Source organism: Streptomyces sp. NPDC046876 (assembly GCF_040645035.1).
GTDB lineage: Bacteria > Actinomycetota > Actinomycetes > Streptomycetales > Streptomycetaceae > Streptomyces.
Genome location: NZ_JBEYXK010000018.1, coordinates 55,292 through 102,140 on the forward strand (window position 1 = coordinate 55,292; position 46,849 = coordinate 102,140).

At 72.8% G+C, this 46,849-nt stretch carries 47 protein-coding genes and 3 pseudogenes (1 of these 50 only partly in view); 30 read left to right on the forward strand and 20 right to left on the reverse strand.

The genetic code is table 11. The annotated features are described in order from the left end of the window. Positions 1 to 369: the 5' portion of a helix-turn-helix domain-containing protein gene (locus ABZ924_RS13500; protein ID WP_361907771.1), read on the reverse strand. It extends 12 nt beyond the left edge of the window; the window shows 369 of its 381 coding nt (coding positions 1-369); its start codon is at positions 367 to 369; its stop codon lies off the left edge, out of view. A 172-nt stretch (positions 370 to 541) separates the two neighbouring features. Here ABZ924_RS13500 and ABZ924_RS13505 point away from each other — a divergent pair, with 172 nt between their 5' ends. After that, positions 542 to 1,462: a SigB/SigF/SigG family RNA polymerase sigma factor gene (locus ABZ924_RS13505; RefSeq protein WP_361907773.1), complete on the forward strand. Its 921-nt coding sequence runs from the start codon at positions 542 to 544 to the stop codon at positions 1,460 to 1,462. An 81-nt stretch (positions 1,463 to 1,543) separates the two neighbouring features. Continuing rightward, complete coding sequence (locus tag ABZ924_RS13510) at positions 1,544 to 2,749, forward strand: aromatic acid exporter family protein (RefSeq protein WP_361907775.1); 1,206 nt, start codon at positions 1,544 to 1,546, stop codon at positions 2,747 to 2,749. Here the strand turns inward: ABZ924_RS13510 and ABZ924_RS13515 are convergent. Both ABZ924_RS13515 and ABZ924_RS13520 read right to left on the reverse strand, forming a co-directional pair. Continuing rightward, positions 2,746 to 3,744: a glutathione S-transferase C-terminal domain-containing protein gene (locus ABZ924_RS13515; RefSeq protein WP_361907777.1), complete on the reverse strand. Its 999-nt coding sequence runs from the start codon at positions 3,742 to 3,744 to the stop codon at positions 2,746 to 2,748. The two genes, ABZ924_RS13510 and ABZ924_RS13515, sit on opposite strands and share 4 nt — an antisense overlap. 97 nt (positions 3,745 to 3,841) lie before the next feature. After that, positions 3,842 to 4,741 carry an RNA polymerase sigma-70 factor gene (locus ABZ924_RS13520; protein ID WP_361907779.1) on the reverse strand — a complete coding sequence of 300 codons (900 nt, stop codon included), beginning with the start codon at positions 4,739 to 4,741 and terminating at the stop codon, positions 3,842 to 3,844. A gap of 196 nt (positions 4,742 to 4,937) precedes the next feature. Between ABZ924_RS13520 and ABZ924_RS13525 the strand changes: the two genes are divergently transcribed. Continuing rightward, positions 4,938 to 6,026, forward strand: coding sequence for an FAD-dependent oxidoreductase (locus ABZ924_RS13525; RefSeq protein WP_361907781.1), 1,089 nt, complete (start codon positions 4,938 to 4,940; stop codon positions 6,024 to 6,026). Positions 6,027 to 6,092: 66 nt separating this feature from the next. On the opposite strand, the gene ABZ924_RS13530 is transcribed toward ABZ924_RS13525, so the two are convergent. Together ABZ924_RS13530 and sigJ are read right to left on the reverse strand one after the other, a co-directional pair. Then, a complete protein-coding gene (locus ABZ924_RS13530) occupies positions 6,093 to 6,548 on the reverse strand; it encodes a hypothetical protein (protein ID WP_361907784.1) in 456 nt (151 codons plus the stop codon). A 149-nt stretch (positions 6,549 to 6,697) separates the two neighbouring features. Next, positions 6,698 to 7,648 carry an RNA polymerase sigma factor SigJ gene (gene sigJ / locus ABZ924_RS13535; protein ID WP_361907786.1) on the reverse strand — a complete coding sequence of 317 codons (951 nt, stop codon included), beginning with the start codon at positions 7,646 to 7,648 and terminating at the stop codon, positions 6,698 to 6,700. A 191-nt stretch (positions 7,649 to 7,839) separates the two neighbouring features. Between sigJ and ABZ924_RS13540 the strand changes: the two genes are divergently transcribed. Next, a complete protein-coding gene (locus ABZ924_RS13540; RefSeq protein ID WP_361907788.1) occupies positions 7,840 to 8,256 on the forward strand; it encodes a hypothetical protein in 417 nt (138 codons plus the stop codon). Between the two features lie 58 nt (positions 8,257 to 8,314). Here ABZ924_RS13540 and ABZ924_RS13545 read toward each other — a convergent pair whose 3' ends face one another. Further along, positions 8,315 to 9,370, reverse strand: coding sequence for a helix-turn-helix domain-containing protein (locus ABZ924_RS13545; RefSeq protein ID WP_361907790.1), 1,056 nt, complete (start codon positions 9,368 to 9,370; stop codon positions 8,315 to 8,317). A 429-nt stretch (positions 9,371 to 9,799) separates the two neighbouring features. Between ABZ924_RS13545 and ABZ924_RS13550 the strand changes: the two genes are divergently transcribed. Beyond that, positions 9,800 to 10,264 (forward strand): carboxymuconolactone decarboxylase family protein, encoded by a 465-nt coding sequence (locus ABZ924_RS13550; RefSeq protein ID WP_361907861.1) that lies wholly within the window; start codon positions 9,800 to 9,802, stop codon positions 10,262 to 10,264. An 89-nt stretch (positions 10,265 to 10,353) separates the two neighbouring features. Here the strand turns inward: ABZ924_RS13550 and ABZ924_RS13555 are convergent, their stop codons facing one another. Next, on the reverse strand, positions 10,354 to 10,749 hold the full coding sequence (locus tag ABZ924_RS13555; RefSeq protein WP_361907792.1) for a C40 family peptidase: 396 nt from the start codon (positions 10,747 to 10,749) through the stop codon (positions 10,354 to 10,356). A 533-nt stretch (positions 10,750 to 11,282) separates the two neighbouring features. Here ABZ924_RS13555 and fabV point away from each other — a divergent pair. After that, on the forward strand, positions 11,283 to 12,497 hold the full coding sequence (gene fabV / locus ABZ924_RS13560) for an enoyl-[acyl-carrier-protein] reductase FabV (RefSeq protein WP_361907794.1): 1,215 nt from the start codon (positions 11,283 to 11,285) through the stop codon (positions 12,495 to 12,497). A 76-nt stretch (positions 12,498 to 12,573) separates the two neighbouring features. Further along, positions 12,574 to 12,864, forward strand: coding sequence for a hypothetical protein (locus ABZ924_RS13565; RefSeq protein WP_361907796.1), 291 nt, complete (start codon positions 12,574 to 12,576; stop codon positions 12,862 to 12,864). A gap of 143 nt (positions 12,865 to 13,007) precedes the next feature. Here the strand turns inward: ABZ924_RS13565 and ABZ924_RS13570 are convergent. Then, a pseudogene (locus tag ABZ924_RS13570) lies at positions 13,008 to 13,112 on the reverse strand (IS5/IS1182 family transposase); the annotation flags it as partial. A gap of 190 nt (positions 13,113 to 13,302) precedes the next feature. Continuing rightward, positions 13,303 to 13,878 carry a helix-turn-helix domain-containing protein gene (locus ABZ924_RS13575; RefSeq protein WP_361907798.1) on the reverse strand — a complete coding sequence of 192 codons (576 nt, stop codon included), beginning with the start codon at positions 13,876 to 13,878 and terminating at the stop codon, positions 13,303 to 13,305. A 137-nt stretch (positions 13,879 to 14,015) separates the two neighbouring features. Between ABZ924_RS13575 and ABZ924_RS13580 the strand changes: the two genes are divergently transcribed. Continuing rightward, positions 14,016 to 14,459 carry a nuclear transport factor 2 family protein gene (locus tag ABZ924_RS13580; RefSeq protein WP_361907800.1) on the forward strand — a complete coding sequence of 148 codons (444 nt, stop codon included), beginning with the start codon at positions 14,016 to 14,018 and terminating at the stop codon, positions 14,457 to 14,459. Between the two features lie 150 nt (positions 14,460 to 14,609). Continuing rightward, positions 14,610 to 15,476: a methyltransferase domain-containing protein gene (locus tag ABZ924_RS13585; protein WP_361907802.1), complete on the forward strand. Its 867-nt coding sequence runs from the start codon at positions 14,610 to 14,612 to the stop codon at positions 15,474 to 15,476. A 17-nt stretch (positions 15,477 to 15,493) separates the two neighbouring features. On the opposite strand, the gene ABZ924_RS13590 is transcribed toward ABZ924_RS13585, so the two are convergent. Beyond that, positions 15,494 to 16,099 carry a GNAT family N-acetyltransferase gene (locus ABZ924_RS13590; protein WP_361907804.1) on the reverse strand — a complete coding sequence of 202 codons (606 nt, stop codon included), beginning with the start codon at positions 16,097 to 16,099 and terminating at the stop codon, positions 15,494 to 15,496. Positions 16,100 to 16,227: 128 nt separating this feature from the next. Between ABZ924_RS13590 and ABZ924_RS13595 the strand changes: the two genes are divergently transcribed. The 7 genes from ABZ924_RS13595 to ABZ924_RS13625 all read left to right on the forward strand — a co-directional run bounded on the left by ABZ924_RS13595 (position 16,228) and on the right by ABZ924_RS13625 (position 21,325). Beyond that, the gene (locus ABZ924_RS13595; protein WP_361907806.1) at positions 16,228 to 16,629 is read left to right on the forward strand and encodes a hypothetical protein; all 402 of its coding nucleotides are present in this window, start codon (positions 16,228 to 16,230) and stop codon (positions 16,627 to 16,629) included. Positions 16,630 to 16,643: 14 nt separating this feature from the next. Further along, complete coding sequence (locus ABZ924_RS13600) at positions 16,644 to 17,258, forward strand: 2'-5' RNA ligase family protein (RefSeq protein ID WP_361907808.1); 615 nt, start codon at positions 16,644 to 16,646, stop codon at positions 17,256 to 17,258. Between the two features lie 31 nt (positions 17,259 to 17,289). Further along, on the forward strand, positions 17,290 to 18,285 hold the full coding sequence (locus tag ABZ924_RS13605; RefSeq protein WP_361907810.1) for a 5'-nucleotidase: 996 nt from the start codon (positions 17,290 to 17,292) through the stop codon (positions 18,283 to 18,285). Positions 18,286 to 18,480: 195 nt separating this feature from the next. Beyond that, complete coding sequence (locus ABZ924_RS13610) at positions 18,481 to 18,753, forward strand: hypothetical protein (RefSeq protein ID WP_361907812.1); 273 nt, start codon at positions 18,481 to 18,483, stop codon at positions 18,751 to 18,753. A 176-nt stretch (positions 18,754 to 18,929) separates the two neighbouring features. After that, entirely contained in the window at positions 18,930 to 19,820 is an 891-nt protein-coding gene (locus ABZ924_RS13615) for a hypothetical protein (protein WP_361907814.1), read from the forward strand. Further along, positions 19,817 to 20,737 carry a hypothetical protein gene (locus tag ABZ924_RS13620; protein WP_361907816.1) on the forward strand — a complete coding sequence of 307 codons (921 nt, stop codon included), beginning with the start codon at positions 19,817 to 19,819 and terminating at the stop codon, positions 20,735 to 20,737. The genes ABZ924_RS13615 and ABZ924_RS13620 overlap by 4 nt, the downstream gene beginning before the upstream one ends. A gap of 24 nt (positions 20,738 to 20,761) precedes the next feature. Further along, positions 20,762 to 21,325, forward strand: coding sequence for an N-acetyltransferase family protein (locus tag ABZ924_RS13625; RefSeq protein ID WP_361907818.1), 564 nt, complete (start codon positions 20,762 to 20,764; stop codon positions 21,323 to 21,325). Between the two features lie 9 nt (positions 21,326 to 21,334). Here ABZ924_RS13625 and ABZ924_RS13630 read toward each other — a convergent pair whose 3' ends face one another. The 6 genes from ABZ924_RS13630 to ABZ924_RS13655 all read right to left on the reverse strand — a co-directional run bounded on the left by ABZ924_RS13630 (position 21,335) and on the right by ABZ924_RS13655 (position 27,447). Beyond that, positions 21,335 to 22,087, reverse strand: coding sequence for a maleylpyruvate isomerase family mycothiol-dependent enzyme (locus ABZ924_RS13630; protein ID WP_361907819.1), 753 nt, complete (start codon positions 22,085 to 22,087; stop codon positions 21,335 to 21,337). Positions 22,088 to 22,206: 119 nt separating this feature from the next. After that, the gene (locus ABZ924_RS13635) at positions 22,207 to 23,082 is read right to left on the reverse strand and encodes an STM4011 family radical SAM protein (RefSeq protein WP_361907821.1); all 876 of its coding nucleotides are present in this window, start codon (positions 23,080 to 23,082) and stop codon (positions 22,207 to 22,209) included. An 11-nt stretch (positions 23,083 to 23,093) separates the two neighbouring features. After that, complete coding sequence (locus tag ABZ924_RS13640) at positions 23,094 to 24,476, reverse strand: STM4012 family radical SAM protein (RefSeq protein WP_361907823.1); 1,383 nt, start codon at positions 24,474 to 24,476, stop codon at positions 23,094 to 23,096. Further along, positions 24,473 to 25,279, reverse strand: coding sequence for an STM4013/SEN3800 family hydrolase (locus ABZ924_RS13645; RefSeq protein ID WP_361907862.1), 807 nt, complete (start codon positions 25,277 to 25,279; stop codon positions 24,473 to 24,475). Before ABZ924_RS13645 ends, ABZ924_RS13640 begins: the two co-directional genes overlap by 4 nt. Positions 25,280 to 25,367: 88 nt before the next feature. Then, on the reverse strand, positions 25,368 to 26,477 hold the full coding sequence (locus tag ABZ924_RS13650; protein WP_361907825.1) for an STM4014 family protein: 1,110 nt from the start codon (positions 26,475 to 26,477) through the stop codon (positions 25,368 to 25,370). Between the two features lie 10 nt (positions 26,478 to 26,487). Further along, entirely contained in the window at positions 26,488 to 27,447 is a 960-nt protein-coding gene (locus ABZ924_RS13655) for an STM4015 family protein (protein ID WP_361907827.1), read from the reverse strand. Between the two features lie 349 nt (positions 27,448 to 27,796). On the opposite strand from ABZ924_RS13655, the gene ABZ924_RS13660 reads away from it, so the two are divergent. The 3 genes from ABZ924_RS13660 (at position 27,797) to ABZ924_RS13670 (ending at position 31,656) form a co-directional block, all read left to right on the forward strand. Further along, on the forward strand, positions 27,797 to 29,035 hold the full coding sequence (locus ABZ924_RS13660) for a hypothetical protein (RefSeq protein ID WP_361907829.1): 1,239 nt from the start codon (positions 27,797 to 27,799) through the stop codon (positions 29,033 to 29,035). Between the two features lie 67 nt (positions 29,036 to 29,102). Next, positions 29,103 to 30,437 (forward strand): Fic family protein, encoded by a 1,335-nt coding sequence (locus tag ABZ924_RS13665; protein WP_361907831.1) that lies wholly within the window; start codon positions 29,103 to 29,105, stop codon positions 30,435 to 30,437. 169 nt (positions 30,438 to 30,606) lie between these two features. After that, positions 30,607 to 31,656, forward strand: coding sequence for a M4 family metallopeptidase (locus tag ABZ924_RS13670; protein ID WP_361907832.1), 1,050 nt, complete (start codon positions 30,607 to 30,609; stop codon positions 31,654 to 31,656). Between the two features lie 73 nt (positions 31,657 to 31,729). Here ABZ924_RS13670 and ABZ924_RS13675 read toward each other — a convergent pair whose 3' ends face one another. Continuing rightward, a complete protein-coding gene (locus ABZ924_RS13675; RefSeq protein ID WP_361907834.1) occupies positions 31,730 to 32,356 on the reverse strand; it encodes a TetR/AcrR family transcriptional regulator in 627 nt (208 codons plus the stop codon). 67 nt (positions 32,357 to 32,423) lie between these two features. On the opposite strand from ABZ924_RS13675, the gene ABZ924_RS13680 reads away from it, so the two are divergent. From ABZ924_RS13680 to ABZ924_RS13710, 7 genes are all read left to right on the forward strand, one after another. Continuing rightward, a complete protein-coding gene (locus tag ABZ924_RS13680) occupies positions 32,424 to 34,082 on the forward strand; it encodes an FAD-binding oxidoreductase (protein WP_361907836.1) in 1,659 nt (552 codons plus the stop codon). Positions 34,083 to 34,352: 270 nt separating this feature from the next. Next, entirely contained in the window at positions 34,353 to 34,832 is a 480-nt protein-coding gene (locus tag ABZ924_RS13685) for a hypothetical protein (protein ID WP_361907838.1), read from the forward strand. Continuing rightward, positions 34,829 to 35,209, forward strand: a complete 381-nt coding sequence (locus tag ABZ924_RS13690; protein WP_361907840.1) for a peptidase inhibitor family I36 protein — start codon at positions 34,829 to 34,831, stop codon at positions 35,207 to 35,209. The genes ABZ924_RS13685 and ABZ924_RS13690 overlap by 4 nt, the downstream gene beginning before the upstream one ends. A 65-nt stretch (positions 35,210 to 35,274) precedes the next feature. Beyond that, positions 35,275 to 35,664: a GntR family transcriptional regulator gene (locus ABZ924_RS13695; RefSeq protein ID WP_361907841.1), complete on the forward strand. Its 390-nt coding sequence runs from the start codon at positions 35,275 to 35,277 to the stop codon at positions 35,662 to 35,664. After that, complete coding sequence (locus tag ABZ924_RS13700; protein WP_361907843.1) at positions 35,661 to 36,554, forward strand: ABC transporter ATP-binding protein; 894 nt, start codon at positions 35,661 to 35,663, stop codon at positions 36,552 to 36,554. Before ABZ924_RS13695 ends, ABZ924_RS13700 begins: the two co-directional genes overlap by 4 nt. Beyond that, a complete protein-coding gene (locus ABZ924_RS13705) occupies positions 36,551 to 37,471 on the forward strand; it encodes an ABC transporter permease (RefSeq protein WP_361907844.1) in 921 nt (306 codons plus the stop codon). Before ABZ924_RS13700 ends, ABZ924_RS13705 begins: the two co-directional genes overlap by 4 nt. Before the next feature lie 574 nt (positions 37,472 to 38,045). Continuing rightward, entirely contained in the window at positions 38,046 to 39,212 is a 1,167-nt protein-coding gene (locus tag ABZ924_RS13710; RefSeq protein WP_361907846.1) for a CAP domain-containing protein, read from the forward strand. A 113-nt stretch (positions 39,213 to 39,325) separates the two neighbouring features. Here the strand turns inward: ABZ924_RS13710 and ABZ924_RS13715 are convergent, their stop codons facing one another. Then, complete coding sequence (locus tag ABZ924_RS13715; RefSeq protein WP_361907848.1) at positions 39,326 to 40,216, reverse strand: NAD-dependent protein deacetylase; 891 nt, start codon at positions 40,214 to 40,216, stop codon at positions 39,326 to 39,328. A 131-nt stretch (positions 40,217 to 40,347) separates the two neighbouring features. Between ABZ924_RS13715 and ABZ924_RS13720 the strand changes: the two genes are divergently transcribed. After that, positions 40,348 to 41,511, forward strand: coding sequence for an ABC transporter substrate-binding protein (locus ABZ924_RS13720; RefSeq protein WP_361907850.1), 1,164 nt, complete (start codon positions 40,348 to 40,350; stop codon positions 41,509 to 41,511). A gap of 98 nt (positions 41,512 to 41,609) precedes the next feature. Here the strand turns inward: ABZ924_RS13720 and ABZ924_RS13725 are convergent. Beyond that, positions 41,610 to 42,590 (reverse strand): annotated as a pseudogene (locus ABZ924_RS13725) (glycosyl hydrolase); the annotation flags it as partial. Positions 42,591 to 42,847: 257 nt separating this feature from the next. After that, positions 42,848 to 43,834 (reverse strand): annotated as a pseudogene (locus ABZ924_RS13730) (DUF4436 family protein); the annotation flags it as partial. On the opposite strand from ABZ924_RS13730, the gene ABZ924_RS13735 reads away from it, so the two are divergent. From ABZ924_RS13735 to ABZ924_RS13745, 3 genes are all read left to right on the forward strand, one after another. Further along, positions 43,776 to 44,129: a VOC family protein gene (locus ABZ924_RS13735; RefSeq protein ID WP_361907851.1), complete on the forward strand. Its 354-nt coding sequence runs from the start codon at positions 43,776 to 43,778 to the stop codon at positions 44,127 to 44,129. The pseudogene ABZ924_RS13730 and the gene ABZ924_RS13735 overlap by 59 nt on opposite strands. Positions 44,130 to 44,499: 370 nt before the next feature. Next, entirely contained in the window at positions 44,500 to 45,615 is a 1,116-nt protein-coding gene (locus tag ABZ924_RS13740; protein WP_361907853.1) for an LLM class flavin-dependent oxidoreductase, read from the forward strand. Continuing rightward, on the forward strand, positions 45,612 to 46,283 hold the full coding sequence (locus tag ABZ924_RS13745; protein ID WP_361907855.1) for an FMN reductase: 672 nt from the start codon (positions 45,612 to 45,614) through the stop codon (positions 46,281 to 46,283). Before ABZ924_RS13740 ends, ABZ924_RS13745 begins: the two co-directional genes overlap by 4 nt. Positions 46,284 to 46,849: the final 566 nt, after the last annotated feature.

The following is a 46,849-nucleotide window of genomic DNA, read 5'->3' on the forward strand; positions in this document are numbered from 1 at the left end:
GTGCGGAGCGGCCTCGCCGCCGGACGCCTCCTGCACCGCATCGACGGCGGGCCCCGGCGGGATGGTGAGCGGGCCGGCGAGGTACGCCAGCAGTCCGGCGATCTCGTGGTCGGCCTCCGCGGGATGGCGGAAGCGTGCGCCGGGGGCGATGACGTAGCGGTTGCGTCGGCCGTCCCGGGTCCGGGTGAGGTACCCGTCCGCCTCCAGGTCCGTGACGATCGCCTGCACGGTGCGTTCGGTGAGGCCGCAGACCGCCGCGATGTCGCGCAGCCGGACGCCGGGGTCGCGCGCGATGGCGATCAGAACCCGGGCGTGATTGGTCAGGAAGGTCCAGCGGTTCCTGCGGGAACCCGTGTGCTCGTTCTCCACGCCGCCATTCTTGAGCCATGACTCACGAAAAGCCAATCCTGAACTTCTTTTCCGGTATTGCTTGACGTGTGTCCGTCGGCGCGGCAGGGTCTGTAGAGCCGGACGGACGCCTTCCGCACGGCGAGCAATCGCGAAACGCACCGCAAGCCCCCGTGCCCAAGGAGCGAAAACGATGACTTCCACGGCCGCAGTCGAGGCCCGGATCCCGACGACGACCACCCCCCGCGCCGGGACCGGGGGCGTCGCAGACGCCCCCGCCCTCCGCGGGCTGCCGGACGTGCCCTGCCCCTCCGAACTGCCCACCCGGGAAGCCCGAGAGCTGACGCGTGTGTTCTTCGCACGGCTGCGGAGCCTCGAAGAGGGAACCCCCGAGTACCGCTACGTGCGCAGCACGCTGATCGAGATGAACATCTCACTGGTGCACTTCGCCGCCCGCCCGTTCCGCGACCGCCCCGGCGGCCCCGAGAACGAGGACATCGTCCAGGTCGGGATCATCGGCCTGATCAAGGCCATCGACCGCTACGACCCCGACCGCAACACGCAGTTCACCACCCTCGCCCTGCCGTACATCACGGGCGAGATCAAACGCCACTTCCGCGACACCAGTTGGGCCGTACGGGTCCCGCGCCGGTTCCAGGAGCTGCGCTCGCAGCTGGCCAAGGCCACGGAGGAGCTGACCTCCGTACTGGGCCACGCGCCCACCCCGGCGGAACTCGCCGCTCACCTGGACCTCCCCGAGGACGAGGTCCGCCAGGGCCTCGTCGCGGCCAACGGGTACTCCGCCCAATCCCTCGACGCTCCCCGGGACTCCGCGGGCGGCGCCGGCCAGCCGCCCGCACCCGGACGGGACCCGCGCACCCTTGCCGAGTCCATGGGCGGCCCCGATCCGGAGCTGGAGATGGTCGAAAACCGGCACGCCCTGGCGCCCCTCCTCGCCGACCTGGACGAACGCTGCACCCGGATCCTCGAGTTGCGCTTCGGCCAGGAGCTGACCCAGGCGGAGATCGGCGCCGAGATCGGCCTGTCCCAGATGCACGTCTCCCGCCTGCTCACGCGCACCCTGGGCGACCTGCGCGCGCAGCTGCACGGCTGACCGGGGCGTACGTACCGGCAAATGGCGAAAGAAACGCTCCGCCAGGCGTCGTCCGGCGCCGCCGGGGGAAGGCGCCCGGACATGCCGGAAATGATCAGCAGCCTCGCCCACCGCGTCGCCCGCAGCCGCCGCGAGCCGGTCGCCGTCCAGGCCCTGCGCTCCACCGCGGCGGCCGTCATCAGCTACGTGGTCGCGCTCCGGCTCAGCAACGAGCCGAGCCCGCTGACCGCCCCGCTGACCGCCCTGCTCGTCGTCCAGGTCACCCTGTACTCCACGCTCACCACCAGCATCCGCCGGGTGAACTCCGTGGTCGTCGGCGTCCTGATCGCCATCGGCTTCAGCGCGCTGGTGGGCCTCACCTGGTGGAGCCTCGGCCTGCTGATCCTCGCCTCCCTCGCCGTGGGCCACCTGGTGCGCGTGGACGAGTTCGTCCCCGAGGTCGCGATCAGCGCCATGCTCGTCCTCGGCGTCACCCAGGTGGCCGACACCGCCTGGGACCGGGTCCTCGAAACGGTCATCGGCGCGGTGATCGGGCTCCTGATCAACCTGCTCGTGGCCCCGCCCCTGTGGGTGGGCCCCGCCGGCGCCGCCATCACCGACCTGGCCCGGCGCATGGGCCGCCTGCTCGACCACCTCGGCGAGGAACCACTCGGACCGGCCAAGGTCGAACAGGCCGCGGCCCGCCTCCACGAGGCACGGCGGCTGGACAACGACATCGCCCAGGTCGACGCCGCCCTCCGGCAGGCCGAGGACAGCCTCCGGCTCAACCCCCGGGTCAGGGAGGGCCTGCTCTTCCGGCTGGTGCTCCGGACCGGCCTGGACACCCTGGAGATCTGCGCCGTGGTCCTGCGCGTGGCCTGCCGGACCCTGACCGACCTCGCCAAGGCCCGCCCCGACCGCCCGCTCTTCGACGCCGCGACCGCGGCCGCGCTGCGCCAGGTGCTGCGCCACACCGCCGTCGCCGTGGAGAGCTTCGCCCAGCTGATCACCGCGCAGGTCACCGCCAACGCGGAGGAGGCGGAGGCCCGCCTGACCGCCGAGCTGGCCGTGGCCCGCGACCACCGCGACCGGCTCGCGGAACTGCTGCGGACCACCGCTCACGAGGAACCCGCGCAGTGGCAGTTCCACGGCGCGCTGCTCACCGAGATCGACCGGGTGCTCGACGAACTCGGCGTGGACAAACGCTCCCAGCGCCTGCTGGAGGAACTCGATCACCACACCCGCACGCACCGCCCGGTCCGACTCCGCGAACGCCTGACCGGGCGGAGGGGCCGGAGCCGCGACTAGTGCGAGAGGTCGGGCACCCGCTCCCCGGCGGCCACGGGACCGGGTGCGGTGCCGTCCCCGAAGGGGCGCCCGCCCAGGCAGGCGCGCCCGTGCGCGGTGCGCCAGCCCGACAGCTCGGGGCCGGCCGGCACGATGCCGGTGGGGTTGATGTCCTGATGGACGAGGTAGTAGTGGCGCTTGATGTGGTCGAAGTCGACGGTGTCGCCGAAGCCGGGCGTCTGGAACAGGTCCCGCGCGTACGCCCAGAGCACCGGCATCTCGGCCAGCTTGTGCCGGTTGCACTTGAAGTGCCCGTGGTACACGGCGTCGAAGCGGACGAGCGTGGTGAAGAGCCGTACGTCCGCCTCCGTGATCCTGTCGCCCACGAGGTACCGCGAGCGCGTGAGCCGGGCGGAGATCCAGTCGAGCCGGGCGAACAACCGCTCGTACGCGGCGGTGTACGCCTCCTGCGAGCCGGCGAACCCGGCCCGGTAGACGCCGTTGTTGACGTCCCGGTAGACCACGTCGTTCACCGCGTCGATCTCGGGCCGTAGCACGGGCGGATACAGCTCGGGTGCACCGGCGCGGTGATGGGCCCTCCACTGCAGCGACAGGTCGATCGTGATCTGCGGGAAGTCGTTGGTCACCACCTTGCCGGTCGGTACGTCCACGATCGCCGGCACCGTGATGCCCCGGTCGTAGCCGGGGTCCCGCGCGAGGTAGGCCTCCTGGAGCCGCTCGATGCCGAGTACGGGGTCCCGGCCGCCGGGGTCGAGGTCGAAGGACCAACTGCGCTCGTCGTGCACGGGCCCGGCGATGGCCATCGGCAGCGCCTCCTCCAGCCCGAGGAGGCGCCGCACGATCACCGCCCGGCTCGCCCACGGGCAGGCCCGGCTGACCACCAGCCGGTAGCGGCCGGGCTCGATGGGAAACCCGTCCCGCCCGTCGGCGGTGATGCGCGTGCCGATGTACCGGCTGTCCCGGGAGTACTCCTTGCCGGGAGTCACGTAGCTCACCTGCGGCGCCTACCCCGAACCGGGCGCGGCGAACGCGGTACGTCCGGCGGGGTCCGCGACCCCGTGGCCCGGCTCACCGGCTCATGGGTTCACGGGCTCACCGGCCCACAGCGGTCTCCCGCTCCACGCGCGTCAGCTTTTCGGGGTTGCGCACCGAGTAGATGCCGGTGATGAGCCCTTCCTCGATCCGCATGGCCACCACCAGGTCGATCTCCCCGTCGATCCGCACGATCAGCGCGGGGTGACCGTTGATCCGTGCCCGCTCCAGCGTCGCCACCGGCCCCCACACCGCCACCCCGGCGGCCAGCAGCCGGGCCACCCGCTCGGCGCCCACGGTGGGCCGCGGCATGGCCTGCTTGATGCCGCCGCCGTCGCTCAGCGCCACCACGTCCGGCGCGAGGAGGTCCAGCAGGTCCTGCAGGTCGCCCGTCTCGACCGCCCGTTGGAAGGCCCCCAGCGCGGCCTGGGCCTCGGCCGGGGAGACGGCACCACGCGGCCGCCGCGCGGCCACGTGGCCCCGCGCCCGGTGCGCGATCTGCCGGACCGCGGCCGTGCTCTTGCCGACGGCTTCCGCGATCTCCTCGTACCCGAGGTCGAAGACCTCCCGCAGGACGAACACCGCCCGCTCGGTCGGCCCGAGCGTCTCGAGGACCAGCATCATCGCCATCGAGATGCTGTCGGCCAGCTCGGCGTCCTCGGCGACGTCCGGCGCGGTGAGCAGCGGCTCGGGCAGCCAGGGCCCCACGTAGGACTCCTTGCGGCGGCCGAGCGTGCGCAGCCGGCCGATGGCCTGCCGGGTGGTGATCCGGACCAGGTACGCACGGCGGTCGCGCACCGCGTCGAGGTCGACGCCGACCCAGCGCAGCCACGTCTCCTGGAGGACGTCCTCCGCATCCACCGCCGAGCCGAGCATCTCGTACGCAACGGTGAAGAGCAGTTTCCGGTGGGTGACGAACGCCTCGGTGGCGGGGTCGGGACGGCTGCCGTCCTCGGTCATATCGGTGTCTCCTGTTCCTCGGCCTCTCGGCTGCGTCACCACAAGACGCCGGCCCGCGCCCGTTTGTGACAGCGTCGGGCAGGCTGTGACGGGCGCCACAGCCCCCGCATGTCACAGGGCCGGACCGGCCGGCATCTCTTGTGCGACCGATCGGCCCCGACGGGAGGCCGGCACGAAGACGGCGGAGGCGGCGAAGATGGCGAAGACGACGAAGGCGACGAAGGCGATGAAGGTGGTAGTGGTGGGCGCCGGATACGCGGGCACGCTCGCGGCGAACCGGATCGCCAAGAAGGTGGGGACCGCCGAGATCACGGTGATCAACCCGCGCCCCGATTTCGTGGAGCGCGTACGACTGCACCAGCAGGTCGCGGGCACCGCGGTCGCCGCGACGCCCCTCGCGTCGATGCTGCGGGCCGGGATCACCTCGCGGGTCGGCACCGTGGCCAAGATCGGCGACGGCAGCGTCACCCTCGAAGACGGCACGGGCCTCGACTTCGACTACGCGTTCCTCGCCGTGGGCAGCACGGTCCGGCCGATGCCGGGTACGGTCCCCGTGGGCACCTGGGAGGGCGCGGAGCAGGCCCGCGCGGCGCTCGCCGCGCTTCCCGCCGGCAGCACGGTCACCGTGGTCGGCGGCGGTGCGACGGGCATCGAGACGGCGGCCGAGGTGGCCGAGGCGAGGCCGGACCTCCGCGTCCGGATCGTCGGCGCCCGGGTCGCCGACGTCTTCTCCCACCGTGCGCACCGGCACGTCCGCAGCGGTCTGGAGCGGCTGGGGGTCGACATCGTGGACGACACCCTCACGGACGCCGCCGGCGGCACCGTCCGCCTCCGGTCGGGAGCGGCGTACGCCTGCGACCTGACCCTGTGGGCGATCGTGTCGGGCGTACCCGACCTCGCAGCGCGCAGCGGTTTGCGGGTCGATGCCGACGGCCGCGTGCTCGTGGACGCGTACCTGCGCAGCATCGACGACGAGCGCATCTTCGCCGTCGGCGACTGCGCGGCGGTCCCCGGAGCCCGCTTCGCCTGCGCCATCGCCTCACCCCAGGCGGCTCACGCGGCCGACACCCTGGCCCGGCTCACCGAGGGCCGCGCGCCGGAGCCGTACGCGCTGCGCTACGTCGCCAGGGCCGTGACCCTCGGACGGAAGAGGGCGGTGGCCCAGTTCACCCGGCCCGACGACACCCTCCGGCCGGCCGCCCTCACCGGGCGCACCGCGACCGTCCTGAAGGAACTGGCGTCCCGCGGGGGCAGGTACGCGGCCCGCACGGGCTCCGGCTCCTGAACCCCGGGGGCGGACCGGCAGCAGCCGGCCGGGGAGACGGAAGGGGACCCGGCCGGCCGCGCGGTGTCAGAGGGTCGAAACCTTGACGAACTCGGCCAGCGGGGCGCCCTCGGGCGGGCTCAGCAGGGCCGTGACCTGCACCGGGTCGCCCTTGCCGAACGGCAGGCTGTCCTCGGGCCACATCGCGGGCGCGTTGACCTTCACGGAATGCGGCTTCTTGTCGCAGATCAGCTGGGGGAAGTTGACCTGGGCGCCCCCGCGCGGGCTGCGGACGTTCGAGTCCCGCTTGTCGGCGAGCCGCCAGACGACGCCCAAGTGCGGCTCCCAGCCCTTGCTCTGCGGCGGCTCACAGGAGTAGGTGACGTCGACCGCGATGGCGGACTTGGGGGCGAACACGACGTTCCCGATGGAGACGGTGTTCTCCCCGAAGCGGGTGGATCCGTCCTTGGCGTGAGCCGGAGCGGCGGCGGCCGCCCCGGCGACGAGCGTTCCGACGAGGGTGGCGGTCAGGCGTCGGCGCATGCGCACGGACAACATACGGGCTCTCTCTTTCCGAGTGGAGGGAGGGGGAAAATGCCTGCTCATGCTCACCCCCGACCCTCTCGCCGCACTCTCGGCCCGGCCTCGCCGACCGATGCGGGTGACCGCACGCGGCGACGGCCGGGACAGGGCTACTCGGTGCTCCAGGGGCGCAGCTTCTCCGGGTTGCGGACCGCCCAGATGTGCGTGACGCGGCCGTCGGCGAGGCCGAATGCCGCCACGGTGACGGTGGTGCCGGCGTGCTGGGCGACCAGGCCCGGCCGGCCGTTCACCGTCCGCTCCAGGAGCGTCAGCCCCGGTGCCTTGCCGGCGATGTGGATCAGGTACTGGGCGATGCGCTCGCTGCCCTCGACCGGGCGCAGGACCGCGCCGACCAGCCCGCCACCGTCGGCGAACATGCGGGCGTCGGGATCGAGCAGCCCGACGAGGGCCCCTATGTCCTTGGCCTCCCAGGCCTCCTTGAAGTCCCGCACCACCCGCACGGCCTGCCCGGCCGGCGGCGCGGCGGCCGTGGCCTGCGCGGCGCTCACGCGCCGACGGGCCGAGGAGGCCAGCTGCCGGCAGGCCGCCGGCGTCCGGCCGACGATCTCCGCGACCTCGGCGAACGGGTAGCGGAAGACGTCGTGCAGGATGAACGCCACCCGCTCGGCCGGCGTCATCGACTCCAGCACGACGAGGAACGCCATGTTCACCGACTCGTCCAGGGTCACCCGGTCGGCGGGATCGGCCGGCTCGGTGCTGCCGCCGCCCGCCGACCCGCCGATCCACTCCGTACGGTCCGGCAGCGGCTCGGGCAGCCACTCGCCGACGTAGCGCTCGCGCCGCGCCCGTGCCGATCCGAGGAGGTCCAGGCAGACACGGGTGGCCACGGTCGTCAGCCAGGCGCCGGGCGTCGCGATGGCCTCCTGCTGCTCCCGCGGCATCGCGTACCAGCGGGCGTACGTCTCCTGCACGGCGTCCTCGGCCTCCGCCAGCGAACCGAGCAGCCGGTACGCGAGGTTGGTCAACTGGCGCCGCTCGCCGACGACCGTGCTCAGGTCCGGCTCGGACCGCTCCTGCCCCGCCTCGGATGGGGTGTTCATGCCCGCCGCCGCTCCCTGTGTTCGTTCCTCGTTCTTCGTTCTTCCCGTTCGGTGCGGCCTCGCCGCGGCGCCGGACCACCGCACCGCATGGTGACCCTCGTCACGTCGCCTCACATGTCGCGGCCCTGCGTCGTCGGACCACCGAGAGACCACCGCATTCCATGCCGCGAGGCAGAAGAGGGGACCGCGCCATGACCGTACAGCCGATGGCACAGCAGCGAAGCCGCTTCACGTTCCTGCAGGCCGCGACCGCCCTGCAGACCCTCACCCTGTTCCTCCAGGCGGTCAGCGCAGGGCTGTTGCTCTTCACCTCCCACGGGGAGCTCCTCCACGGCATCGGAGCGCGCGTGATGTACGGCGCCTCGATGCTGTACGTGCTCGCCGCGGTCCTGGCGTGGCGGCCGGGCGGCGGATCGCCCCGCCCCATCGCGTACGCGTCCGGCTTCCTCCTCCTCGCCTCCGTCCAGGTGGTGCTGGGCATCGCGCGCATGGCCGCCCTCCATGTCCCCCTGGGCGTCCTGATGTTCGGGCTGAGCATGCTGGCGCTGGCCCGGTCCCTGTCCGCCCCGCAAGGAGCCGAGGGCAGGAGCCGCTCGGCCCGTGCCTGAGGCAGGGCAGCGAACGGCTGTCGCGGGGGAGTCGCCCGGGGCGGCGCCGCTCGCGGGCTCAGGGCGCTCCCGCGCCGCTGCGCGGCCGGCCGGTGCGGCGCAGGGCGGCCGGGGTGGTGCCGTACCAGCGCTGGACCGCGCGGCGCAGGGCGCGGGCGTCGGCGTACCCGCTGCGGGCGGCGATGGCCTCGACGCTGAGGTCGGTCTCGTGCAGCAGCCGGGTGATGCGGTCCCGGCGCACGGCCTCGACCTCGCTGCTCCAGGTGGTGCCGTGCTCGTCGAGGCGGCGCTGAAGGGTACGGGTGCTGACGGCCATGCGCCGTGCCACCGCCGGCAGCGTCGGAGCGGTCTCGTCGTGGACGCAGGCCAGGGCAGTGCGGAAGAGGTCGAGCCAGTCGTGCAGAGGGATCGAGGCGGCGAGCATCTGCTCGGCGTGTCTTCGCAGCACGGCCGACAGACCCGGCTGGGCGCGGGGCGAGGCCGCGGTCAGGTCGGCTGCGAGGAAGGTGATCGAGCTGACCGGCGCCTCGAAGTCGATGGAGCGGGTGCCGTACAGCTCCGTCAGGTCGCCGTGCCGGCGGGGTGCTTCGGCGGCCAGGGCGACGCGCAGCGGTACGAGGGGGCGCTGTGCGGCCTCGCAGAGCCGCAGGTGGTAGACGGCGAGCGAACCGGCGTTCACGGCGCAGGCGGCCTCGTACGCCAGATCCGCGTCGTTGACGTGGCTGATGGTGATCTGGTCCCCATCCTCGCTGATCGCGAGGCTGTCCGTACCGACGTCGGCGACGGCGGCGAAGCAGGCCGCCGCGTCCCTGATCCCTTCGAGCGGTGTGGCCGCGGAGGTGATCAGGTAGTCCCAGACACCGAGGCTGCCGATGCCCGCGTGCTGGGCGAGCGCCCCGGCCACCCCGGTCCACGGAGCGTGCACGGTCATCAGTTCCGCGATGCGGATGCTCGTGAGGGTCGGCGTGCGGCACAGGTCGTCGTGCAGGTGCTCGGGCGCGAGGCCCAGCAGGTGCGCGTATCCGGCCGGGGGTATGCCGAGTCGGCGTGCGGCGTTGACGTTCAGGCGGGTGAGGGCGGAGGAGGTCGTCCCCGAGTGCGCATGCGAGACCACAGCGGGTGAGCATAGACCAGATCCGATTTCAATATGATCACTGGAGTGTGGCGCCGAGGGTCCCCACCACGGCGCGGAAAGTCCCCCTGCGGCGCGCAGGGTCCCCCGACTGGCGCGCACTGCCCCCGGCCGAAGGGGTCTTTCGGCCCTAGCGTGTTGATCGAAGTGATCGCCCCCGGCCCATGCGCCGGAGGCGAGGTGAAGCAGGGGCCCGCGCACGGGGGTCGCGGGCTCCTGCTCCTCGCGGGAGACGGGCCGGGGGCGAAAAAACCTTCTGTCTCCTGTCACATCCGGGCGAGCCGGTCCGTCAGTGCTGTGAAGCCACCGACACGAGGCCGATGCGAAGGAGCCCCGACCATGACGCACGCGAACGAGAACACGAACGCGAACCCGAACGCGAACCCGAACGCGAACTCCTCGATCTCCCGGATGCCGAACCCGGCCGAGTTCGTGCCCGAGCTGAGCGACATCAGCGCCGCCCTCTTCAGGGCCACCGGCAACCGCTCGGTGCCGCGGACCACCATGAGCCTCGTCCACCTGCGCGCCGGCCAGATCGTCGGCAACACCTACCTGACGATCCTGAACACCGGCTTCCTGCGCAAGGCAGGGGTGTCCGAGGAGCGCATCACCGCCGTCTCCTCCTGGCAGGACGCCCCGTACTTCACCGATGCCGAGCGTGCCGCCCTCGCGCTGGTGGAGGCCACCCTGCAGCCGGCCCCGCACGGCAAGGAGCGCGTGTCCGACGAGCTCTACGCCGAGGTGGCGCAGCACTACGACGAGAAGGCGCTGGCCACCCTCACCATCGCGATCGGCCAGATCAACTTCTTCATCGCCCTGGCGGTCATCGGCAAGCCGCAGCCGGTCAGCTCCCTCGCGAACGAGCAGTGGAGCTGACCCGGCCCCTCCGAGGTGCTCGTCGCGCACTGCCTCCTGCGCGACGAGCACCCCGATCCGGCCCGGACGGTGAACCGGTCGGCCGCCGATCAGTCGGCGCGACTGTAGCGGGTGTTCACGGTCCAGATCTGTTCCAGCCGTACGCGGGTGCCGGGTCGAGGTGCGTGCCAGATCTTGTCCTGGCCGGCGTAAATGCCCACGTGGGCAATGGCGGTGCCGGTCAGGAAGAACACCAGGTCTCCCGGAGCGCGCTGTTGGCGCGAAATGTGGTGGGTGCTCCGGTATTGCTGCTCGGCAGTACGGGGAAGTCGCCGCCCCGCCTTGCGGAAGGCGTAGAGCGTGAGGCCCGAGCAGTCGAATTTCTTGGGCCCCGTCGCGCCGTAGGCGTACGGGGCGCCCTTCTTGGAGGCGGCGATGGCGACCGCTTTGGCGCCGTATACGGAGGCCGCCTCGGCCGGTGGGGCGGGGGCGGAGACGTTGGCCAAGGCGATTATGAGGAAGACGGTGAGAGAGCGGGAGGCGCGCCGGGTGCTGCGCGGTGTCGGTTTCCGGTTCTCGGCGGCCTTGCCGCGGTCGGTTGTGGAGCAGGGCAATCGTGATCCCCTTCCGCATTCAAGTGCAGGAACGGCCGGGAAAGGTTGCTCTTCGGTTATGTGCGTACTGGCTCTCGACGACCGCCCATTGTTCTCGGCCGATGTGCGGGGGAGGTTTTCGGACACGCCCCCAAATATCTCGGTTGGGTAAAAAGACCCGGATAAATAAGGATGATCTGAATGGCCGGGCCGGCCCGTCCGGCCGTCTCGGGGACCGGACTTGTGGGTCGGTGGCGCTGTCATGCCCCTGATCCGCAGCGCTTGGTTGTGCTCCCAACGGGGGACGGCGGACGGAGCGCGCGGATGAGGACGACATCGACAAGATTCCCGAGCGGACGCTGACACAAGTCGCCAGATCCACCCGGGGGTTGAGCGGTACAGGATGGAGGCCCGTCGGTGATCACCACCCCGCACGAAGGAAACCGATGACTCTCCGCGAGATCAAGCCCGGCAACCGTGGCTTCCTGTACGTCAACGCCCACCCCGAGGGCTGCGCAGCCGTCGTCGACGAGTTGTGGCAGCGCACCCCCGCACGCACCGGCCCGGCCGGCGCGGCGGCACCGGTTGCCCTGATCATCGGCTCCAGCGCCGGTTACGGCCTCGCCGCCACGGTCGCCGCGCTGCGCACGTACGGCATGCGCGGCCTCGGCATCGCCTTCGAGGCCCCGGAGACCGAGCGCCGCACCGCCTCCGGCGGCTGGTACCGGACCGCCCGCACCGCGACACTCGCCGGCCCGGACAGCGATTTCGCCTTCCTCAACGCGGACGCCTTCTCCGCCGCGGCCAAGGAGGAGGCACTGGAGCACCTCGCCACCCGTTACGGCAGGGTCGACTACCTCGTCTACAGCGTCGCCGCGCCCCGCCGGACCGACCCCGTCACCGGTGAGGTCCACAACTCGGTGATCAAGCCGCTGGGGGCCGCGTACCGGACCAAGACCCTGCAGTTCGACGGCGACACCCCATCCGTCGGCTCCCTGGAACTCCAGCCCGCCGACGACGCGGAGCGCGACGCGACCGTGCAGGTCATGGGCGGCGCCGACTGGAAGCTGTGGATCGACGCCCTGGCGGAGCGGAACCTCATCCACGACGGCTTCCACACGGTGGCGCTCTCCTACGTGGGCTCGGACCTGACCGCACCGGTCTACCGGGCCGGCACCATCGGTGCGGCCAAACAGCACCTGGAGGACACCGCGCGCAGTCTTCAGCAGGACCTGGCCCCGCTCGGCGGGCGGGCCCACACCGTGGTCGCCGGCGCGGCCGTCACCCAGGCATCGACAGCCATCCCGTCCGTCGCCCTCTACACCAGTCTTCTGCGCGCCGTGCTCGGCGACGACTTCCAGAGCACCGCCCGGCAGGCCGCCACCCTGTGGCGACAGCTCACCGGCGCGGCGCCGCTCCGGCTCGACCGGGAGCAGCGGATCCGCCTCGACGGCTGGGAGATGGACGACAAGGTCCAGGGCGCCGTCCACGAACGCTGGGCCGCCGCGACCACCGACACCCTGGCCGAACTCGCCGACACCGACTGGTTCCGGACGCAGGTCGGCCGGCTCTACGGGTGGCACGTCCCCGGCACCGACTACGACGCCCCGTCCCAGACGACGGTGCCCTGGCCGAACGCGCGGGAAGTCGGGGAGCTGTAGGCCGGCCGACTCGGCCCGGGTCCCCGGACGTGATCCCGAGGTCGGCGCGCACGAGGTGCCGCATGCTCCAGAGCGCGTGCACCAGCCCTTCCGCGCCCTGCCGGGCCGCCTCCACGTCCTCGCCCTGCCCGGCGGTGCGGTGTCGAGCCGCACCAGGAGCCCGTACGGGTCGCCGAAGCGGCGGTTCACGGTGCTGGCCGCCGCCATCACCGGGTCGGGCAGCACCATCTGGGCCTCCTCGCGCTCGTCCGCCCGGAGTTGCCGGGCGTGCGCCGGCTCCCGGTCCCTGGCGCGGTTGGCGATGCGCTGGGTGAGCAGGGCTGATGCGAGGGTGCCGCCGATGCCGAGCACGGCCACCACGATCTGACCCAGCGTTTTCAGCTTCGCCACCCCAGGGTGACGCCGTGTCCCTCGCTTGAGTCCTGGAAACTCTTCGGCTGGGCCCGCCGGGCACAGTGGGACGGCCATTGCCAAGCCGCCCTCACCCTGGAACGGCAATGTGCCTCGTCAGGGCGGCAGCTTGCAGCGGCGGTCACCCTCACGGGTGACGATGAGCTTGGATACCCACTCGACCAGAGCATGAGGCAGGTCGAGTGCGGCAGGATGGGGAAGCAACAGGGCTCCTGCGCCGATGGGTTGAGACTTCGAACGCCTCCCTCAACGGCACGGGAGCCCTGTGCGTTGCGGTCCTCGTTCTGACTCGGCCTGGGTCACCCGATCAGTGGCCACTCTGAAAAAGCTCACTGACCGAACTGTTCATTCCGCCCCGCCCCCGGCTGCGATGGGTCAGCCGGGACTGTACCCGTCAGCGCGGCGGCCGCAGCCCGGCGAAGACCACGTCGAAGATCCGTTCTCGGGCTGCCTCGTCCCCTCCGAGCTGCTCCATGGTGGCGGTGGTGCCCACCAACAGGGCGATCAGGTCCGGTAGTTCCAGGTCGCGGCGGACCGTCCCGGCCCGTTGGGCCCCGGCCAGGAGTCGGGCGAGTTGCCCGCGGATCGCCGCGCTGGACTCCTGCAGCGACGCATGTGCGTCCACGCCGGCCGCTGCGAGTGCGCGGTTGAACTCGTCCTTGCCTGCGGACTGGTCGATCACCAGCCGGAAGGCGTCGAAGAAGGCCTCGGCCGGTTCGGCGTCGGCGGCCAGCGCCGCGGTCCGGGCGGCGATGGCCTCCAGCCTGCGCACCATCACCGCCTCCAGCAGCGCCTCCTTGGTCGGGAAGTGCCGGAAGAGCGTCCCCACCCCGACGCCGGCGGCCCGCGCGATCTCCTCGGTCGGCACGCCGACGCCGCGGGTGGTGAACACCTCCGTGGCGGCGTCCAGCAGCCTGGCCCGGTTGCGCGCCGCATCCGCCCGCAGCGGTCGCTCCTGAGCACCGTTCATTGCTTCTGCCCCTTCCCCGCCGGCCGGTGGCGAAGTCGCCCTGGACAACCGGAGTCGTCAGTCCGTATCGTCATCGTCGGCCATCGAAACGGAGTCGCTAGTCCGATTCTCCTGTCCGAGTCTGCCGGAGGTTGATCATGTCTGAAACAAGGTCGCCGCGCGAGGTCTTCCAGAGCCTGCTCGACGGCATCACCGAAGGGCGGTTCGCGGAGCTGGCCCGGCTCTATGCCGAGGACGCCGTGGTGGAAACCGTCTTCGAGCCGGTCGGGCCGCGCCGCCTCGAGGGGCGGGCCGCCCTCCAGGAGCGGTTCGCGCAGGTCGCCGCGGTCTTGCCCTTCCGGCTGACCTCGAAGAACGTGGTGATCCGGGAGACCGACGACCCGGAGGTGATCGTCGCCGAGTGGGACTACCACGTGCACCACCGGGAGAGCGGGCGGACCGTCGAGGCCGCCAACATCCAGGTGATGCGGGTCCGCGACGGCCTGATCGTCCACACCCGGGACTTCCACGACCACCTGGCCCTCGTCCTGGTCGGCGGCAACCTGTCGCAGCTGGTGGCGGCGCTGGACGCCAAGCAGTAGCGCACGGGGCAGCAGGGCGCGGCCGCCCCCGGACGCGCCCCCGCCCGGCGCAATACCGACGATCCGCCGCCGCACCGGCCACCCTGGTAGCGCCAGACAGCCGGGCAGCCGGGCAGCCGGGCAGCCGGCCCCGGGCGGAAGGAGTCGTCGGTGTCGCCAGCACCCGAGGAGCACACGTCCGCGGCAGCCCCGCACCACCCCGAGCCGGGCGGCGCTGCCGGCCGGTACGGCGAGGCCCTCTTCCGGCCCGAGCACCCGGAGGAGGGCGGCCGCATCGACCACGCCGCGCTCGTGTACGACCCGTTCACCCGGGAACGGCTGTACGCCCTCGGGGCCGGTCCGGGCCGGCGCTGCCTGGACGTCGGCGCGGGCACCGGAACGGTGGCCCGCTGGCTCGCCGAGGAAGCCGGCGTCGACGAGGTGGTCGCCCTGGACCGCGACACCGACCGCCTCGCCCCGTTCGCCGGACCGCGGCTGCGGGTGCGGACGGCCGACATCACCCGGCTCGCCGCCGAACCGGGGCTCGGCGCCTTCGACCTGGTCCACGCCCGCTTCGTCCTCATGCACCTGCCCGAGCGCCGTGAGCTCGTGGGCCGCCTCGCGGAGCTGGTCAAGCCCGGCGGGCACCTCGTCCTCAGCGACGCGGTGGACGTCCCCGACCCGGCGGACACGGCCTCCGCCTACCGCCGCACCCTGGACGCCATGTGGCGCACCCTCGCGGAGACGATCGGCACCGACATCGCCGCCGTACGCGCCTACCCGCACCTCCTGCGCGCCGCGGGCCTGGAGGGCGTCGCCGCGGAGCTGGTGTGCCCGCCGCTGACGCCGGGCTCCCCGCTGGCCGCGTTCTGGACCGAGACCCTGGAGCGCATGCGCCCGGCCCTCCTGGCCGGGGGCCGCCTCGACGAAGCGGCCCTCGACGAGACCCTCTCCTACCTGGCCTCGCCCCGGCTGGCCGAACTCGCCCCCGGCATGCTCACCGTGTGGGGCCGCCGCCCGCAGACCGCCGGCGACTGAGCCGAAGCCCCTGCCCCCTACCGCCGGGACCGCGCGTCGAGGAAGAGCAGCCGGGCCCGCTTCGCCGGCAGGTGGACCTCCGGGAGGTCGATCTCGGGAAGCTCGACCTCCGGACCGCGTACGAACCCGGCCCGTTCCAGCCGGGCCACGGCCTTGGCGTTGCGGGCATCCGGTTCGGCGACGAGCCGGCGGGTGCCCGGCAGGCCGAAGAGGCAGCCGAGGAAGGCGTCCAGCAGGACCCCGGTGAACCCCGGCCGGACGGGCCCCGAGGGCGGGCCGATGAGCAGGTGGACGCCCATGTCGCCCGGCCGGGCCTCGTAGCACTCGCAGACCCGGTCGGCCGTGCAGTCGTACGACTGGAACAGCGCGGCGGGGACCCCGTCGAGGGAGGCCAGGAACGCGTGGTGCGTGTCCCGCCGGTCGAGGTCCTCGTAGATCTCCCGCACCAGTCGGCGGCTCGCCCCGCCCATCCCCCAGAACCGGGCCCGCTCCTCGCTGACCCAGCCGTGGATCAGCTCCGCGTCGCGGGCGGGATCGACCGGGCGCAGAGTGACCCGCCCGAACCCCTCGACGAGCCGGGTGCCGGTGCCGGTGCCGGTGCCGGTGCGGTGCGCAGTGGTCATGTCGAATCCCAGGGAGTCCGGTGTGCCGGGGCAGCAGGTCAGGGCGGTCGGAATCGCGAGCACGGCTGCCGGCCCGGTTCCCCGGCAGGTATATCTCCAGCAGGTCGATTCCCGGCAGAGGAACTCCCATGACGGATGATCCGCTCATGGAACAAGTCATCGATCTTGACGAGGCGGCCGCCACCCTGGCGGAACGGGCCGAGCAGTGGAGCGCCTCCGGCCTCGACGTGGCACGGGTGACGTGGAGGGACGCCGCGGCCCCCTGGCCCCGGTCCCTGGAGACCGACAGGTCACGCGTGCACGATCCCGACTCGGTCGGTGTCCTCATAACCGGCCCGGCCGGAGCCGAGCTGTCGGTCGTGCTGTTCCGCGGCGGCTGGGCCGACGTGGACTACTTCGACGGCTCCGCCGACGCCGGCTGCCTCCCCGCCTGCGACATCACCTCGGCAGCGGAGTTCCGCACCCGGCTGGACCTGTGGGTGACGCGCGTCTTCGGCCCCCGCGCAGTCTCGGCTCCGCGCACTCCCTGACGGCATGATGAGGTGTGGACGCAGACAGGGACGCGCACGGAGCCCGGCGCAGCCCGCCCGGTACCGCCGGGCGGCTCGACGTGGAGCCCACACCGTGGACCGCAGTGGCGTGGATGCCCCCCGCCCCGCTCTGGGAAGCCATCCAGAGCATCAGGCGGGTCCACGACCCGCAGATCCGGCGGTGGCCCCCGCACGTCAACCTGGTCTTCGGGTTCGTGCCCGAGGCGGACTTCGAGGCGGCCGCCCCGCTGCTCGCCGAGGCCGCCGCCGCGCAGGCGCCGTTCGAGATCCGGCTCAGCGGAGTGCGGTACTTCCGGCACCGCGCCTATTGCACCGTGTGGCTCGACCCTGCCGCGGCGGGGCAGGCCCCGTGGACCCGGCTGCAGCAGGCACTGGCCGAGCCCTTCCCCCGCTGCCGGAGTCGGCACGCGCGGTTCACACCGCACCTCTCCCTGGGCAGGACCCGCGACCCCGTCCCCCTCGCCGCCGAGTGCGCCGCCCGCCTGGGCACGTTGGCGGCCCCGGTCCACGAGGTGGTCCTGCTGTCCCGCCGGGGCCCCGAGGATCCGATGCGCCCGCGTGCAGGCATCGCACTGGGGACGGGAACCATCGACTGGAGAACCGACTAGCACGTGCGTGCGTGCGGGTACGGGAGGGGCCATGAGGTACGACCTGTCCGGGCGCCTGGTGGTGGGAATCGCCTCGAGCGCCTTGTTCGACCTGACCGATTCCGATGCGGTGTTCAGGGAGCAAGGAGAGCAGGCCTATCGCGCGTACCAGGAGGAGCACGTGGACGACGTGCTCGCCAAGGGCGTGGCCTTCCCCTTCGTCAGACGCCTGCTGTCCTTGAACGACCTCGCGGACAAGGCCGACCCCCTGGTCGAGGTCATCATCCTCTCGCGCAACGACCCGGACACCGGCATGCGCGTCATGCGCTCGATCAAGGCACACGGCCTGCCCATCAGCCGGGCGGTCTTCCGCCAAGGCCGGGCCTCGCACCCGTTCATGCCGGCGCTGAACATGTCGTTGTTCCTGTCCGCCGACGGAGCCGACGTCCGCGACGCCGTCGCCGACGGGCTGCCCGCAGGACACGTCCTCGCCACGGCGCGCACCGATGACGAGAGCGACCCCGAGCTCCGTATCGCCTTCGACTTCGACGGGGTGCTGGCCGATGACGCCGCCGAGCAGATCTACCAGGCGGACGGTATCGACCGGTTTCGCGCGTACGAGGTCCGCAACGCCGCCACGGCCCACGATCCGGGGCCGCTGAGGGACTTCCTCGCGGGCATCAACCGCATCCAACGCCGGGAGGAGGACGAGCGGCAGGAGGACCCCGCCTACCGCCCCCGCCTTCGCGTGTCGCTGGTGACGGCCAGGGACGCCCCCACCCATGAACGGGCCCTGACGAGCCTCAAACAGTGGGGACTGCGCGTCAACGACGCCTTCTTCCTCGGAGGCATAGACAAGGCCGCGGTCATGAAGACCCTCGACCCGCACATCTTCTTCGACGACCAGGTCTCCCACCTGAACGGGACCGCACCTGCCACCCCGAGCGTGCACATCCCGTTCGGCGTGGCCAACGCCCCTGCCCACGCCCTTTCCCACACACCTGGATCCGGACGGCAGTCGGGCCCCGCAACCCCTGGACAGGCGTAGCCGGCGCAATACGATGAGTAATCAGATGTTTGACCCGTCCAGGGGGCAGCCATGCCGAACGCGTCGTCCGTACCGCCCTTCGAGTCGTTCCCCCGCGAGGTCCAGGACGCGGCCCGCCGGTTCCTCCGCCTCAAGGCAGGGGCAGGGGCGGGGCAGGGGGCCCCGGGAGGCGAAGGTCTGCCGGCCCTGACCCGTATGAAAGAGGGCAGCGAAGGCAGTGAGACGAAGGAGGGCAGCGAAGGAAGCGAAAGGAGTGAAAGCAGCGAGAACAGCGAGACCACGGAGCGCAGCGAATTCAGCGAAGGCAGCGAATACGGCGAGTACAGCGACCGAGGGTCAGCCGTCTCGGCAGGCGTCCGCCCGCCCGCGTCAGGGCACACCGGCGACACCGGCGAATGGGGGCCGATCCTCCGTACCCCGTCTCCTGACGGCCCAGTCTCGCATGCGGCCGCCGACGACCGTGTCTGAGGACCCGGCCCGGGAAGAGGAAGCCCCCCGCCCCGCACAGGCGGCACCCGCACGGCCCTTCCTGCCCGCCGGGGCCCGCCCCGACGTGACGACGGACCTCGCCCGGAACGCCTGGCAGCTGGCCCGGGCGCTGCACGCGCTCAGAGCGGCCGAAGCGGCCGAGTCGGGAGTACGCGGTGACGATCCTGGTTCTCGCCCCGCCGGATGACGAAACGGCCCGCAGGTTCGGCAGGTTCGCCGAGGGCAGGGGGCACCGCGTGGTCGCGCCCACTGGCTTCGGCGAGGTGGCGGTCACGGTGACGGCCGACCGGAACGCCGCCCCGCGGGTGGAGTTGAGCACGGCGGGCGAGCGGATCCGGGCCGTCTTCCACCGGGGCCTGCCGCCGCCGGAAGCCCCCGACGGCCCCTCGGCCGCCGCCGAGGCGGCATTCGCGTACGCGGAGTCCATCGCCGTGTGGTGGTCGGTCCTGGCCCTCTGGCCCGGGCCCGTGGTCAACCGCCCCTCGCCCGCCGGCTTCGTACCGCACCTCGACCCGCTCACCGCCGCCGGCCTGCCCGGCATGGCCATGCCGCCCTCATCGATCACGTCGGCCGCACCCGGGCCCGTTCCACCGCTCATGCCCCGGGCCGCCCCCGGCGAGCGCATCAACGTGAACCGCGTGCGCGACGGGGCGTTCCTCGGCCACGGAACCGCCGCAAAGCACGGGGGCGAGGGCGGGGGCGAGGGCGAGGGCAAGGACGAGGAGGAGGGCGACGAGACCGAGGTCCTGCGGTTCACCTGCTTCGACCCGGAGCGGACCCGGCACGTCCTGCTGGCCGGCGACGAGGAGTTCGACCTCTCGGACCCCACCGGAGCCTTCGCCCCCGGGCACCGAGCCCGGCTCGCGCCCCTCCTGACCCGGCTGCGCGCGCTCGGCGCCACCTTCGCCGTGGTCGTCGTCCAGCCCGAAGGGGAGCGGACGCGGCTGCTCGACATCTCCTGCCATCCGGTGCACCGGCAGTTCGCGCACCTGGAACACCGGGTCTTCGAGGCCGTCCTGAACGCGCTGCCGGCCGGCCCGTCGTGATCCTCTGCATCGGCCTGGCCGCCGATCCGACGTTCGTCCACGGCGTACGCGCACTCGCCCAGGGCGCGATCCGGTTCGAGGTGGTCGACCTGCCGACGCTCGCCCTGTACGGAGACCTCCACATCCCCCTCGACGACCTGCGCACCACCCGCGTACGGGCCGGCGACGGTGGGCCGGAGATCACGCTCTCCGAGGTCAGCGCCGTGTGGGCCCGGCCGTTGAACGTCTCCGCCGCCGCCCCGGACCCGCGGTCGGCCCACCGCGCCGACGGCCAGTACCAGGCACTGTGCCGCCTGCTGGAGGCGGTCGACCTGCCGGTGCTCAACCCGCCGCTGCGCGAGGCGTCGAACGCCAGCAAGGTGCTCCACGCCGTCAGCCTCGCACCCGTCGCCGGCTGGCGGATTCCGCGGTCGTGCCTCACGAACGACCCCGCCACCGCCCTGGCCTTCGTCCGCGACTGCTCCCACGGCGTGGTCTTCAAGGGGGCCAGTGCAGCCAAGACCTGGGCGACCCTCTTCCGGCCCGAACACGAACGGCTCCTGCCGCGGCTCGTGCGGTCACCGACCCTCTTCCAGGAACGGATCGTCGGGCCGGACGTACGCGTCCACGTCGTGGGCGAGCACGCCTTCGGCGAGCTCATCGACTCCCGCGAACTCGACTACCGCACGGCCCACGGCACCAACCGCTACACCCCGCTCACACCGCCGCCGGAGATCCTTCAGGGGTGCCGGCGCCTGGTGGCCGCGACCGGGGTGCCGTTCCTCGGAGTGGACTTCAAGATCGAGGCAGCCACCGGTGAGTGGTTCTTCCTGGAGGCCAACTCCATGCCCTGCTACGAGGGGTACGACGTCCGCGCGGGCGGCGCCATCTCCCGCGCCCTCGTGGAACGGCTGACCTCGGGCGAAACAGCGGTGTAACGAGCGCGACGTACGGTCGCACGGATGAACAGAACGACGAACGGAAAGGTCGGCACGGACGCAGCCCCGCGGATCCGACCCGGTACCGAGAGCGACCTCGAAGAGCTGACCCGGATCTACAACCACTACGTCATCGAGACGCCGATCACCTTCGACATCGAGCCGCTCACCGTGGACCAGCGCCGGCCGTGGCTGCTGGCCCACCCCGACTCCGGCCCGCACCGGCTCCTCGTGGCCGAGGAGGGCGGAAAGCTCCTCGGCTACGCGACCAGCAGTGCGTTCCGCCCGAAGCAGGCGTACGCGACCTCGGTGGAAACCAGCGTGTACCTGGCGCCCGAGCACGTGGGGCGCGGCATCGGCGGCCTCCTGTACACCTCGCTCTTCGAGGTGCTGGAGCAGGAGGACGTCCACGTGGTGCTCGCCGGACTCACGGTGCCCAACGAGGCGTCCCGGCGGCTCCACGAACGCCTCGGCTTCCGGCCCGTGGGCGTCTACGAGGAGGTCGGGCGGAAATTCGGGAGGTTCTGGGACGTGGCCTGGTTCCAGAAGCGGTTGTCCCGGGGCCCGGCGGCCCCGGAACACGCGTAGCCGGAGCTCCTAGAAGGCGGAGTGGGCGAACCAGTGGGCGAGCAGCTCCTGGTCGCCGAGCAGCCCGAAAGCCTCGCTGTGGCGGTCCAGGCGGCCGTACAGCAGCAGGAGCAGGTCCGCGGCGGTACCCCGGACCGTGGCGTCCGCCTCGGCGTCGTCGGCCACGAGGGCGAAGCCGTCGGGCCGCAGGCCGACCACCCAGGCGTGGTCGCCGTCCGTGCAGCTGAAGCGGATCGTCCGGTGGGGCGCGCGCAGCTGGGCGGTCAGCGGTGCGAAGGGGGACGCGAACGGCAGGTTGGTGAGGAACTCGTCGATACCGTCGGCCGCCAGGGTGCGGTCGATGCGCGGCGAGAGGCCGAGTGCGAGTTCGGCGTCGGCCCGGTGGACGAGGGTCTCGAAGAGCATGCGGCGCACCCAGAACCGGGCGTGCTGGTCGACGCCCCAGGCCCACATCGGAGCCTCCAGGTCGGTGGCGGCGAACACCGCGGCCGCCTCGGCGGCACTGTCGGCCAGCCAGTCGGGGTAGCCGTCGGAGTCCGCCGGCAGGCGCAGGTCCACGTCCCGGCTGGTCGGCGGCTGCTGGATGCGCCGGCGCAGCAGCTCGCTGAACCAGCGGTGCACGCTGCCGGTGTGCCGGGTGAGATCGGCAAGGGTCCAGCCGGGGCAGGTCGGCACCGGGGTGGTGAGATCCGCTGCCTTCACCGTGGCGACGAATCGATCGGTCTCGGCCGCGACGGCGGCGCCGTGCTCGGCGGGGTTCATGCGGGCTGTCCTTCTTCTGGCGCCGAGGCGGGGCCGGGGCGCGCGGCGAGAGGTGCTTTATGTGCTGGATGATTCATACTCTTAAGTATCCGCAAAGTAATCCGCCGCCGCCGGGAATGTCAACCGCCGGGCTCGGCGGCGCGGGCCAGGACGCCCGGGGCGGGGATGCGCTCCAGGATGCCGCCCGCGAAGGTGTCGTACAGCGGGAGCGTCTCCAGGTGCACGTAGCCGATGTGGCAGTCGCAGACGGCCAGGGGGCAGGGGCGCGGGCCCAGCGCGGCCCGGTACGAGCCGTCGTAGAGGTTGCCGAGCTCGGCGCGCACGAAGTGGCACCGGCGGACGGTGCCCTCGCCGTCCACCGACACCACCGACCGCCCCGTCCGGCACGGCAGCCCGGCGGAGCGGTGCGGGTGGCGGCTGTACGGGAAGAGGGGGTCCAGAGCGCTCCAGGTGTCGGCCTCGGTGTCCGTGTACGTGTGGCCCTCGGCGGCGTTGACCCACAGGTAGACGTGGGCCGGCAGATCGGCGCGCAGCCGGCGGGCGTGCGGGAGGTTCTCCGGCAGGCCGACGATGCCGATGCTGTGGCGGACGCCGCGGTCCCCGAGGTCCCGGACCTTCGCCAGGAAGCGGTCGTAGGGCGTCTGGCCGGGGTGGTAGGTGCACCACAGCGCGAGCGTGTCGAGGTCGGCCTCGGCGAGCCAGTCGGTGCGGCAGCTCAGGTTGGTCTGGATCGCGACGCGCTCGACGTGCGGCCGGTGCGAGAGCTCGACCAGGGCGCGCCGGTACCAGGAGCGGACCAGCCCCTCGCCCCAGGGGGTGAACAGCAGCGACAGGCGGTCGTCGGCGGCCGCTGCCGCCCAGCCGGTGAAGCGCTCCAGGGCGGCCCGGTCGGCGCGCAGCCGATCCGGGCTGTCGCGGCGCTTGGCGAAGGGGCAGTACGGGCAGTCGTAGTCGCAGGAGGCGAGCGGGCCGCGGTAGAGGATCGTGAGGTCCACGGGGCGGCGGCCTACTTCGGCGCGTACGCGGCCATCGCGGCGCGCACGGCGGGCGAGAAGAGCGCCGGGCCGAGCGCGTCGGAATGCGCCAGCCCCTCCGGGGTGAGGCGCAGGAGCACGCCGTTGCCGCCGGGCTCCGAGGCCTCCTCCAGCCAGCCGCGGGCGGCGAAGTCCGCGAGCTCGGCGGGGAAGTCCTCGTACGGGTGCGTGCCGAACCGCTCGCGGTAGCCGGCCACCGGCATGCCCTGCGCCTGGAGGAGGGACTGCAGGAGGTGGCGGCGCCGGGCCTCGTCGCCGCCCACGTACCGGCCGTGCACGGCCCGCCCGAAGTCGGCCGTCGCCGTGTAGTCGTCGATGATCGCCCGGATCTCGCCCATGTCGACGGCGTAGTCGAAGGAGTAGTGGAGGGCGGAGGTGTAGGAGCGGGCGCCGCAGCCCAGCCCGATCATGCCGTCGGTCTGGCAGGCGTGGTCGTCGGGGCCCTGCGGTGCGGCGGCGCCGGGGCGGCGGAACATGCGCATCGACACCTGCTCGTAGCCGTGCGCGAGGAGGTGGTCGCGGCCCTGCCGGTACAGGGCCAGGCGCTGCTCGTCCCACTCCCGGTCGGTGTGCGCGGTGCGCCGGGCGAGGCCGGTCAGCGGCCGTACGTAGAGGGGGTACAGGTACAGCTCCTCGGGCGCCCAGGCGAGCGCGGCGTCCAGGGAGCTGCGCCAGGTGGCGGGGGTCTGCCCGTCGATGCCGTAGATGAGGTCGATGTTGAGGACCGGGATGCGGGCCTCGCGGATCCGGCCGAGCGCGGCCTCGACGTCGGCGCGGCGCTGAGGGCGTACGGCGGCCCGCGCCTCCTCGTCGACGAAGCTCTGGACGCCGAGGCTGAGGCGGGTGGCGCCGCGCTCGGCGAGGACGGCCAGCCGGTCGGCGGTCGCGGTGGCGGGGGAGGCCTCGACGGAGAGCGGGACGGCCCGCAGGTCGGCGCCCATGCGCCGCTCGGCGATGTCGCACAGGCGGGTGAGCTCCTGCGCGGTGAGGAACGTCGGCGTCCCGCCGCCGAAGGCCGCGTTGGCGAACCGGACCGGGCCTTCGTCGCCGAGCGCCTCGCGGACGGCGGCGGCCTGGCGGTCGAGCGCGTCGAGGTAGCGGCCGGTGAGGCCCTCGGGGGCGCCGATGCGGGTGAACAGGTTGCAGAAGCCGCAGCGGACCTCGCAGAAGGGTATGTGCAGGTAGAGCGAGAGGGCGTCCTTGGCCTCGCCGCGCCACAGGTCGCGCAGGGCCGGCCGGTCGGGCAGGGGCCGGTAGGCGGTCTTGTGGGGGTAGGCGTAGACGTAGCTCTGGTACGGACGCACGGTGGGGGCGGTCACCGGCACGGGGGCGGCGGCGGGGGCGGGGGCGGTCATGCGGACGGCTCCAGGAAGAAGTGGGCGTACGGCACGGTCCAAACGGCCTCGTGGGCGAGGCGGTGGCCGGTGTAGCCGTCGTCGCCGTAGGTCGTGCCGTGGTCGGAGCAGACGATGGCGAAGCAGCGGCGCCGCGAGCTCATCGCGGCGAAGAGCCGGCCGATGTGCCGGTCGATGTACTCCAGGGCGGCGGCGTGGCTGGCGCGGGTGTCCCCGGCCTCACGGGTGGCACCGGGGAGGTGGAACCAATTGGGCTGGTGCAGCGCCGAGGCGTTCAGGAACAGGAACAGCCGCCGGTCGGCCGGCAGCCCGGCGACGACCTGCTCGGCGCGCTCGACCTGGGCCTCGAAGGAGGTGGGGGAGGCCACGCCGAACGCGGGCTCCCAGTGGCTCTCCTGGAACATCCCGGGCAGCACGTCGCCCAGCGCACCCTGCTTGTTGAAGAAGCCGACGCCGCCGATGCAGACCGTGCGGTACCCGGACGCGGCGAGCCCGGAGACCAGGTCCGGGGTGTCGAAGACGTACGTGCGCCCCGCGGTGGACTCGCTGCCGGCGAAGCGCGCGGCGAACAGCCTCGGGTGCGGTCCGGGCGCGGCGGGCGTGGGCAGGAATCCGGCGAACATCGCCTGGTGGGAGGCGTAGGTGAAGCTCCCGGGGGCGTGCCGCCGCTCCCACGCGCCGCCGGGCAGGTGGCGGGCCAGGTTCGGGATGCGCCCCGCGGCGGCCAGCTCGACGGCCACGTCGTGGCGGAGGGTGTCCAGGGTGAGCAGGAGCAGGTCGTCGCGGCCGACGACCTCGTTCATGTCGGGGAGCCCGGGGAGCCCGGTGTCGGCGGGCTCCGCGTCGGGGAGCTCCCGGTCGGGCAGGGCCCCGTGGGACGGCGGGAGGGTCTCAGGCAGGTGCACGGTGGTGGTTCCTTGCGATGTGGTGCGGTGCGGCGGCGACTTGGGCCGCGTACGTGTCCAGGCCCTCGGCCCCGCTGCCCGGCAGGCCGGTGAGGCCCGGCAGCAGGTCGCCGAAGGCGTTGACCTCGGCGACGGCGAACCGCCGCCAGCCGACGGCCGGCAGCAGGTCGACACCGACGCACAGGGTGCCGGGGAAGCAGGCCGCGGCCCGCTCGCAGGTCTCCAGTGCTTCGGCCCATTTGGGGCCCGCGGCGTCGGCGACGGCCGCGAGGTCGCCGCGGCTGCCGCCGAGGTGCAGGTTGGTCATGGGGGAGCGGCTGGTGCGGACGACGGCGTGGGTGGCGCGGCCGGCCACGACGACCACCCGCAGGTCCGCCGCCCGGCCGCCGAGGGAGGCCTTGGGCCACCAGCGTTCGACGTGCAGCCCGTCGGGCGCGAGGGCGTCCACGAGGGCGGCGACCTCCCCCTCGCTCGTGATGCGCCGCACCCGCAGGGAGTTGTGCAGACTGCCGTCCTCGGCGCGCTCGACGGAGGTGGTCGCCCGGATCCGGCCCCCGCCGGCCGTCTCGACGGCGACGACGCCGGACGCCGAGGAGCCGTGGGCGGGCTTGACGAACGCGCGGGGCATCCCGTGAGCCGCCATCAGCTCCCGTACGTCGGCCCACCCGCGCACCGGCGCGGCCCCGCCTGACGTCGGGGACGACGGTACGGGCACTCCGGCGCGGTCGAGGGCGCGGTGGCAGTGCCGCTTGTCGAACAGGATGGCCAGCTCGTCGGGGTCGTCGAGGCGCAGCCCGCCGCTGAGGCTCCGCACGGCCGCGGTGAAGCGGGCGTACCAGCGGGCGCCGCCCTCGACCCGGGTGGGGTCGGGGGCGCCGCGCAGCATGCGGTCGACCTCGGGGTTCTCGCCCGGCGAGTCCAGGCGTACCAGCTCGTCGGCGGCGAAGGCCGCACCGCCCTCGCGCAGGACGCGGGCCCAGGGCACGACGCGGGGCGCGGGCTGTCCGGCCTCGCGTACGGCCGCGGTGAACAGGGCGACGCGGCGGTTCTCCGGATTGCCGACGACCGCCCAGCGCGGGGGAGTGTGCAGTGCCACGGTCGGACCGCTACTCGCCGACCGCGACGTAGCGGCGGACCCGGCCGTCCCACTCGTACTCGCGGGCGTCGTCGCTGTCGAGGTCGAGGGCGACGCCGGAGCCCTCCAGGGTGTTCCGGAAGCGCTGCTTCAGCGCGTCGCCCAGGTAGTTGTGGCTGAGGTCGAGCTTCTTGAGGTGGGTGAGCGACTGGCCTCCGAGCAGCGCGGCGGCCCCCTCGTCGGTGAGGACGCCCATGGACAGGTCGAGCGTCTCCAGTCGGGCCACGACGGTCGCGGAGGCCATGGCGGCGGCGATCTCGTCCTGGAAGTCGCTGTTGCGCAGGCCGAGGTGGCGCAGGCTCGGCAGGCGGCCGCCGTCGAGGACGGGTGTGACGTCGGCGAGCGTGCTGTCGCCGCCGTACTGGTCCGTCCCGAGCCAGAGGTCGAGGCGTTCCAGGGCCGGCAGATCGCTGGCGGCGATGTTGCGGACGACCTGCGCGGGCAGGCCGCCGGTCTCGACGACCAGGACGCGCAGCCGCGGGTGGGTGAAGGCCGGGACGACGAGCCCGGTGCCGCCGCGGACCCCGAACTCCTCCAGCTCCGGGAAGGCGTCGAGGAGCGGGCCGACGTCCCCCTGGTTGATCCAGGAGATCTCGCACTCCTCGGACTCCATGTCCCCCAGGAACAGGGCGCGCAGGGCGGGGAGCGAGGCGCGGGCGCCGACGACCGCGGCGATGACGTCCTCGGACCCGACCTCGTACGCGTCCTCCCAGGCCCCGACCACGATCGCGCGGACACGCGCGGTGTCGACGGCGGCCGTGAAGCGCGAGAAGAGCTCGGTCCAGCTCTCCTCCGCGTCGTAGGGGTCGCAGGTGAGCTTCCAGGCGACGGCGTCCGCCTCGGGCAGCGGCGTGTCGCCCTCGTCGTCCGGATCGGGGAAGGCGAAGACCGGAAGTCCGTACCACTCCGTCAGATGCTCCGCGAAAGCCATGGTTCCCCGCCGTTCCTCGTCCGTCGCGCCGTTGCGCCCGGTGCTGTGCCCGCGCTCGTCGCGCCTGTCCTGTGCGCCGCCTCCGCCGGCGCCCCTTGACGGGCGTCGCTCGGGTGTACGACGTCGATGTGCTGCAAGTTGTAGCAAGCCGCACTGACAACGCGGGTGCCGGGGCGGAGCACAACCGTTGCCGGACCCTCCCCCTGACGGCGGGGCCGGAGCCCGGCCGGTCGGGCGCATCGAGGGTGCAGTTCCGCGCGGCGTTCGCCACACTGACCGTGAAGCACGGCACCGTACCGGTGGTCGGCGAGCACGGCTGGTGACCAGCGGGCGATGGGCAGGGTGCCGGATGCCTGACTCTGCGCTGCCGGACTCGGCGCTGCCCGGCTCTGCACCGGCGGAGCCCGCACGGGCCGCGCGCCACCGTGGGCGCCGTGCCCTGCTGCCGCCGGTCACCGCATGGCTGATCGCGAACCTGGTCACCTGGCTGGTCGCGCACGGATCCGCAGTGGCCTATTGGTCCACGGGGAGCCGCCGCCGCTGGGACGCCGAGCACTACCTGTCGATCGCCAGGACCGGCTACGAGATGTTCCGGTGCCGGGAGCGGTACGCGGACTTCCCCGACGTCGTCTGCGGCAACGTCGCATGGTTCCCCGGATACCCCATGGCGATCCGGGCCGCTTCGGCCACCGGCCTCTCCCATGAGCTGTCCGCGGTCGTGGTCGCCGAAGCCTCCCTGTTCGGCATGTTCGCGGTGCTGTGGTGGCTGCTCGGCGCCCGGCTCACCTGGGCCACCGGCCTGACCCTGGCCATCGGCACGGTGTTCCCGGGCGGCATCTACCTCCACGCGGTGTTCCCGGTCGCCACCGGCACGCTGGCGCTGCTGGTCTGCACGGCCGGAGTGGAGCGCGGTTCCTGGGCCCTTGCCGCGGCCGGCGGTTTCGTGGCCGCCGCCTGCCATCCTGTCGGCGCTGTCGCCGCCGTCATGCTGCTGTCGAGCGCGTTCTTCGCGTGGCGCGGGGACCCGTGGCCCGTGCGGTTCGCGAAGGCCGCGCTGTCGGCCGCGCTCACGGTCTGCGGCGTGCTGTGGGCCACATGGCTGATGTGGCAGGCGACCGGCCGCTGGGACGCGTACCAGACCATCCAGCGGTCCAGCTACGGCCAAGGCGATGTACGCCAGCCCTTCGTCGAGATGTGGAGGGCCTACCACTTCCCCTTCAGCGACTGGTACCGGCCCCCGGGGGACCTGCCGTGGCTGGTGGAGCACAGCCTTGCCGCGCACAAGGCCGAGTTCTGGCTGAACGCCGTCTTCGTGCTGCTGGTGTCGGCGACGGCCGCAGTGCGACTCCTGCGCCACCGCCGTCTCCCGGTCGAGGAGTGGGCCGCCCTCATCCTGACCGTGTCGGTCTTCCTGCTGCCGTTCTTCGCCGGCGCGGAGATGTCCTGGTACCGCAACCATGCGCAGATGTTCGTCGGTCTCGTCCTGGTCGGGCGCATGCCCCGCTGGGTGCAGGTGCCACTGCTGGCGCTCTGCACGGTGCAGTACGCCCGTCTGGGCGCGATGTTCTTCGCCGGGGTACTGGTGTGACCCGTGGAGGCCCGCCGCGCCGAAATGCGTTTGCCCCGGCGCAGGGTGCGCATGACAGGGTGGCGCGGTGATAGGTGAACTGTCCCCGCATGACCTGAGCTGGGACGACGTGGACCCCGCTCGTCATCCCTTCGACAGCGCGGCGGCGGCCCGGGTGGTGCGGTCACTCGGTCCGGCCCGCCGCATACCCGGGGGCGAGGGGAAGCTCTGGGCGGACGCCATGTCGTACGCCCTGGTGGAGCAGTACGGCCGCTGGGCCCTCGGCTGGCGCTGGGCGCAGGACGAAGGCGACTTCGACGGGGGACCGGTCGGCAGCTGGTGCTGCCCGCGGGATTCCATCACCACCCCGGAAGAGACCCTCGAGCGGGTCGTTGCCGGGCTCTGCGAGTGGCGGGCGTGGTTGGAGAGCCTCGCGGGGTGGTTCGAGGCGTACCCCCTGGACGTGGCCGACATCGAAGGCCAACGGGTCCTGTGGGAGTGTGCGACACGGAACCTGATCCTGCAGGTCGTCGACCGCACGGGCTGCGGCAGCGGCTGGTACGGCCATTGCCGGCAGGTGCTCACCTGGTTCCTCAGCCGCTGGGGTGTCGCACCGGCCACGGCGCACGAGCTGGTCGAGCAGGCGATCGGCGGGCGCTTCCGCAGCTGGACCGACCCCGACGCCGCACTGGTCGGGGACATCGCGGAGCGCCTCCCGAAAGCCCTTCGTCCGGACGACCGGGCGCGGCCCGCCGAACCGGCCACCGATCACCTCGGCCAATGGCTCGCCGTACGCGAGACGGTGGCCTGGCAGGAGGTCCCGGGCGGCCCGGGTGTCGGTCCGGTGCGGCCGGCCCGCGACGGGGCGGTCGAGGACGTCATCGCCTTCGACGGCGCCCTCGACCCCACCCGCGCCGAGGGCCTGCTGACCGCACTCGAACGGCTCAGGGCCGAGGCGGCGCAGGGCACCCCGCTGGACTTCGAACGGCTCCAGGGCTGGCAGCAGCACGTCCTGGGCAGCCCGCAACCGCCCGCCTTCCGGGTCGGTACCGCCTTCGCCAAGAACGGTCGGGAGCGCTACGGCATGGCCCCGGACACCCGGGCCCGCCTCGACTCCTGCCTCGCCGAGAGCGCCGAGGCCGACGGCGAATCGCTCCCGCTGACCGCCCGAGCCGCACGCGCGTACCTCGACGTGTGCTTCTTCCACCCCTTCGACGACGGCAACGCCCGCTCCGCCTTCCTCGCCGCCGTCTTCGTCCTCGCCCGGGAAGGCGTGGTGCTGGACGACGTGAGCCTGCTCCGCCGCATCACGTTCCGGGCGGACAGCCGCGAGGACGCACTGGCCCTCGCCCGGTACCTGGACCTCCACCTCGCAGAAACCCGGCACACAGCCGCCTCCGCCGCTACGCACCCCGCGCCATGAAGTCCCGTACCGGGGACCGCCGGTGCCGGGGCGGGGCGGGACAGAAGCCGCATGCGGGTTCACCTGCACTCACACCGTCCGTCGATTCTTGTCAGGGGCTGTTCAAAGTGGGAGGGCGTGGGCGAGGATCGCGCCCGCACCATGCCTGCACCACCTCAGGAGGATGTCTATGACTCGCCGCACACCCCGCGGCATGATCGCCGCGGCCACCGCCACCGTGGCGCTCTTCTCGCTCGCCGGTCCGGCCACGGCACAGTCCTCGGCCGCGACGGCCGGCGCCGCCCTGCCCCAGGGCCGGGTGTTCATGGTCAACCCCGTGCAGGCCACGGGAGACCAGGGACTCACCGACGGCAAGGACGCCGACTCCGCCGTCCCCGCCTCCGCGTACGCCCTGGCCGCCCTGCGCAACCTGGACGGCAGCGGCGGGCTCAACGGCCGCTGGGCCTCCGTCCGCTCGGACACCGGAGCGTCGGCCAAGGTCGGCGAGGCGGCCGGGTACACCCGCCACGACGACCAGTTCGAGCAGGTCATGGCCTACTTCTGGGTCAACGAGGCACAGGAGTACCTCCAGTCCCTGGGGTTCGGCACCGAGCTGCGGGGCGCCAACGACCGGGTGCAGCCCGTGCGCATCAACCAGTGGGGCGCGGACAATTCCTTCTTCACCGACAAGAAGGACGAGATCCGCTTCGGCAAGGGCGGGGTCGACGACGCCGAGGACGCGGAGGTGATCGTCCACGAGTACGGCCACGCCGTGCACGAGGCCCAGGTCCCCGGGTTCGGCGCATCGCCCGAGGCCGGCGCGATCGGCGAGGCCTTCGGCGACTACCTCGCCGTCGCGGTCGGGGAGTACGCCGACGGCCGGTACGGATGGCCCCGCAAGACCGACGTGGGCTGCGTGGCGGACTGGGACTCCACCGGCTACAGCTCCGCACCGCACTGCCTGCGCCGGATCGACGGCACCAAGGTCTACGCCGACCGCGTCGGCGAGGTGCACGCGGACGGGGAGATCTGGTCCCGCGCCCTCTTCGACGTCCGCGGTGCGCTCGGGGCCCGTACGGCCGACCGGATCATCGTGAACGCGCAGTTCGGCTTCGCCCCCGACACGAGCTTCGCGGATGCCGCCCGGACGACGATCGCGACGGCCGAGCGGATGTACGGTGCGACCGCCGCGCAGAAGGTTCGCGCGGCCTTCGCGGCGCGCCAGATCCCGGGCATCTGAGGCCCGCCGTCCGGGGGACCCGCGCCAGGGGCGGTACGGCCGCCGCGCGGGTTCCCCGGACGTACGCTGCCCGTCAGCCGCCGGCGAGGAGGGTGCGGCCGGCCGTGAAGAGCCGTGCGCAGCGTTGCGCCATGGCGTCGGGCGACTGGTCGGGATGGTTGACCCACCAGCGGACCAGGGCGGTACACAGGCCGCGCCAGGCGTGGGCGAGGGCGTCGGCGTCGAGCGGGTCGCCGGATCCGGCCGCGGCCAGGAGCTCGGCGGTGCCGGACGCCGCGAGCTCGTCGATGGCCCCGCGGTAGTACGCGGCCCGCCGGGCGGCGTCGCTGTCCGGCGGCAGCGTGGCGTCGTACAGGACGAACCAGGCCTCGCGCTGCCCGTCAAGGGCGGTGAACAGCGCGTGCAGCACGCGCAGGGAGGTGGGCGGCGCGCCGGAGGCGTGCTCGGCCATGGCGGCGCGGATGCCGCCGAGCAGCCGGTCGCCCACGGGGTCCAGGCAGGCGAGGTAGAGGTCCTGCTTGCTGCCGAAGTAGTGGTGGAGCAGCGGCTTCGTCACGCCCACGCGGGCGGCGACGGCGGCCACGGTGGTGGCCTCGTAGCCGTGGCGGCCGAACTCCTCGGTGGCCGCGGCCAGGACCTGTCGTTCGCGCGCGGCCCTGGGCACGCCCTTGGTACCGGCCTTGGAGGGGGGCATTGTCATGAACCCAACATAACCCTAGGGTAATTTTCCGTTGGGTAAATTGCCTGGACCCGCTGGGAGCACACGCATGTCTGCCACCCCGTCCGACCCCCGCTCCTCCCGCACCTCCCGCACCCCTCACGCCTCCCGTGCCTCACGTACCCGCTCCTGGTGGGGCTGGGGCTACGCCGACGCCCACCCCGACGACGCCGAATGCGCCGCCCTGGGCGCCCTGTTGCCGGGCACCCTGGCCCGCCCGCTGCCGATTCCCCGGGTCGCGGACCTGGCCGTGCCCCGCCCCGGGACCGCACCCCCGCCCGCACTGGCGCACCTGGTCACCGCCGATCCCGAAGCGCGCGCCGCCCACGCCATGGGCAAGGCCTACCGCGACGTCATCCGGGCCCTGCGCGGCCGTCCCGGCCGGATCCCCGACCTGGTCGCCCGCCCGACCTGCGACCAGGACGTGTCCGACCTGCTGGACTGGGCCGGCGGGCACGGCGTGGCCGTCATCCCCTTCGGCGGCGGCTCCTCCGTGGTCGGCGGCGTGGAGTACCGGGGCGACGCCCACCGCGCCGTGCTGTCGCTCGACCTGACCTCGATGGACCGGGTCCTGGAGATCGACACCGCCGGCCGCTCGGCCCGCATCCAGGCCGGCGCGCTCGGCCCCGTCCTGGAGGAGCAGTTGCGCCCCCACGGCCTCACCCTGCGCCACTTCCCGCAGAGCTTCGAGTTCTCCACGCTCGGCGGCTGGCTGGCCACCCGGGCCGGCGGCCACTACGCCACCGTCCGCACCCGCATCGACGACTTCGTGCAGTCGCTGAACGTGGTCACGCCGGCCGGCGTCAGCACGTCCTGGCGCCTGCCCGCATCCGGCGCCGGACCCTCACCCGACCGCCTCTTCCTCGGCTCCGAGGGAGCGCTCGGGGTCATCACCGAGGCGTGGATGCGCCTGCAGGAACGTCCCCGCTTCAAGGCGTCGACCTCCGTCGCCTTCGCCGACTTCCACCAGGCCCTGGAGGCGGTGCGGGCCATCGCCCAATCCGACCTCGCCCCGGCCAACTGCCGCCTGCTCGATCCCGGCGAGGCACTGCTGTCCGGCGCCTCGCACGACGGCTCCGCCGTCCTGGTCCTGGGCTTCGAATCCGCCACCGCCCCCGTCGAGGACCGGCTCGCGGGCGCCCTGGACCTGGCCCGCGCCCGCGGCGGGAGCGGCGGGACGCCGGCGGCGGACCGCGACGCCCCGGCCGCCGGGGCCGCCGTGGCCGACGAGGCCGTGAGCGCCTGGCGCTCGGCGTTCCTGCGCATGCCCTACCTGCGCGACGGCCTCGCCCGCATGGGCGCCGTCGTCGAGACCTTCGAGACGGCCGCCACCTGGGACAGGATCCCCGGGCTGATCGACGCCGTACGCACCGAGGTCGGCGCCGCAGCCCTGAAGGCCACCGGACACCCGGCCACGGTCAACTGCCGCCTGACCCACGTCTACCCCGACGGCGCCGCCCCCTACTTCACCGTGGCGGTGGCCGGCAGGCCCGGCGACGAGGTGGAGGTCTGGGACGACATCAAGGCCGCCGCGAGCGACGTCCTGCACCGCCACCGGGCAACCGTCACCCACCACCACGCCGTCGGCCGCGACCACCGTCCCGGCTACGACCGCCAGCGCCCGGAGCCCTTCGCGCTGGCCCTGCGCGCCGCCAAGAACGCCCTGGACCCCCATCACGTCCTCAACCCGGGCGTCCTGATCGACTGACGCCGCCGTGCCGTTGCGGAATGCCGTGCGGGGCCCCGGAGTTGCAGGTCGGGGGCGTGCCTTTCGGGGTTCTTGATCGTTTGATGCGGTGTGGGGATCAGTACTGCCCGGCTGCGGGCGTCCGGGCGCAGGGCGACAGGTGTCGTGCTGGCTGCGTTGTGCCTTTGCCTCGGGGGCTGCGCGACGCAGTCCGGGCCTCCGCTTCCCCGGACGGAGCAGGGCCGCAGCGATCTGATCAAGGCCGCTCAGCAGCTGTACGCGGACCGGTGCATGACGGCCCGCGCCGCATCGCTCGCCCCCCAGGAACAGCAGGCCGCGATGTTCGGCGCCGCTCCGGCAGAGCTGTCGGTCACCCTCGCCACCGGCTACACCGTCCGCGCGCACACCGACGGCTGCCTGGCCGAGGCCCACCGCTTCCTCTACGGCGACCAGGCCCGCTGGTTCCGCGCCGAGGTCACCGTGAACAACCTGCGCCCCGAGGCCCAGGCCCGGCTCGGCGAGGACCCCGCCTACCGGGCCGCCCTCGCCCGCCGGGCAGCCTGCGAGGACCACGACACCCCCTGCATCCGGGCCAGTGGCCTGGAGGAGTTGCGCACCCGTCTGGAGCCCGCCCGGCTCGCCGAGGTCCGGGCCGCGCACCGCGCCGAGATCACCGCCTACGACCAGCTGCGCGACCGCGCACTGCACCGCGCGGCCGCCCTGCTGGCCGGCCGCCCCACCCCCCACCCGAAAGGCCACGACCCCTCATGACGAAATTCAGGCTGCTCACCGCCACCGCTGCGGCGGCGTTCCTCGTCCTCACCGGCGGCCTCGCCGCGGCCGGCCCCGCCGGTGCGGCGGACTGCCCGAGCGGCGAGTTCTGTGCCTGGGAGCACGCGGACTTCAAGGGCCAGCGCGCGAACTGGTCCGGAGACGACGGCTGGTGGGAGAGCTGGATCGCCGACGAGGACTCCTCCTGGGCCAACCACGGCATCTCCGGCCCCGGCATCAAGGACCACGTGAAGGTCTACTCGAGCGCCCACCAGGGCGGCCACATGACCATCTGCCTCACCCCCGGCCAGGAGGTCAACGCCAACAGCGCGGCCAACGACGACGGTGACTCCCACACCTGGGCCATGAGCTGCTGACTTGACATGACCCCACCTCCAACCTCACCCTTTCACTACTCAAATAGTGAAAGGGTGAGGTTGTCGTGCTGGAATACCGCATCGACCGGCACAGCGGCGTCGCCACGTACCTGCAGATCGTGCAGCAGACCAAACAGGCCCTGCGCCTGGGGCTGCTGCAACCCGGCGACAAACTGCCCGCCGCCCGCGAAGTCGTGGAAGCCACGGCCATCAACCCCAACACCGTCCTGAAGGCCTACCGCGAGCTGGAACGCGAAGGCCTCGTCGAGGCGAAGCGGGGTCTGGGCACCTTCATCCGGAAGGCCCTGGGCAACGCCCCGGCCGAGTCCCCGCTGCGCGGGGAACTCGCCGACTGGGCGCGCCGGGCGAGGGAGGCCGGGATGGACCGGGACGACGTGGCCGCACTCTTCACTTCCGTACTGGAACAGCAGTTCAAGGGGGACGGCGAGGCATGACGGACACGGATACGGTGATCGAGGCGGCGGGCATGGGCCTGCGCTATGGACGCCGGGGGGTCTGGGCGCTGCGCGACTGCACGTTGAGCCTGCCGCAGGGCCGGGTCTGCGCCCTGGTCGGCCCCAACGGCGCGGGGAAATCAACCCTGCTGCTCCTCGCGGCCGGGCTCATACGCCCCACGGTGGGCACCCTGCGGACGGCACCGCGCGAGACGCTGGCGTACGTGGCCCAGGACAAGCCCCTCTACCCGCGGCTCACCATCGGCGAGACCCTCCGGATGGGCCGCGACCTCAACCCCGGCCGCTGGGACGCCCGGACCGCGGGGCGGATCGTGGAGGCCGGGGCACTCGACCCGGACGCGAAGGTCCGCTCGCTCTCCGGCGGCCAGCGCACCCGTGTCGCCCTCGCCCTGGCCCTCGGCAAGCGCCCGAGCCTGCTCCTCCTGGACGAGCCGATGGCGGACCTCGACCCGCTCGCCAGGCACCAGCTCATGGGCGTCCTGATGGCCGACGCCGCCGAGAACGGCACGTCGGTGGTCATGTCCTCGCACATCCTCGGCGAGCTGCGCGAGGCCTGCGACCACCTCCTCCTCGTCGACCGCGGCCGCATCCGGCTCGCCGGCCCCCTGGACGAGGTCCACGACGCCCACCGGCTGCTCACCGGCCCCGTCACGGCCGCCGCCGACCTCGCCCGGCACACCGTCGTCGAATCACGGACGACGGGCCGGACGGTGACGGCACTCGTCCGCCCGCAGGGCGCCGTCGACACCCTGACCTGGCAGACGGAGCACACCTCCCTCGAGGAGCTGGTCCTCGCCCACCTGCGTTCCCCCGACGCCCCACCCCTCACCGTCGAGGGCTCCCGGGCCACCGCGGGGGTGCAGGCATGAGCACGAACCTGTTGACGCTCAAGGGCTCCTCCCGGGCCGTGGTCCGCCTGAACCGGCGCACGCTGTGGGCCCTGGCCGCCCTGGCCGCCGCCGCCCTCGCCGCCGTGGTCGCCCTGCGCTCCTGGGCGGGCCCGGCCTCCGGCCGGCACAACGAAGGCTGGCGGCTGCTGCAGCTCGGCATGCAGTACGCCGGCACCGGCCTGCTGTTCCTGCCGATGCTGGTGGGCGCCTTCGTGGCCGGCCCGCTGACGGCCCGCGAACTGGAGAGCGGCACCTGGCGCCTGACCCTCACCCAGTCCGCCGGCCCGAGGGCATGGCTCGGCGCCAAGGTCCTCGTGGCGGCGACGGCCGCCGCACTCGCCTCGGCCGTGCTCGTCGGGATCTACCGCTTCGGCTGGTCCCGCGTGCCCAACACCTACCAGCTCCACTGGGCCGACCGCGGAACGTACGAAGCCACCGGCCCCGTACTCGTCGCGTACTGCCTGCTCGGGGTGGCCCTCGGTGTCCTCGTCGGGCAGCTGGTGCGGCGCACCCTCGCCGCGATGGCCGTCACGGGCCTGCTGACCGGCGTGGTCGTGCTGGGCTTCGGCTTCCTGCGGTGGTCCCTCCTCCCCACGCAGACCGACATCCTCCCGTTCCCCGGCAGCCCCTTCGGGGCGCCCGGGTCCGCGCTGGTCACGGACAGGGGACTGATCACGGGCTCGGGTGAGCGCCTTCCCGACGACGCCTGCTTCGCGCGGACCAAGAACATGGGCGTCTGCCCCGCGGACATGGACGTCACGGCCCGGTACGTGGAGTTCCACCCCGCCTCGCACCACTGGCCGACCCAGCTCATCGAAACGTCCGTGGCCCTGGCCCTGGCAGCCGTCGCCCTGTGGGCCGCCTTCAGACTCGCGCGCGCCGGGCGGCGAGCCTGAGCAAGGGGCCCTGAGCGACCCGGATGTGGACGGCCCGGTCGACCGGGAGCGGTGGGGGTGGGCGCGTGCCGCGGCCGTGGCGCGGGAGGGCCGCCTGCCGGTGCAGCGGGCCGCCGGCGCCCGTACCGGTGGCCCTGCTGACCAGGGAACCGGACCGGCGGGCCACCGCCGGGCAGGCCTCGGCCGCACTGGAGGCGGTGGCCCGCGGGGAGGAGCCCTCCCTGCCCCCGCCCCTGGCTCCGACGCTTGTGGTGGTGGGTGTCGAGGCGAGAACGCTGATCGCAACCACAGCCGGCGAATTCACCTGAGTGGAGCAGTCGGCCGCTCGCCGGGCGGGTGGATGTCCGCCGAATGGGCGACGATGATCTCATCGTCCGGCGTGCGGAGACCTCCACGCCGACCTCATCCACAGGCGGTCGATCCGGGCGTGCGGAGTACGGCACCCCGGCATTTTCGCCTGCATTGAAACCTGTACTCGTACCCGTACCTGTACCCGTATTCGGGGTGTGCCATGAAGCCAAAGTCTTTCGCAACGGCGGCTGCGCTCGTGTGCGGCCTTGTCATGATGGGCCCGATGTCGGCTGCCTCCCCCCATCTGCGCGCCGCTCCGGCCCCTGCTTCCGAGGAGAAATCTCCCACCTGCCCCTCGTCCAACGCACCGCCCGGAACGGGCTCGCAGATATCCGCCGCCGACGCTGCCGAGATCGTCCGCATCCACAACGACGCGCGCAAAGCGGCCGTCCAGAAGTACAGCCCCGGCTCCTCGGTGGTCTCTGTCACGTGGAATCCCAAGCTCGCCTGTGATGCGCAGGCCTGGGCCGACGACCCTGCATCCAGCCAGGGCGGGGGACTGCACCACAGCAGCCGGGCCACCAACGGCAACGAGGGTGAGAACCTTTTCAACGCCTTCCCCGGACCGGCACGGCCGCTGATGGCGCTGGACCCCTCGGTGAGCTTCAGCTGGATAGCGGAGAAGCCCAAATTCGACGCCGACAACAACGCCCCGATCAACAGCAGTGCATCCGCGGGCACCAATTACCGTGCGTGGGGCCATTACTCCCAGATGATATGGATGTCTCCCGCATCGGCGACCACCGCGGTCGGCTGTGGCGTGAAAAACGGCGTCCCCGTGGCGGGCAGTACGGGATGGATCCTGGTGTGCCGGTACGCCGCCGCAGGCAACGTCAACGGACAGCGGGCCATCGCCCCGGGTGGGGCACCGGCACCGGCACCGGCCACGGCCTGTGACCCGGGCGCGGTCAACCGGGCGCCGACCGCCGGAACGGAGGCCCAGGCCAGGGCTGCCGTGATCTGCCTGATCAACGCGCAGCGCACGCAGCGCGGGCTGCCCGCCCTCACCGTCAACCAGCCCCTGACGAACGCGGCCCAGGGGCATGCCGCCGCAGCCGTGCAGCTGAAGTGGTGGGGACCGGGCAAGGACTCCCACCGCAACCCCCAGACCGGCTCGACACCGCAGAGCCGCATCCAGGCGGCCGGATACTGTCCCAGCCCCGTGTCGTGGGAGTTCAGCGAGATCACCTACACCGGCTGGGGCGGATCGGGAACCCCGCAGGCAGCCGTCAACTGGTGGATGAACAGCCCCGGCCACCGCGCCATCATCCTCAAGCCGTCCCTGCGCGACATCGGCGCGGCGGCCCTGCCCGGCGCGGCGGACCCGGCCGGCGCCTCGTCGTCCAACACCGGCACGTACGTGGTGGACTTCGGACGCTGCCAGCGGTGAATCCCCTGCGGCGCTTGGTGTGAAGGCGCGGACCGGGCGGTCCATTCAGGCGGAACCTCACGGTTCCACCCAGTAGGACCGCCCGGTCCGCCCTCGCGTACGCGGCCGAGCACCTACGTCGCGTCCACCGGGATGTCCAGTCGGTCGGCGACGGCCGTGAGCGCCGTACCCAGCGGGAGCGCGATCCGGGTGAGGGCGTGCCGGTCGCCGCGGGTGGGGTCCCGGTTGACGATCAGCACCGGCTTTCCGGCCTCGGCTGCCTGGCGGACGAAGCGCAGTCCGGACATCACCGTCAGCGAGGAGCCCAGGACGATCAGGGAGGCCGCTTGACTCACCAGTTCGCGGCACTGCTCGACCCGCCGCGGCGGAACGGTTTCGCCGAAGAACACGACGTCCGGTTTGAGGATGCCGCCGCAGGCCGTGCACGGCACGACGCGGAAGTCCCCGACCTGCTCGTCGGTGAGGTCGGCGTCGCCGTCCGGGTTCATGGCGGCGGCCACCGGCTCGAACCCCGCGTTCGCCTCCTCCAGCCGCCGGGCCAGTTCGTGGCGCGAGCTGGAGGCGCCGCAGGAAAGGCAGACGACCCGGGCCAGGCTGCCGTGCAGTTCCACCACGCCCTCGCTGCCCGCGGCCTGGTGCAGGCCGTCGACGTTCTGGGTGATCACACCCCTGAGCAGCCCGTGCCGTCCGAACGCGGCCACGGCCCGGTGACCGGCGTTGGGCCGGGCTCGGCCGAACGTACGCCAGCCGAGGTGACTGCGCGCCCAGTACCTGCGCCGGGCCTGAGCGCCGCCGGTGAAGTCCTGGTAGGTCATCGGAGTGTGCCGGCTCAGGCTCCCGCCCTCACTGCGGTAGTCGGGGATGCCCGACTCCGTGGAGATCCCCGCGCCGCTGAGCACCAGCACACCGCCGGTGCTCAGCGCATCGGCGACCGGCCCCGGATCCGTGGTGCCCGGGGGCAGGTCCTCGGTGGGAGTCCAGCTCAGAGTGGGGCGCATGCGCATGCCGCCAGCGTACGGAACGAACGGGACACCGGCACGGGACTGCCATCCCCGGGCGGGTCCGGGGCCGTGGACGGCTTCCCCGCGCGTTAACCGGTTGCCGGTGGCCGACGGCGGTGGATGCAATGTCCGGCATGATCACGCCTCCCTCGCCGACCCGGCCCGAGCGGACCGCCGGAACGTCCCTCGGAACGTCCCTCGGACCGTCCCTCGGACCGTCCCTCGGCCGCTCCGTCCGGATCGGCGCTCTCGTTCCGCTGACGCGGCCCGGCTGGGCCGAGGCGGGCCGGCACCTGCTCGCCGGACTGGAGCTGGCCGTTCGCGACGCCAACGAGGCCGGCGGGATCGCCGGAAGGCCGCTCGAGCTGCTGGTCCGGGACACCGCGGCCGATCCCCGCAAGGCCGAGGCGGCCGTCGACGAACTGGCCGGCCTGGGCGTGGCCGCCTTGGCGGGGGAGTACCACAGCGTCGTCGCCCGCGCCGCTGCCGCCAGGGCCGACGCCCTCGGCCTGCCGTTCCTCTGCTCGTCCGCGGTCCTCGACGCGCTCACCGAACAGCCGACGGACCGGGTCGCGCGCCTCGCCCCGGCCCAGTCCCACGGCTGGCGGGTCTACGCGGACTTCCTGCTCGCCGCGGGCCACCGCCACATCGCCGTGGCGGCCGAGCCGAGCGTCTACTGGGCATCCGGGACCCGCATCCTGCAAGGCCACCTCGCTCCGCGCGGCGGCACCGTCACCGAGCTCGACCTGCGCGCGCCGGCCCCCGCGGACCTGTGCGAGGAACTCGCCGGCCGGCATGCGACGGCCCTGCTCATCCTGACCGGCCACCCGGAGCCGGCGGTCTCGATCGTCCGGTCCGTCCGCCGCGACCGGCGCCTCGCCGGGATCATGATGGGTGCTCCGGCCGGGCAGCCGGAGTTCGCCGAATGGGCGGCGCTGCTGGGCCGCGAAGGTGCTGCGATCCCGTTCCTGCGCTACCTCCCCGAGCGCATCGGCCCCCTCGGTGCGCGCGTCGGGGCGGCCCTGCGCGCGCGGCTGGCCGAAGCGCCCTCCTTCGTCGCCTTCGAGGGCTACGACACGATCGCCGTCCTCGCCGAGGTGCTGCGCTCCGAGGGCGGCGCGGACCGGCCGCGCACGGCCGGAGCCTGGGCGCACGTGGCGGTCGAAGGCACCCGCGGGCGGATCCGGTTCTCCCGTACGCCGGGCATCAGCGTGTGGCAGTGGGCTTGGGCGCCGGTCCAGGTCGTCGACCGGGACCCGGCGGATCCCGACCGCTTCCGGATCCTGCACACCGGGTGAGTCGGGGCTGACGGGATCCCGGCCGCGCCACGTCGCTCGCTCTCACTTCACCGGGCGGGGCGGGAACCCGTCCGCCGGCTGCCCCCGCCGGCCGAGGCCGACAGGAACTCCCGGAACACCTGCGCGGAACGCGGGTTCTGCCCGCACTGCCACACGCCGTGCGGGCAGTAGTCGGTGATGCTGTGGTAGAGCGGCTCGTGCTCGGCGATCCACGCCAGCATGTCCCGCATGTACTCGGCATTGTCGCCGTTCCGGAAGAGCCCCCACTCCGGGTACGAGATCTGCTTGCCGTGCGCCTTCGCGAAGTCGACCTGCTGCTGCAGCCCGTAGGGCTGGGTGACCTGCTCGTCGAAGCTGTTCCCGGGCGGCTGGTCGTAGGAGTCCATGCCGACGATGTCGACCACGTCGTCCCCGGGGTAGCACGTGGTCCAGGCGATCGCGTCGACACCGCGGTTGGGGGCGAAGTCGAACCGGAACCGCTCGCCCTCCACGGAGCGCATGGCCTCCACGATGCGCCGCCAGTACTGCTTCCAGCTCTCGGGGTCGGGCCGGCAGCGGTGCGTGTAGTCGAAGCCGTTCATCTCCCAGCCGAGCACGATCACGGTGTCCGGGATGCCGAGGCCGACCAGGCGCTCGGCCAGCCGGCGGAAGTGGTCGTCGTACTCGCCGTGCGCACCGGCCCGGAGCAGCTCGGCGACCCGGTCGTCGGGGACGCCGGCCTCGTTGCCCTCCAGCATGGGCACGTTCAGGACGAACAGCCGGTCCGACCTCTCCTTGCGCCACCCTGCCCAGCTGAGCAGCGAGTCGGGCGCCCCTTCGATGTTCTCCCAGGTGTCGCCGGGGAGGTACGTGTGCCCGGCGCGCAGCTCGGTGCCGCCGAGCCAGCGCGAGAGCTCCCGCATCCTGTCGACCCCGGGCGAGCCGTAGTGGAGGTAGGCACCCACTGCGATCCCGGACCCGGAACTGCCTCCGGAGGCCGGCCCCTGCGGCGCCGGGGCGGGGGTGCATCCGGCGGCGAGCAAGCCGGCAACGGCCGTACCGACGCAGACTCGGGCCGTCCAGCGGCCTCTACGGGACATGGCGTCTCCCCGGCGTCGCGAACGATGTGCTTGGCAGCGACGTTAGGCGTCCCGTCCGGCCCGCGGCCTGTCCGACGTCCCGACGCTGGGCCGTTCGCGGTACCCGGCCCGCCTCCGCCTGGGCCGACCAGGTGGTCAGGCAACGACTCCTGACCGGAGTGCTGGGCGGGGTGGGTCTCGTCGGAGCGGAGGGCGGTGCGGACGCCGGCGATGACCACGGCGATCAGGCAGAGGGCGGTGATCGTCTCGGCCCACAGGAAGGCGAACCAGTCCGTCACACAGCCGATCGGGGGCGTGCCGGGGGCGGTGTTGCGGAACGCCGCGAGGGCGAACAGGGTGGCGGCCATCCAGGCCATTGCGGGCCAGACCAAGCCCTTGCCGCGGGTCGTCAGGTACCAGGCCCCGAGGAGCACGGACGCCGCCAGTGCCCACATCACGATCATCATGAACACCGCGAAGACGAGCAGGCTGCCCGATCGTGCCAGCGTCAGCGCCAGGACGGCTTCCCGCCCGGAGGGCGTGGACGTCGCGGAGACCGAGAAGAGGGTGTCGTTGTTGGAGAACAACAGCCGCACCGGTACCTGCCGGCCGGCCAGCAGCGCCCGGAACCCGATGCCGGTCTCCTAGGTGTCGAACGGGTAGTCGCTGATCGACCCTCCGGTGAGGGCGACCTGGACGTCCCTGGTCGCGAGCCGCTCGTGCGCCTTGAACGCCAGGTCGCCGAGGGTCGCGGCGGAGGTCTGGAGGCCGAGGTCGGCCACCGGGGCGGTCTCCCCGTCCTCGCCGAGGGCGCCGTGCGGGGTGACCCGGACCCGGAGCACCAGCTCTCTGGCGGCGGCGTCGACGCTTTGGACGGTGGCCTCCACGTCCACCCGGTCGGCGGCCGAGGATCCGACCGTGTGGACCGTGTCGCTCGCCTGCCGCTCGCTGAACTGCAGCCAGGACCCCACACCCACCGCCGCCACGATCAGGACCGCGACGGTCAGCAGCACCGGGAGGATCGACGCCCCGGAAGGGCTTCGGGGAAGTGGGTCCGGGGGTGGGGTCATGGTGACTCCGACGGGTGGGAAGGGCAGCGGTGGCCGCGGTGCGATCCTCGTCGTCCCGGCCGCCGATCCACCGCATCCGGGCGCGCGTGTCGGCGCCGACCCGTCGTCCCGGTCGCCGTCCTGGCAGGATGGCGCCATGGAACGTGTGCTTGGCATCGGCGGGTACTTCCTGCGGGCCTCCGACCCGGCGGCCATGAGCGCCTGGTACCGCGACTGCCTGGGCCTGGACGCCGACGAGCACGGCCTGTGGCAGCAGGAACCCGGGCCGACGGTGTTCGCGACGTTCGAGTCCGAGACCGACTACTTCGGCTCCCGCGCCCAGCAGGCCATGCTCAACTTCCGGGTCCGTGATCTGGACGCCATGCTCGCGCAACTGCGCGCCAGGGGAGCGGACGTCGCCGAGGAGACGCAGGAGATGGACGGCGTCGGGCGCTTCGGCTGGGTCACCGATCCCGAGGGCAATCGGGTCGAACTGTGGCAGCCCGCCTGACCGCGCCCTCCCGCAGGCGTGACGGACGGGCCGCCGCCGTGCGGTCCGCAGAGCCGACATGGCCGCATGGCCCGCAGGCGTGCGGCCGGGGCCGCCGCGCCGGCACCGCGATGGCCTGGTTCCGTCCCTGGAGGTGACAGACAGCAGGCGCGGGTGTGTTTCTGCTGGCCAGCGGCTGATAGGTCACTGTCTTGAAGGGGGGAGAGCGGCCGGGATCGCTGCCCCGGGCATGACCGGTCGGCGGGTGACGCCGGGGCCGGGGCCCGGGGCGTCGGCCCCGGCGGCTCTCTCGCCCTGCAGCGGGAATACCCCGGGCGCAGCCCCCGTTCCCGGGTATAGTTGAATTCTAAACAACCTCGGAAGGGGAGCCATGCAGTTCGGGATCTTCACCGTCGGTGACGTCACACCCGATCCGACGACCGGACGCGCGACCAGCGAGAACGAGCGCATCAAGGCGATGCTCGCCATCGCGCAGAAGGCCGAGGAGGTCGGCCTCGACGTCTTCGCGACCGGCGAGCACCACAACCCGCCCTTCGTCCCCTCCTCGCCGACGACGATGCTCGGCTACATCGCCGCGCGCACCGAGAACCTGATCCTGTCCACGTCGACGACGCTGATCACCACGAACGACCCGGTGAAGATCGCCGAGGACTTCGCGATGCTCCAGCACGTCGCGGACGGCCGCGTGGACCTGATGATGGGCCGCGGAAACACCGGCCCGGTCTACCCCTGGTTCGGCAAGGACATCCGCGACGGCATCGACCTCGCCATCGAGAACTACGCCCTGCTGCGCCGCCTGTGGGACGAGGACGTCGTCACCTGGAAGGGCAAGTTCCGCACCCCGCTGCAGTCCTTCACCTCGACCCCGCGCCCGCTGGACGGCGTCGCGCCCTTCGTGTGGCACGGCTCCATCCGCTCGCCGGAGATCGCCGAGCAGGCCGCGTACTACGGCGACGGCTTCTTCCACAACAACATCTTCTGGCCGGCCTCCCACACCAAGCAGATGGTGAACCTGTACCGGCAACGCTACGCCCACTACGGCCACGGCACCCCCGAGCAGGCCATCGTCGGGCTCGGCGGCCAGGTGTTCATGCGCAAGAACTCGCAGGACGCGGTGCGCGAGTTCCGTCCGTACTTCGACAACGCGCCGGTGTACGGCCACGGCCCGTCCCTGGAGGAGTTCACCTCCCAGACGCCGCTGACCGTCGGCTCGCCGCAGCAGGTCATCGAGCGCACCCTGTCCTTCCGGGACTACGCCGGCGACTACCAGCGCCAGCTGTTCCTCATGGACCACGCGGGCCTGCCGCTGAAGACCGTCCTGGAGCAGCTCGACCTGCTCGGCGAAGAGGTCGTACCCGTCCTGCGCAAGGAGTTCGCGAACCTGCGCCCGGCCGGCGTGCCGGACGCGCCGACGCATTCCGCCCGCGTGGCGGCGAACCGGGAGACCCTGAACCGGGAGACCCTGAAGGAGAAGACGCAGGCATGAAGCTCATCGTCGTATCGGCGGGCCTGAGCTCCCCCTCCTCGACCCGCCTGCTCGCCGACCGGCTCGCGGCCGCGACGCTGGGCCACGTGGACGCCGAGCCCGAGGTGATCGAGCCCGAGGTGATCGAGCTCAGGGACCTGGCGACGGAGATCGCCCAGCACTTCGTGACCGGATTCCCGCCCGCCCGACTGGCCGCCGCGCTCGACGCGGTGGCGGCCGCGGACGGCCTGATCGCCGTGACGCCGGTGTTCGCGGGGTCGTACAGCGGCCTGTTCAAGTCGTTCTTCGACGTCATCGACAAGGACTCGCTCACCGGCAAACCGGTGCTCCTCGGCGCGACCGGCGGCACGGCCCGGCACTCCCTGGTCACCGAACACGCTCTGCGGCCGCTGTTCACCTACCTGCGCGCCCTCGTCCTGCCGACCGCCGTGTACGCGGCCTCGGAGGACTGGGGCGAGGAGGGGCTGGCGCAGCGGATCGAGCGTGCCGGGGCGGAGTTGGCGCGCTTCATGGCGCCCGCCACCACGCGCGGCGCCGCCCCGTCCGTCGACACCGCCGCCGCGATCGCCCCCCGATCGCTGACGGGGGCGATCACATCGGTGGATCCGGCGGACGGCTTCGAGGTGGTGCCGTTCGAACAACGGCTTGCGGCACTTCGGGTCCCGTAGCCGAGGTTGCCGAAGCGGGGGTCGGGCCATTGCAGCCGGGGCTGGCGTTCGCCCCGCGCGGCCTGGCTGGGCGGGGTGTTGCCTCTGCCCAGGCTGTCGAAGCCGAGGGTCGGCGAATCCAGCCTCGCCGGTGATTGAGGCACGGGGTCCGGGGCGGAGCCCCAGGGGCCCCGGCTGCGCCGGGCGCCCGCCGCCCCGGCCTGCGACCCGTTTCCCCCGCCCGCGCGGTTGGCCGCTGCGCGGAGCCGTTCCCCTCCCCGCCCCTTCCCGAAACCGGGTCCGCGGCCCCGGCCCCGCTCGCCTCAATCGCCGGCGCGGCTCAAAGATCGGGGCTCCGCCCCGGACCCCGCGCCTCAAACGCCGGCGAGGCTGGATTTTCGCCGGGCGGCGCTGGATAGTGCCGGCGGCGCTGGATGGTGCCGGCGGCGCTGGATGGTGCCGGTGGTGCTGGATGGTGCCGGCGGCGCTGGATAGGGCCGCCGGGCTGGAATTGCCGCGCGGCGGCAATTCCAGCCCGCGCGGCGTTTGAGCGCACCGGGCGCGGAGCGCACGGAATCGGGTCCGGG

What these genes read in the sequence shown, in the direction of transcription:
- ABZ924_RS13575 (WP_361907798.1), bottom strand. Translation starts at nt 13,878, where the DNA reads ATGAACGGTGCTCAGGAGCGACCGCTGCGGGCGGATGCGGCGCGCAAC.
- ABZ924_RS13685 (WP_361907838.1), top strand. Translation starts at nt 34,353, where the DNA reads ATGACGGCCCGCGCCGCATCGCTCGCCCCCCAGGAACAGCAGGCCGCG.
- ABZ924_RS13595 (WP_361907806.1), top strand. Translation starts at nt 16,228, where the DNA reads ATGACGGATGATCCGCTCATGGAACAAGTCATCGATCTTGACGAGGCG.
- ABZ924_RS13700 (WP_361907843.1), top strand. Translation starts at nt 35,661, where the DNA reads ATGACGGACACGGATACGGTGATCGAGGCGGCGGGCATGGGCCTGCGC.
- ABZ924_RS13530 (WP_361907784.1), bottom strand. Translation starts at nt 6,548, where the DNA reads ATGCGCCGACGCCTGACCGCCACCCTCGTCGGAACGCTCGTCGCCGGG.
- fabV (WP_361907794.1), top strand. Translation starts at nt 11,283, where the DNA reads ATGACTCTCCGCGAGATCAAGCCCGGCAACCGTGGCTTCCTGTACGTC.
- sigJ (WP_361907786.1), bottom strand. Translation starts at nt 7,648, where the DNA reads ATGAACACCCCATCCGAGGCGGGGCAGGAGCGGTCCGAGCCGGACCTG.
- ABZ924_RS13640 (WP_361907823.1), bottom strand. Translation starts at nt 24,476, where the DNA reads ATGACCGCCCCCGCCCCCGCCGCCGCCCCCGTGCCGGTGACCGCCCCC.
- ABZ924_RS13540 (WP_361907788.1), top strand. Translation starts at nt 7,840, where the DNA reads ATGACCGTACAGCCGATGGCACAGCAGCGAAGCCGCTTCACGTTCCTG.
- ABZ924_RS13710 (WP_361907846.1), top strand. Translation starts at nt 38,046, where the DNA reads ATGTCGGCTGCCTCCCCCCATCTGCGCGCCGCTCCGGCCCCTGCTTCC.
- ABZ924_RS13690 (WP_361907840.1), top strand. Translation starts at nt 34,829, where the DNA reads ATGACGAAATTCAGGCTGCTCACCGCCACCGCTGCGGCGGCGTTCCTC.
- ABZ924_RS13720 (WP_361907850.1), top strand. Translation starts at nt 40,348, where the DNA reads ATGATCACGCCTCCCTCGCCGACCCGGCCCGAGCGGACCGCCGGAACG.
- ABZ924_RS13655 (WP_361907827.1), bottom strand. Translation starts at nt 27,447, where the DNA reads ATGGCTTTCGCGGAGCATCTGACGGAGTGGTACGGACTTCCGGTCTTC.
- ABZ924_RS13510 (WP_361907775.1), top strand. Translation starts at nt 1,544, where the DNA reads ATGCCGGAAATGATCAGCAGCCTCGCCCACCGCGTCGCCCGCAGCCGC.
- ABZ924_RS13660 (WP_361907829.1), top strand. Translation starts at nt 27,797, where the DNA reads ATGCCTGACTCTGCGCTGCCGGACTCGGCGCTGCCCGGCTCTGCACCG.
- ABZ924_RS13675 (WP_361907834.1), bottom strand. Translation starts at nt 32,356, where the DNA reads ATGACAATGCCCCCCTCCAAGGCCGGTACCAAGGGCGTGCCCAGGGCC.
- ABZ924_RS13625 (WP_361907818.1), top strand. Translation starts at nt 20,762, where the DNA reads ATGAACAGAACGACGAACGGAAAGGTCGGCACGGACGCAGCCCCGCGG.
- ABZ924_RS13645 (WP_361907862.1), bottom strand. Translation starts at nt 25,279, where the DNA reads ATGAACGAGGTCGTCGGCCGCGACGACCTGCTCCTGCTCACCCTGGAC.
- ABZ924_RS13605 (WP_361907810.1), top strand. Translation starts at nt 17,290, where the DNA reads ATGAGGTACGACCTGTCCGGGCGCCTGGTGGTGGGAATCGCCTCGAGC.
- ABZ924_RS13590 (WP_361907804.1), bottom strand. Translation starts at nt 16,099, where the DNA reads ATGACCACTGCGCACCGCACCGGCACCGGCACCGGCACCGGCACCCGG.
- ABZ924_RS13715 (WP_361907848.1), bottom strand. Translation starts at nt 40,216, where the DNA reads ATGCGCATGCGCCCCACTCTGAGCTGGACTCCCACCGAGGACCTGCCC.
- ABZ924_RS13525 (WP_361907781.1), top strand. Translation starts at nt 4,938, where the DNA reads ATGGCGAAGACGACGAAGGCGACGAAGGCGATGAAGGTGGTAGTGGTG.
- ABZ924_RS13630 (WP_361907819.1), bottom strand. Translation starts at nt 22,087, where the DNA reads ATGAACCCCGCCGAGCACGGCGCCGCCGTCGCGGCCGAGACCGATCGA.
- ABZ924_RS13705 (WP_361907844.1), top strand. Translation starts at nt 36,551, where the DNA reads ATGAGCACGAACCTGTTGACGCTCAAGGGCTCCTCCCGGGCCGTGGTC.
- ABZ924_RS13735 (WP_361907851.1), top strand. Translation starts at nt 43,776, where the DNA reads ATGGAACGTGTGCTTGGCATCGGCGGGTACTTCCTGCGGGCCTCCGAC.
- ABZ924_RS13550 (WP_361907861.1), top strand. Translation starts at nt 9,800, where the DNA reads ATGCCGAACCCGGCCGAGTTCGTGCCCGAGCTGAGCGACATCAGCGCC.
- ABZ924_RS13670 (WP_361907832.1), top strand. Translation starts at nt 30,607, where the DNA reads ATGACTCGCCGCACACCCCGCGGCATGATCGCCGCGGCCACCGCCACC.
- ABZ924_RS13580 (WP_361907800.1), top strand. Translation starts at nt 14,016, where the DNA reads ATGTCTGAAACAAGGTCGCCGCGCGAGGTCTTCCAGAGCCTGCTCGAC.
- ABZ924_RS13680 (WP_361907836.1), top strand. Translation starts at nt 32,424, where the DNA reads ATGTCTGCCACCCCGTCCGACCCCCGCTCCTCCCGCACCTCCCGCACC.
- ABZ924_RS13740 (WP_361907853.1), top strand. Translation starts at nt 44,500, where the DNA reads ATGCAGTTCGGGATCTTCACCGTCGGTGACGTCACACCCGATCCGACG.
- ABZ924_RS13505 (WP_361907773.1), top strand. Translation starts at nt 542, where the DNA reads ATGACTTCCACGGCCGCAGTCGAGGCCCGGATCCCGACGACGACCACC.
- ABZ924_RS13610 (WP_361907812.1), top strand. Translation starts at nt 18,481, where the DNA reads ATGAAAGAGGGCAGCGAAGGCAGTGAGACGAAGGAGGGCAGCGAAGGA.
- ABZ924_RS13745 (WP_361907855.1), top strand. Translation starts at nt 45,612, where the DNA reads ATGAAGCTCATCGTCGTATCGGCGGGCCTGAGCTCCCCCTCCTCGACC.
- ABZ924_RS13520 (WP_361907779.1), bottom strand. Translation starts at nt 4,741, where the DNA reads ATGACCGAGGACGGCAGCCGTCCCGACCCCGCCACCGAGGCGTTCGTC.